Annotated in this window: 30 protein-coding genes; 18 read left to right on the top strand and 12 right to left on the bottom strand. The window is 38.8% G+C overall.

Features of this window, described 5'->3' with window-relative positions; all coding sequences use genetic code 11:
• Positions 1–569 precede the first annotated feature (569 nt).
• The 9 genes from ACOVQ4_RS09205 (at position 570) to ACOVQ4_RS09165 (ending at position 14,962) form a co-directional block, all read left to right on the top strand.
• Positions 570–4,166, top strand: a complete 3,597-nt coding sequence (locus tag ACOVQ4_RS09205; protein WP_421820359.1) for a family 78 glycoside hydrolase catalytic domain — start codon at positions 570–572, stop codon at positions 4,164–4,166.
• A gap of 236 nt (positions 4,167–4,402) precedes the next feature.
• Complete coding sequence (locus tag ACOVQ4_RS09200; RefSeq protein ID WP_421820358.1) at positions 4,403–5,737, top strand: sigma-54-dependent transcriptional regulator; 1,335 nt, start codon at positions 4,403–4,405, stop codon at positions 5,735–5,737.
• A gap of 408 nt (positions 5,738–6,145) precedes the next feature.
• A complete protein-coding gene (kdpF, locus tag ACOVQ4_RS09195) occupies positions 6,146–6,226 on the top strand; it encodes a K(+)-transporting ATPase subunit F (RefSeq protein WP_095164260.1) in 81 nt (26 codons plus the stop codon).
• Positions 6,227–6,289: 63 nt separating this feature from the next.
• On the top strand, positions 6,290–7,987 hold the full coding sequence (gene kdpA / locus ACOVQ4_RS09190; protein ID WP_421820357.1) for a potassium-transporting ATPase subunit KdpA: 1,698 nt from the start codon (positions 6,290–6,292) through the stop codon (positions 7,985–7,987).
• 46 nt (positions 7,988–8,033) lie between these two features.
• The gene (kdpB, locus tag ACOVQ4_RS09185) at positions 8,034–10,058 is read left to right on the top strand and encodes a potassium-transporting ATPase subunit KdpB (protein WP_421820356.1); all 2,025 of its coding nucleotides are present in this window, start codon (positions 8,034–8,036) and stop codon (positions 10,056–10,058) included.
• Between the two features lie 195 nt (positions 10,059–10,253).
• Entirely contained in the window at positions 10,254–10,805 is a 552-nt protein-coding gene (gene kdpC / locus ACOVQ4_RS09180; protein ID WP_421820355.1) for a K(+)-transporting ATPase subunit C, read from the top strand.
• 171 nt (positions 10,806–10,976) lie between these two features.
• On the top strand, positions 10,977–12,047 hold the full coding sequence (locus ACOVQ4_RS09175) for a porin (RefSeq protein WP_421820354.1): 1,071 nt from the start codon (positions 10,977–10,979) through the stop codon (positions 12,045–12,047).
• A gap of 108 nt (positions 12,048–12,155) precedes the next feature.
• Positions 12,156–13,274: a sensor protein KdpD gene (locus ACOVQ4_RS09170; protein ID WP_421820353.1), complete on the top strand. Its 1,119-nt coding sequence runs from the start codon at positions 12,156–12,158 to the stop codon at positions 13,272–13,274.
• Entirely contained in the window at positions 13,271–14,962 is a 1,692-nt protein-coding gene (locus ACOVQ4_RS09165) for an ATP-binding protein (protein WP_421820352.1), read from the top strand. The genes ACOVQ4_RS09170 and ACOVQ4_RS09165 overlap by 4 nt, the downstream gene beginning before the upstream one ends.
• Positions 14,963–15,232: 270 nt before the next feature.
• On the opposite strand, the gene ACOVQ4_RS09160 is transcribed toward ACOVQ4_RS09165, so the two are convergent.
• The 11 genes from ACOVQ4_RS09160 to ACOVQ4_RS09110 form a co-directional block, all read right to left on the bottom strand.
• Positions 15,233–18,505, bottom strand: a complete 3,273-nt coding sequence (locus ACOVQ4_RS09160) for a glycosyl hydrolase (protein WP_421820351.1) — start codon at positions 18,503–18,505, stop codon at positions 15,233–15,235.
• A 306-nt stretch (positions 18,506–18,811) separates the two neighbouring features.
• A complete protein-coding gene (locus ACOVQ4_RS09155) occupies positions 18,812–20,935 on the bottom strand; it encodes a PQQ-binding-like beta-propeller repeat protein (RefSeq protein WP_421820350.1) in 2,124 nt (707 codons plus the stop codon).
• A 357-nt stretch (positions 20,936–21,292) separates the two neighbouring features.
• Complete coding sequence (locus ACOVQ4_RS09150) at positions 21,293–22,486, bottom strand: MFS transporter (RefSeq protein ID WP_421820349.1); 1,194 nt, start codon at positions 22,484–22,486, stop codon at positions 21,293–21,295.
• Positions 22,487–22,512: 26 nt separating this feature from the next.
• Entirely contained in the window at positions 22,513–23,391 is an 879-nt protein-coding gene (locus tag ACOVQ4_RS09145; protein ID WP_421820348.1) for an alpha/beta hydrolase family esterase, read from the bottom strand.
• Positions 23,392–23,499: 108 nt separating this feature from the next.
• Entirely contained in the window at positions 23,500–24,933 is a 1,434-nt protein-coding gene (locus ACOVQ4_RS09140; protein ID WP_421820347.1) for a glycoside hydrolase family 1 protein, read from the bottom strand.
• 46 nt (positions 24,934–24,979) lie between these two features.
• Positions 24,980–27,814, bottom strand: coding sequence for a TonB-dependent receptor domain-containing protein (locus ACOVQ4_RS09135; protein WP_421820346.1), 2,835 nt, complete (start codon positions 27,812–27,814; stop codon positions 24,980–24,982).
• Between the two features lie 479 nt (positions 27,815–28,293).
• Positions 28,294–29,205 (bottom strand): helix-turn-helix domain-containing protein, encoded by a 912-nt coding sequence (locus tag ACOVQ4_RS09130; RefSeq protein ID WP_421820345.1) that lies wholly within the window; start codon positions 29,203–29,205, stop codon positions 28,294–28,296.
• A 241-nt stretch (positions 29,206–29,446) separates the two neighbouring features.
• Positions 29,447–31,729 (bottom strand): NADP-dependent malic enzyme, encoded by a 2,283-nt coding sequence (locus ACOVQ4_RS09125; protein ID WP_421820344.1) that lies wholly within the window; start codon positions 31,727–31,729, stop codon positions 29,447–29,449.
• Between the two features lie 310 nt (positions 31,730–32,039).
• On the bottom strand, positions 32,040–33,203 hold the full coding sequence (locus ACOVQ4_RS09120) for a replication initiation protein (protein ID WP_421820343.1): 1,164 nt from the start codon (positions 33,201–33,203) through the stop codon (positions 32,040–32,042).
• Positions 33,204–34,185: 982 nt separating this feature from the next.
• The gene (locus ACOVQ4_RS09115) at positions 34,186–35,157 is read right to left on the bottom strand and encodes a hypothetical protein (protein WP_421820342.1); all 972 of its coding nucleotides are present in this window, start codon (positions 35,155–35,157) and stop codon (positions 34,186–34,188) included.
• Between the two features lie 14 nt (positions 35,158–35,171).
• Positions 35,172–36,131 (bottom strand): AAA family ATPase, encoded by a 960-nt coding sequence (locus tag ACOVQ4_RS09110; RefSeq protein WP_421820341.1) that lies wholly within the window; start codon positions 36,129–36,131, stop codon positions 35,172–35,174.
• Positions 36,132–36,483: 352 nt separating this feature from the next.
• Here ACOVQ4_RS09110 and ACOVQ4_RS09105 point away from each other — a divergent pair, with 352 nt between their 5' ends.
• The 7 genes from ACOVQ4_RS09105 to ACOVQ4_RS09075 all read left to right on the top strand — a co-directional run bounded on the left by ACOVQ4_RS09105 (position 36,484) and on the right by ACOVQ4_RS09075 (position 51,248).
• Complete coding sequence (locus tag ACOVQ4_RS09105; RefSeq protein WP_421820340.1) at positions 36,484–40,560, top strand: hybrid sensor histidine kinase/response regulator transcription factor; 4,077 nt, start codon at positions 36,484–36,486, stop codon at positions 40,558–40,560.
• Between the two features lie 237 nt (positions 40,561–40,797).
• Positions 40,798–43,935, top strand: a complete 3,138-nt coding sequence (locus ACOVQ4_RS09100) for a SusC/RagA family TonB-linked outer membrane protein (protein WP_421820339.1) — start codon at positions 40,798–40,800, stop codon at positions 43,933–43,935.
• A gap of 11 nt (positions 43,936–43,946) precedes the next feature.
• Complete coding sequence (locus ACOVQ4_RS09095; RefSeq protein WP_421820338.1) at positions 43,947–45,758, top strand: RagB/SusD family nutrient uptake outer membrane protein; 1,812 nt, start codon at positions 43,947–43,949, stop codon at positions 45,756–45,758.
• A gap of 417 nt (positions 45,759–46,175) precedes the next feature.
• Positions 46,176–47,297 carry an endo-1,4-beta-xylanase gene (locus ACOVQ4_RS09090; RefSeq protein ID WP_421820337.1) on the top strand — a complete coding sequence of 374 codons (1,122 nt, stop codon included), beginning with the start codon at positions 46,176–46,178 and terminating at the stop codon, positions 47,295–47,297.
• A 65-nt stretch (positions 47,298–47,362) separates the two neighbouring features.
• Positions 47,363–49,030, top strand: a complete 1,668-nt coding sequence (locus tag ACOVQ4_RS09085) for a glycoside hydrolase family 43 protein (protein WP_421820360.1) — start codon at positions 47,363–47,365, stop codon at positions 49,028–49,030.
• A 119-nt stretch (positions 49,031–49,149) separates the two neighbouring features.
• Positions 49,150–50,034, top strand: a complete 885-nt coding sequence (locus tag ACOVQ4_RS09080; protein ID WP_421820336.1) for an alpha/beta hydrolase — start codon at positions 49,150–49,152, stop codon at positions 50,032–50,034.
• 101 nt (positions 50,035–50,135) lie between these two features.
• Entirely contained in the window at positions 50,136–51,248 is a 1,113-nt protein-coding gene (locus ACOVQ4_RS09075) for an alpha/beta hydrolase-fold protein (protein ID WP_421820335.1), read from the top strand.
• Between the two features lie 572 nt (positions 51,249–51,820).
• Here ACOVQ4_RS09075 and ACOVQ4_RS09070 read toward each other — a convergent pair.
• On the bottom strand, positions 51,821–53,245 hold the full coding sequence (locus tag ACOVQ4_RS09070) for an NADP-dependent isocitrate dehydrogenase (protein ID WP_421820334.1): 1,425 nt from the start codon (positions 53,243–53,245) through the stop codon (positions 51,821–51,823).
• Between the two features lie 304 nt (positions 53,246–53,549).
• On the opposite strand from ACOVQ4_RS09070, the gene ACOVQ4_RS09065 reads away from it, so the two are divergent.
• Positions 53,550–54,527: an L-threonylcarbamoyladenylate synthase gene (locus tag ACOVQ4_RS09065; protein WP_421820333.1), complete on the top strand. Its 978-nt coding sequence runs from the start codon at positions 53,550–53,552 to the stop codon at positions 54,525–54,527.
• A gap of 153 nt (positions 54,528–54,680) precedes the next feature.
• Complete coding sequence (locus ACOVQ4_RS09060; protein WP_421820332.1) at positions 54,681–55,640, top strand: sodium-dependent bicarbonate transport family permease; 960 nt, start codon at positions 54,681–54,683, stop codon at positions 55,638–55,640.
• Positions 55,641–55,966 lie beyond the last annotated feature (326 nt).

The raw sequence follows: 55,966 nt of genomic DNA, 5'->3' as shown, positions 1-55,966 counted from the left end.
TACAGGTCATTGTATGGCTGTAGATGGCGGAGCATTTGCTTAATCAAAAGGTTTTGAAGGTACGAGGGAACAGGCACGAGGGAACAGGCACAAGGCAACAGGCACAAGGGAACAGGCAAAGAGCTGTGCTTGCCAATGCCTACAGCTTACAGCCCAAAGCCAAGCTCAAGGCAAAGAGTTATGCTTGCCAAATGCCTACGGCTTACAGCCTAAAGCCAAGCTCAAGGCAAAGAGTTATGCTTGCCTAATGCCTACAGCTTACAGCCCAAAGCCAAGCTCAAGGCAAAGAGCTGTGCTTGCCTAATGCCTACAGCTTAAAGCCTACAGCCTAATGCCTAATGCCTAATGCCTAATGCCAAGCTCAAAGCGAAGAGTGTTAAATAGCTTTTTATTTAATGTATCAAAAAGAAAATTAAATTTCATTTATCTAAAAAACTGATTATCAACAACATAAAATCATACAAACTTCTAAAATCTTTTTAACATAGACAGTATATGATAGTTAAAAAATTGAAATGCTTAAATTTGAACTTATTCAATTTTTTTTAGAACATTATTAATAATTAAAAATGAAAAAAGGCGTATTACTGCTATTGTTAATGAGCTTTCTTGCTGGGGCAAAAGCATGGGCTAATTTTACCCTTCAAAAATTACAGGTCAATTATCAAACCCAACCTCTCGGCACAGATTTAAGCATACCTCAGTTTTCATGGCAAATGAAAGCCCTATCTTCTATAAAAGGTTTGTCGCAAGTGGCCTATCAGATTAGAGTAATTGATGAAAAAAATCAGGAAGTTTGGCAATCTGTAAAGGTCAACTCGAGTATTTCTCATGCTATTCAATATCAAGGAAAACCCTTGCAAGCTCGTACCAGATACACATGGTTTTTGACAGTTTGGGATAATAAAGGCAAAAGTTCAACAGCCAACTCATGGTTCGAAACAGGCCTAATGAACCCCAAACAAGAAGCTTGGGGAAATGCCAAATGGGTAGGTGGTACCAACGAAGACCTCGTTTTTTATCCTCATGCTCTTTCAGTTTTTAAGCTTTCTTACTCCATTCAACTCGATGAAGCTAGTAATAGCACCAAAGCTTCGTTTATTTTTGGCGCTAATGACCCGCGCCTAGCCAATCGCTACTTAAACTACATGGCTGTAGAGCGCCAAAGGAATGAGAGCTATGTTGCTATAGAATTGGATATTAGCACGCTAACATCTGAGCCTACCTCCAACGCAAAGCTCAATATCTATCGAGTAGGTTATACAAAAACGGACCAAGAAAATACGCCTATAAAAGTTATTACAATTCCTCAAACCCTTATTAATCAATCAAATAAATACCAAAAACACCAGATTCTCACTGAATCAATCTTTGGGCTCTTTGAGTTTTATATCGATGGCAACGACGAAAAGCATAAGTTAAAAGACCCTTCCTTAGAACCCACCTCTAGGTTTGGCCCAAGAGGGCTCAACCTCAATCCAGTTGGTGCGGGCAATGATTATTTAAGTTATCCGATGGTAGCAGACATGGGTTTTAAAGTAGGACAAAATCAAATAGCGTATTTTTCTGAGATTCAAGTCAAAAACTACCGCTATCCCTCTAATGCTATCTTTGAAGATACTAAAGCCAATATTTTTATCGGAAATGGCGTTCTGGCACAAAACAACCAATATCGTGTAGAAAATACCTTGCTAACGGTAAACGCTAGTCGCAATGCAGAGCCAATGCTTCGAACTACTTTTGAGGTAAGTCAAAAAGCTATTCAAAAAGCTCGCTTGTATATCACAGCCAGAGGTATTTATGAAGCATACCTCAACGGAAAAAGAGTGAGTAACGACTACTTCAACCCGGGACTGACACAGTACAATAAAAATCATACCTATCAAACTTTTGATATCACGTCTTCTATTTCGACAGGAAAAAATGCGCTAGGAACATGGCTGAGCGAAGGCTGGTGGAGTGGCAATATTACTTACAGTGGAAACCATTGGAATTTCTTTGGCGATAGACAATCTCTTTTGGCCAAAATAATTATTACTTATACCGATGGATCAGAGCAAGTTGTTGACTCAAATCCAAATACTTGGAAGCTCAATTCCGACGGCCCAATTAGATACGGCTCATTCTTCCAAGGAGAAGTGTATGATGCCACTAAAGAAGCTGATATTCAAGGATGGACATTGAGTAATTATGATGACAAATCTTGGAAAAAAGCCGTAGAAGTACCCCTCGAAGGCAATGCCTACATGGGAACTTTTAGGGATGTTTTTGGTCAAAAATATACTTTTGATTACCAAGATTTCAAATTAATTGGACAGATTGGAGAAAATGCAAGCATTGTTAAAACGCTTCAGGCACAAAGCGTTGAGGAAGTTCGTCCAAAAGTATTTGTTTATGACATGGGACAAAATATGGTAGGCTTTCCGCAGATTAAAATTAAAAATGGTCAAAAAGGTCAAGTCATCACCATGCGCTATGCCGAAATCAAATATCCTAATTTGGAAGCATACAAAGGCAATGAAGGCATGGTAATGATGGAAAACATCCGTGCAGCACTCACCACCGACCAATATATCTTGAAAGGTGGAGATGAGGTAATTCAACCAAGATTTACTTTTCATGGCTATCGCTATCTCGAAATTACAGGCATACAACAGGCTATCCCTGTTAGTGACATTAAAGGATTGGTTATCAGCTCAGTAAACGAATTATCGTCAAGCTACGAAACCTCAGACCCATTAGTTAATAAACTTTGGCAAAATATTACTTGGTCGTTGCGCAGTAACTTCCTTTCTATTCCAACCGATACGCCAGCACGTAACGAGCGTATGGGCTGGAGCGGTGATATTTCGGTATTTTCTAAAACTGCTACTTATTTGACTGATGCCAATTCATTCTTGAGACGACACCTTTTGGCTATGCGTGATGTACAAGACGAAAATGGACGTTTTACAGACGTTGCGCCACTTGGAGGCGGTTTTGGAGGCACGCTTTGGGGTAGTGCTGGTATTGTAGTCGCTTGGGAAACGTATCGTCAATATGGTGATATTCAGTTGTTAGGAGAACATTTTGAGGCTATGAAAAAGTATATCAACTTTTTAGAATCAAAAATTGATAAAAACACGGGTATCCTCAACGAAGGGCCTTTGGGCGACTGGCTGAGTCCAGAAGGAAACAAAAATGATAATACCCTTTTCTGGATGGCGTATTTCTCGTATGATTTGAAATTGATGAGTCAAATGGCTTTTATTTTAGGTAAAAAAGAAGAAGCAATAGCCTTGAAAAAACGTAGCGAAGAAATCAAACAAGCATTCAACGAGATTTATATCGACAAAAACTCTCACAGAACCGTAAAATCTGGCGTAAAAACAGGTTTTTGGGGGCCACCAAACGAAAAAGAAGGAACAGGAAAAACGGATAAAGGAGTAATCATAGATACCCAAGCTTCGTATGCTATTCCGTTAGCTTTGGACGTATTTGACGAAAAAAATAAACCTTTTGCTATTCAATATCTGAATGAAGCCGTTTCGAGAACCAATAAAGATGATAGCGGCATCGAACGCCCAAATTATTCTTTAATGACAGGATTCATCGGCACAGCCTCTATCAGCGAAGCTCTTTCTGTAAATGGCAATCATGATTTGGCCTACAAGCTTTTGACCAATAAACAGTATCCATCTTGGTTGTATTCGGTAGTTAATGGCGCCACTTCCATTTGGGAACGTCTCAACTCTTATACCGTCGAAAATGGCTTTGGAGGAAACAATAGCATGAACTCCTTCAACCACTATTCTTTTGGGGCAGTAGCCGCTTGGATGTACAACTATTCATTGGGCATTCAAAGACACCCAGAAAAGGCTGGTTTTAAGGAATTTATCCTCATGCCAACCCCTGACCCAAATGGTCAAATTACTGAAGCTAAAGGCTATTATGATTCGATGTATGGTCGCATCGCTAGCGCTTGGAAAAGCCAACCAAATACTTGGACTTACAGCACTACGGTTCCAGCCAATACGACAGCGACGCTCTATTTACCCGCCAAATCAATGGCTCAAATTTCGGAAAATGGCAAATCTTTGAGTACACGGAAAGGAGTTAAATCTGAAAAAGGATTTATCATAATCCCATTAGAATCTGGTAGTTATAACTTTGAAATAAAAAAGTAAAAAGGTGTTTATCTATTGAGTAATTGAGTGGTTTAGTGATTTTCTTTAAATCATTAAACCACAAATCACTCAATCACAAACTTCGAGAGAACTTTTGCTTTATAATAATAAAAAATAAATCTAATTCCGAAATCAAAAATCCCCAATCCACCATAAACAACATCTCCATAGGCTCAGATATACACCCTAAGCATAATTCTATTTACTTTGTAGCATTAGTCAACAAAAGAAAATCTATGGAAACAAAGGGTGTAGTACTGATTATTGATGATGAAAAGCAGTTACGTGGACTGCTCAAGCGTATTGTGGAGTTGGAAGATTACACCGTTTTTGAAGCAGGAGACCTTAAATCTGCGTGGCAAATACTTGAACGACACCCCATAAAAGTCGTTATGTCGGATGTAAAGCTCCCCGATGGTAACGGCGTTGATTTTACAGCAAAACTAAAATCTCAGTATCCTCATCTCGAAATTATTGTAATGACTGCCTATGGTACGATTCAAGATGGTGTTAAGGCTATGAAAAACGGTGCTTTTGATTATTTGGTAAAAGGAGACGATAACGAAAAAATGATTCCTATGCTTGACTTGGCAATGCAAAAAGCCAATCAAGCAAATGCTTCAGAAGCCTCATTATCAGGATTTGATAAAGTAATTGGTAAAACTTCAATTATCGAAAATGCCGTGAATATGGCCAAACGAGTGGCTCAAACCAGCACAACTGTTTTACTCACTGGCGAAACAGGCACAGGAAAAGAAGTTTTTGCCCAAGCTATTCATGAAGCATCTGCCAGACATAACGAAAATTTTGTGGCTATCAACTGCGCAGCCTTTTCACGCGAAATCCTTGAATCAGAGCTATTTGGACATAAAGCTGGGGCATTCACAGGTGCGCTGAAAGACAAAAAAGGCTTATTTGAAGTAGCTCACAAAGGCACAATCTTTCTGGATGAAATCGGCGAAATGTCGCTCGACCTACAAGCGAAACTTTTAAGGGTCTTAGAATCAGGCACTTTCTTGCGCGTAGGCGATACCAAAGAAGTTAAAGTGGATGTTCGGGTGATTTCGGCAACCAATCGAGATTTAGAAAAAGACTCCCAAATAGGACATTTCCGTCTGGATTTATATTATCGTCTTTCGGTATTTCAAATTTCACTACCCGCCTTGCGTGAGCGCAAAACGGATATTGTGCTTTTGAGTAAATATTTTATCAAAGATTTAAGTAAAAAACATGGTTTTCAGCAAGTTACGATGACAGCTGAGTTTCAACAAATACTTGAAAACTATACTTGGCCTGGCAATATTCGTGAATTAAAAAATGTCATCGAACGTGCTCTTATTCTACAAAATAACGGTCAACTCCAAAAAGACTGTCTCCCTCCCAATCTTATCCACCACACCCAAGCCGATGCGCCAAGTGGATTGGATTTACAATCTGTAGAAAAATTTCATATCGAAAAAGTACTTCAACATACCAAAGGCAATAAGACCGAAACCGCTCGACTGCTCAATATTGGTCTCACGACACTTTATCGTAAAATGGAAGAATACGGCATCTCGCTCAAAATCTGATATACGCTTTCAGCAATCAGCTATGGGCTTTCGGCAAAAGGTTTTAATTATTTTTTAGAATACAACTAGCCCTTAACAAAGTCTCGAACTAGGCAATAAAACATTCACAATCATTTCCATTTTGGTAAAAACCCTTTCATTTTGGAAGGGTTTTTATTTGGCCTAAATTTCTTCAAAACAAAAATCACAAAAACAACTATCTATTAATCAGGCAATTAAAATAATTTTTCATAAAAATCTGTAAGAATGGAATAGACTTTGGCACACCTAGTAGCAAAGAACAATTAAAAACCCTAACAAAATGCTACTTACCATCATTCTCGTGCTTTTAGGTCTTTTGGCCTTCTATCTATTCGATTGGACGATAGATTTTTTTGAAAAAATTTAATACACAAAACCCTATTCATCATGATGACTCTATTGCTGGTTTTATCCATCGCCGTTTTTGGCTATCTGTTTTATGTTTTATTGAAACCTGAAAAATTTTAGCCCAACAATCAACTATCGCAATTGTAGGAAAACGCTCAATTTTGAAAATCCCTATTACCCAACATGGAAACTGATTTATTAGGCATCATTGCCACCTTTGTACTGACAATTTTACTGGCATGGCCTTTAGGAAAATACATTTCTGCCATTTATACAGGTGCTCCGCATTGGAGCGACAAAATATTTGGAGGCATAGAAAGACTTTTTTATAAAATTGGCGGAATCAATCCCAAGCTCGAAATGACATGGCAAGAAAGTTTGAAAGCGCTTTTGAGTATCAACCTCATTTGGTTTTTGTTCGCTATGTTTATTTTGATGAACCAAGGATGGCTTCCGTGGAATCCCGACCATAATCCTTCTATGTCGCCCGATTTAGCTTTTAATACGGCGGTATCATTTTTGGTAAACTGTAACTTACAACATTATTCAGGCGAAACAGGTATGTCCTATTTAGGACAAATCACCTGCTTGATGTTTTTACAATTTGTGACAGCCGCAACAGGTATGGCTGCTTGTGCTGTGGTGTTCAAAGCAATGCGTGAGCAAACAAGCCAAAAACTAGGTAACTTCTACACCTATTTCATTCAATCGAACACACGTATTTTGTTACCGTTAGCTTTGATTGTAGCAAGTTTGCTTCTTTTCGAAGGCGTTCCGATGAACATTGAGGGCAAAGCCAGCATTCACACATTGGAGGGAAATGCCGTACAAGTGGCTCGTGGACCAGCAGCAGCGATGGTCGCTATCAAGCAGTTAGGTACTAACGGCGGTGGTTTCTTTGGTGCAAACTCTAGTCACCCACTCGAAAATCCAACCTATTGGAGCAATGCCATTGAAAGTATTAGCATTATCCTGATTCCCATTGCAATGGTCTTTGCCTTAGGATTTTATCTCAATCGTAAAAAATTAGCTTGGGTAATTTTTGGGGTAATGACCGTAGGTTTCTTGGCGCTTATAGCTCCTGCCTTATATTTCGAATGGCAAGGTAATCCAGCTGTTGACCACTTGGGCGTTGCTCAAACTTTGGGAAATATGGAAGGAAAAGAAACTCGTTTTGGGACAACTCTTTCTACTTACTGGGCTATTATTACAACGGTTACCTCTAACGGTTCGGTCAATGCGATGCACGACAGTTTGATGCCATTAACGGGCATGAGCGCGCTACTTGGCATGATGATCAATGCACTTTATGGAGGCGTAGGTGTAGGTTTTCTTAACTTTTATGTATTCATCATCATTGCCGTATTTATTGCAGGTTTGATGGTAGGTCGTACGCCTGAATTGTTTGGGAAAAAGATTGAAGCACGAGAAATGAAAATTGCCACGCTCATCGCACTTTTACACCCTTTCTTGATTTTGCTAGGAACAGCTATAGCATCTTACGTAGCACATCAAAAACCCGATATTGGTTGGCTCAATAACCCAGGATTTCATGGCTTCTCAGAAATGCTTTATGAATACACCTCATCTGCTGCAAACAACGGTTCAGGTTTTGAAGGATTAGGCGACAATACACCATTCTGGAATATCTCGACAGGTATTGTCCTGATTTTGAGTAGATATATCCCCATTATTGGTCCAGTGGCTATTGCAGGAATTTTGGCTAAGAAAAAGCATATTCCCTCTGGTGCAGGAACTTTACAGCTTGATACCCTAACATTTGGGATACTAATGTTTGCCGTAATTTTAATCCTAGTAGCCCTTGCCTTCTTCCCTGCCCTAACGCTCGGTCCATTAGCAGAACATTTTTCTTTGAAATAAAAACTTGAGTTCAGATAAATTTTTATCCAAACACTCAATCAATAATATGAAAACGACATCCAATGCGCTTTTTACCCAAAAAATGGTAAAAGAAGCTTTATCAGCAGCATTTTCAAAACTCAGTCCCAAACAAATGTACCACAACCCCGTCATGTTTACGGTTGAAATCGGTACGGTGGTGATGTTTTTGGTAAGTATTTATAGTATTTCTCAGCCCGACCAAGGTTCGTTTGTCTATAACGCTATCGTATTTTTTGTGCTTTTTTTGACCTTATTATTTGCCAATTTTGCCGAGGCTATCGCCGAAGCACGTGGCAAAGCACAAGCAGAATCTTTACGTAAAACGCGTGAGGAAACGCCAGCCAAATTGCTCAAAAACGACCAAATACAATCGGTAAGCTCTTCAAGTTTGACCAAAGGAGATGTATTCATTTGCGAAGCAGGCGATATCATCCCAAGCGATGGTGAGATTATTGAAGGCTTGGCTACTATAGACGAATCAGCCATTACGGGTGAGTCTGCGCCTGTGATTCGTGAAGCAGGTGGTGATAAATCCTCGGTAACAGGTGGTACAAAAGTACTTTCTGATAAAATCAAAGTACGAGTTACGACACAACCTGGTGAGAGCTTTTTGGATAAAATGATTGCTTTGGTTGAAGGTGCTTCTCGCCAGAAATCACCCAACGAAATCGCCTTGACTATCTTGTTAGCTGGTTTTACCTTAATTTTTATCATCGTATGTGTAAGTCTAAAGCCATTTGCTGACTATGCCAATACGCCGATTACGATTGCGGCTTATATCTCTCTTTTTGTATGTCTGATTCCGACTACGATTGGCGGACTTTTATCAGCCATTGGTATCGCAGGGATGGACAGAGCATTGCGTGCCAATGTGATTACCAAGTCGGGGAAAGCCGTTGAAACAGCGGGAGATATTGATGTTTTATTATTGGACAAAACAGGTACCATCACCATCGGTAACCGTAAAGCCACCCATTTTTACCCAGCACCTAATCAAAAAACCGAAGATTTTGTTGAGGCGGTAGTTCTAAGCTCATTGGTAGATGAAACCCCAGAAGGGAAATCGGTTATAGAATTGGCTAGTCAAATTGGCTATACAATTCCTAAATTGCCAATGGAAGCCAAAGCCATTCCTTTTACCGCCGAAACTCGTGCTTCTGGTGTGGATTTAGGCAATATAAGTATCAGAAAAGGTGCTATGGATTCTATCAAAAATTGGGTTGAAAAAGCGGGAAATTCTTTTCCTGATGAGGTAGTGGAAAGAACCAAAAGTATTGCCAGTAATGGCGGTACACCTTTGGTAGTGGCTCAAAATCAGCAAGTTTTAGGTATTATTGAATTACAGGATATTATCAAAACGGGTATTCAAGAACGTTTTGAACGTTTGAGAAAAATGGGGGTAAAAACCGTAATGGTAACAGGTGACAACCCATTGACAGCCAAATATATTGCCCAAAAAGCTGGCGTTGATGATTTTATCGCAGAAGCAAAACCCGAGGATAAAATGAACTATATCAAAGCCGAGCAAGCCAGTGGTAAACTTGTAGCCATGATGGGTGACGGTACCAACGATGCCCCTGCCCTAGCCCAAGCCGATGTAGGCGTAGCGATGAACTCGGGTACTGCCGCAGCCAAAGAGGCGAGTAATATGGTAGATTTGGACAACGACCCAACCAAATTAATTGAAATCGTAGAAATAGGTAAACAATTATTGATGACGCGCGGTACGCTTACGACTTTCTCGATTGCCAATGACGTAGCCAAATATTTTGCGATTGTACCTGCTTTGTTTGTAGCAAGTATTCCAGCTCTGCAATCTTTGAATATCATGCGTTTGCATTCGCCTGAAAGTGCTATTTTGTCGGCAGTAATTTTCAACGCTATCATTATCCCAATTTTGATTCCATTGGCCTTGCGTGGCGTCAAATATCGACCAATTGGGGCTTCGGCTTTGTTACAACGTAACTTATTGGTCTATGGCTTTGGCGGCGTAATTGTACCTTTTATCGGTATCAAATTACTCGACATGCTGGTATCAGTTTGGTTTTAAATATGAATGAAGAATTGTGAGTTATGAATGTATTTTTTTTTAATCCATAATTCTTCATTCTCCCTTAGCTGTTTAACAAACTCTAAACTTCAATTTCAGCCCTCCAACTGAAGTTTGAATATCAAATTACACAATTGAGTAGGCAAAATTTTGTAGATTTCATCTTTTGCCTACTCAATTTAAAAAATTATTACCATGAAAAATCAACTTTTCACAGCCATCAAATTAAGCCTTGCTTGCTTTATTTTGTTGGTAGTTATATATCCCTTGGCAGTTTTGGGAATCACTCAATTTACACCCAATAAAGGCGATGTAGATTTTGTTAAAGTACGCGACAAAATTGTTGGTGTTAGACAAATAGGACAATCTTACACCCAAGCAAAATACTTTTGGGGGCGTCCTTCAGCGGTAAATTATGATGCAAGTGTATCGGGTGGTTCAAACAAAGGTCCTTCAAACCCTGATTATATTCAAACCGTTCAGGCTCGACGAGATACTTTTTTAGTACATAATCCAAGCGTTAAAGCCAACGAAATTCCAGCCGAATTATTAACGGCATCAGGGAGCGGACTTGACCCACATATTTCTTTACAAAGTGCTTTGATCCAAGTTGCTAGAGTAGCGAAAGCCAGAAATCATTCTACCGAAATTATTCAAAAAGTAGTCATGAATAGCCTCGAAAAATCTCCTGCAGGTACTCCTTTTGTGAATGTACTTGAACTTAATTTGGCTTTGGATAGATTGTGAGTGTTAATGTAGAATTGTGAGTTGTAAATTGTGAATAAGAAATTTCAAGTCCGTAACAGTTTGAAAACTGTTTCAATAAATAAGTCCAAGACTAAGTCTTGAACTAGTGTAAGTTCCTTTTAAAACAACTATGCCTGAGCCTCAATGGCTCAGGCAATTTGAAACAAAACCATGAAAAAATTATTATTGATTTGTGCCTCAGTGCTAATGTTTTTGAGTAAAGGATTGGCTCAAACAAACAACTCTACTATCACTTGGTCTGGATATGTGGATGCTTATTATGCCTATGATTTCAACCAACCCGACGATCATCTACGTCCTAGTTTTTTGTACAATCATAATCGTCATAATGAATTCAATATCAACCTAGCGTACATCAAAGGAGCCTATTCATCCACTCGTACACGTGCCAATTTAGCCATCATGGCAGGTACTTATGCCCAATATAATATGGCTGCCGAAAGTCCTTTATTACAGCATATTTTTGAAGCAAATGTTGGAATAAAATTAAGTCAAAAACACGACATTTGGCTCGATGCAGGGATTCTTCCTTCGCATATTGGTTTCGAAAGCGCTGTTTCAAAAGACTGTTGGACACTCACCAGAAGTATTTTAGCAGAAAACTCCCCTTATTACGAATCTGGCGCTAAACTGAGCTATACCAGTCCCAATCAGCAATGGACAGCTAGCGTATTGGCACTGAATGGTTGGCAACGCATCAAACGACTTGATGGAAATCAAACTGTTAGCTTGGGAACGCAAATTACTCATAAGCCCAACGAAAATTTAACACTTAATTGGAGCACCTATTATGGCAATGAAGGAATAAATAATATCAGTCAAAAACGTTATTTCTCAAACTTGTATGCTATTTATCAACATGAAAAATGGGGATTCATCGCTGGTTTTGATTACGGTTCTCAGCAAAAAGTAAATACAGATGGTTACAATAATTGGTACTCGCCTGTGGCGATTGTCCGTTATCAATTAGCTCCCAAAATGCGTCTAGCAGCTCGATACGAATATTATCAAGACAAAAATGGAGTCATTATTTCAACAAATACCCCTGAAGGCTTTCAAGTAACAGGTTATTCGCTCAACTGGGATTATCAAGTAGCCGAAAATGCTGTTTTCAGAATAGAGGCAAAAAACTATCATGCCAATTCAGCCATTTTCACCGAAAAATCCCAACCTAAAAATGACAATTTAGCCATTACCAGCTCAATTGCGGTGCAGTTTTAATTTTATCAGGGACAAAGGGAACAGGCACAAAGTGGCAAAGTGTCTAATAGATTTTCTTCACTTTGTGCCTTTGTGCCTTTAATACTGTTCCCTATAAATACAACCTTTATGTCCGACTCAAATACTGCCGCCTATTTCTTGGAACTGATTAGGGCGTCGAAAAGAGGAAAACTCAAAATATACATAGGAATGTGTGCAGGCGTAGGCAAAACCTATCGTATGCTTCAGGAGGCGCATAGTCTTTTGAAAAATGGGGTAGATGTCAAAATTGCTTTTGTCGAAACGCATCTTCGAGCCGAAACCCATGCCTTGCTCGATGGTTTGCCAATCATTCCGAGGCGACAGTTATTTTATAAGGGCAAATTGTTGGAAGAAATGGATTTGGAAGGCGTTTTGCGTATTCATCCAGAAGTGGTGATTGTCGACGAACTCGCTCATAGCAATATAGAAGGTTCGAAAAACGAAAAGCGCTGGCAAGATGTGGTGCAATTGCTAGACGCAGGAATCAATGTGATTTCGGCAGTAAATATTCAGCATATCGAAAGTTTAAACCAAGAAATTAAACAAATAACCGAGGTTGAAGTCACCGAAAGAATTCCTGATGCGATTTTACAACAAGCCAACGAGGTAGTAAATATTGACCTTACTGCCGACGAATTAATTGACCGACTCAAACAGGGAAAAATATATGAGCCTGCCAAAATTGAAACAGCACTCAAAAATTTCTTTCAGTCTGCTCATATTCTTCAATTGCGAGAACTAGCACTCAAAGAAGTGGCGCATCAGGTAGAACGAAAGGTGATTCATGAAGTTAGCGCCGTAAAGCTGAGTCCGCAACGATTTTTGGCTTGCATAAGTTCTAATGCTCCCCGTGCCAAAATGATTATTCGAAAAACAGCCCGACTAGCTTCTTATTACGATGCCAAATGGTTTGTTTTGTATGTACAAGCCGAAAGTGAAGCAGGCGATAAAATCGATTTATCAGTACAAAGACACTTGATTAACAACCTCAAACTGGCCACGGAGCTGGGCGCGGAAGTAGTCAAAATCAAACACAACGATATTGGCTATACGATAATGAGTTTTGCAGAGCAGCAACAAATCTCAACGATATGCTTGGGCAAACCAATTATTGAAGGTTTTAGAGGTATAAAATCTGCCTACTTCTTTACCCAATTACTAAAAAAATTATCTTCGAGTCCGATTGATTTAATATTACTGTCATGACTATCAAAACCAAATTACAACTAGGGCTTTTGTTTTTATTCGGGGTAATCGTCTTGCTTGGTGGCATGGGCATGTATTATCTCAATCAGCTCAAAGAAGAATCTGCCAATATCCTTACAGATAACTATGAATCAATTAGTTATGTCCAAAAAATGCAAGAAAGTCTTGATCTCAATACTCAGACAGATAGCTTGGCGATGATTACATTTGAAAAAAATCTTCAACAACAAGAAAAAAACCTGACCGAAAAAGGTGAAAAAGAAGAAACCATCGAATTAAGAAAAGTTTGGAATTTGTATAAAACTCAGAATAATACGCAATTTCTACCAAGTATAAAAGCCCATCTTTTTGAGATAGCAACCATTAACCAAAATGCTATTTTCAGAAAAAATGAAGCAGCACAAATGGTTTCTCAAGAGGCACTTAACTACTTGAAAATCATCACTATTACTTGTTTACTAATCTCTTTTACTTTCGTCATAAATTTTCCTGCCTATCTGGCCAGTCCTATCAAGCAACTCACCGAAGGGATTAGAGCCATTACTGCTAAAAACTATGAGCAAAGATTGCATTTTAGCTCGAATGATGAGTTTGGCGAATTGGCTACTGCATTTAACTTAATGGCACAAAAACTTGATGAATATGAGCATTCGAGTTTGGCTCAAATTCTTTCCGAAAAGAAAAGAATAGAGGCTATTATCAATAAACTGAATGATGCGGTGATTGGGCTAGACGACCATCAGCATATTCTATTTGTCAACTCCGTTGCTTTGGATTTACTACATATCAACCAAGAGGAATTGGTGGGAAAATCAGCCTTAGATGTAGCGCTTCAAAGCGATTTGATGCGAAGTTTATTAAATCATTCTACTGATAATCAGGAAATTAAAATATATACTGGTGGAAAAGAATCCTATTTCTCGAAAGAATGGATTTTAGTAGAAAATGAAGAAAAACTCTTAGGAAAAGTGATTATTCTCCAAAATATTACCAAATATCATGAGCTAGATGCTGCCAAAACAAACTTTATTGCTACGATTTCTCACGAACTCAAAACCCCTATTTCCTCTATCAAAATGAGTTTGTCTTTGCTCGAAAATCCCAAAATTGGAGAGCTGAATCCAGAGCAACAAGGACTATTACAAAATATCAAAGACGAAAGTCAACGCTTATTGGGTATCACTGGCGAGTTATTGGATTTAACACAGGTCGAAAGTGGTAAAATCAATTTGGCTTTTGAGGCTGTTTCGCCTATTCAAATTATTGATTATGCAAGTATGGCCGTTGGTTTTCAAGCACAACAAAAATCTATTGAATTCCAAATCGACCTTGCTCCTGCCCTTCCTCAAGTTTGGGCTGATGCCGAAAAAACCGCTTGGGTTTTAGTCAACCTCTTGACTAATGCCATTCGTTACAGCGAAGTACAGAGTAAAATTTTGATTTCTGTTGTTCAGGAACAAAATCAGGTGGTTTTTGGTGTACAGGATTTTGGGAAAGGAATAGAAGCCAAATACCTAGATCGGATTTTTGATAAATACTTCCAAGCGCCTAATAGTCCCAAAGGCACAGGTTTGGGCTTGGCGATTGCCAAACAATTTATCGAAGCACAACAAGGGCAAATACAAGTAAAATCAGAGTTTGGCCAGGGAGCGATTTTTCAATTTTCCTTACCGATTTATCAAGGGTAAATGCTTTGCGTCTTGAGCCGAGTAAGGCATAGAGTAGTAATATCAAACATGAGTCATCCCTAATTTAGTCATTTAGCAAATGAGTGATTATGTTAAAATTTAGATTCACCCAGTAGAGACGCAATGCTTGCGTCTCAAACCAAGTAAATCTAGCACAGTTTCATCAAAAAAGCGGTTGGAAAAATATTTTCCGACCGCTTTTTTGATGAAAACTTAGAGAATAAAACCAATCTTAAAATTTGATATGACTCGTGTTTATATCTAGCGATACTATTTCTTTTCAATCAATTTTACTGTTGTCAAAAGCCCCGAAGGCAGTAGAGGGGAGTTAGCTTGATAAAAAGGCATGGTTGTAAAAGTTGTTTTCACCTTTGTTTCAGGTTGAGCATCTCCAATCAGGCGATTTACCCAAAGGTTTGTTACCTTGATTGTCAGAGTATTATCCCCAACTTTTAAAGCCGAAGAAATATCTAATTTGAAAGGTTTTTTCCAAAGTAATCCAACACTTTTTCCATTAAGCCATACTTCTGCCATATTTTTCACCTCACCCAAATCCAACCAATATTGCGACCCAGTATTGATAGCAGAAACTGTAAATGCATTTTCATAAGTGGCTGTACCAGAGAAATATTTGATATCATTATCAGCATTTTCTGACCAAGAACCTAGTTGAGTTATATTAACGTTTTTCTCTCCAAAACTTACTTTCCAAGGGCTTGCAATAGTTGTTGTATTGACCTCTTTGAGTAGTGTCAAACTGTTTTGTGTTTGGTCTGTATTTTCTTTAAAAACAACAAAAATAGCATCCCAGGACTCAAAATGGATAGGAATGATAGTTCTTCCATCCTTGATTTGATAAGAAACTTTTTCGATAGTACCTGTTTGGGCATTCCATAGTTCAGGTGTTTTTCCTGTCACTCTAAAACTTATTGCGGCATCGGTTGGCTGTTCACTACGATTATTTAACCAATAAATTTCGGATTCGCCCGAGCGATGTCTGAACAAGATTTTATGATTAGTTTGAGTAATATGGACATCAGCCTGAGGAAAGACTTGTTTTGGGGCATCGTCCCAATTTTCGACCACATTGGTCTTTCTCCAAATTTCATTTACCAATTTTTGGAACTCCAATTCACTATCTGATAAAGTTGGTGATTTCAAAGGCTTTTTACCAATAATCAATATGCCTACATCCGCCAACTGTTTGATTTTACGAAGCGTTTCAATGGTAATATATTGCGAATTATCGTCAATTTTTAAGACCGAATATTGGTTTCCAGCCAAAGAAACCAACTTTCCATTTTTAGCTGAAATAGCATCTTTCAGGGCTGAGGCGTTCACAAAATCAAACTCATATCCTTTTGGAATAGTCGGTAATTGTTGCTGACATACAGAGGTAACATTTTGGTTTTCAGCATAGTAGTATAAAATATCAGCAATATTTCTTCCTTGTTGTAATAAATAGCAACTTCTTCCTAAATATTCCATCCAAGCCTTTCCACCTTGCTCTGACCAAGTTTCGTGGCGAGTAAAATATTGTCCAAATGGTCCAAGAGAAAACCCTGGTTTTTTGTCATCCAATGGTTGATGCACAGAAGTATGAATCACAAAGCGATTCAAGCCCGAAGCCATTTCCAAATCGGCAGTACGTTTTAATTTTTCAGGATGAAAACTAAAAGCATTTCCAACCGAAGTCATAGACTCGGCAGCCACAATAGGTTTGCCATAAATATTGGCTACCGACGCAGACTCGCGAATATCAGCTTCGCTTCTTGGTTCTTCTTCTGAGCCACCTGCCAAACTACCTGGCGTCCACATGGCCGACATAGGAATATCAGCATTCTTTTTCACGTCCATACCATCGGCTAAATAAATACGCTTATTTTCATGCGATTCGGTATAGCGTTTCATTCCACGCTTTTTTAGCTCCTCTCCTATCACATCATAATGGTTTTCAGCTATCAATTCACCGATTGTTTTTCTAAAATCCCATAAAAATCGTTCACTAGCTTCAACATTTTTGACCACACGACCCGCCAGCACTGGAATCCAGTTTTTGATGTCATATCCTCTTCTTTTTTGAAATTCTTCAGGAAAAGCCTTTGTCCAAGTCATGTGTCCTGCTTCATAACTATCCAAAATCATATATTGCAAACCCTTAGCCCCCATCTGTCCGCCAGTAGCCTCCTTATACATGTCAAGATAGGTATTAATGTATTTTCGAACTGCCTCTTTATCAAGTTTATCCACCTCTAAGCCCGTAGCTTCAGGAGAAGCTGGGTGATTTTGACGGCCCGTCAACGAGTATCCAAATCTCATGATAACCCATTCTCCAGCAGGGACTTGCCATTGAATTGTACCGTCATTGGTCATTTTTGAAGTTAAATCAATAACCTCTGTTGGTAAAATTACATCTGAGGTATTTTGGGTAGAAAAAGGCGTTTCTTTCCATGGAGTAAAACCAGCTTTATCCTCAAACTGATCGATTCTATCAGTGCTATACAACACAAATTCAGCGAGATTTACTCCCTCAGGTTTAGCGGCTTCGGTATTTCCCAACATCTCTCCAAAAATATTAGGTGTTGGCGGTAAGGTTTTGTAAGCCAATCGCCAATATTTAGCTGTTGTTGCTGGAAAAGAAATGGTATTATGCGGCACAATGCTTCCCGAAACTTTGGCAATTTCCTTAAAAGTAATACCATCTTGGCTTACTTGTAGGCTCCTATTGGTGGGTCCACCTTCAAACTCCTCTAAAGGCGTATGCACAGCACCTGATACTGAGAAAGCTTTAAAAGTTTGAGGTTTTTCAAACTCATACTGTACCCACATATCTTGTCCAATCTCGGTAGGTGGCAAAAATGAAGATTTATCTAAATCATTGTCAGTCAAATTTTTAAGAGAAAAACTTCCACCGCTGGAGCTTACTTTTGGATTGAGTTTGGTAAAATCCGTGTCTGCTTTGGGCCTTTTAAACGCAATGACTAATGCATCTTGATAATACTTGGGTAATATATCAGGAACACCCCCCGTCAACGAACTTACAGCGCTAGGTACATTCCCAAATTTTCCTGTGATATCGGGAGGTTGTGGGAGTTTTCCTGTAAAATTTTTACCCCCTGATACGGTTATTTCAGTCCACACATATTTCTTCATCCCATCCTCAGGTTTTACCCAAGGCCCCCCCGTCACACTCCAACCAGGTGAACCAGCAATTGCCATTTCAAGGTTATTTTGAATCGCCAAATTGGTCGTAAACTGAAAAGCATCCTTCCACTCAGGCGTCATAAATACCAATTTTTGAGGTACGATTTGAGGCGTAAATAGATTAGCATCAAAATTTTGAAATCCCCCAATTCCTATGCGTTTCATCCAATCTAGGTCTTTTTGGATACCAGTCTTGGTCACATTGCCATTCATCCAATGCCACCAAACTCTTGGTTTGGCATCGTTTGGAATGGTTTGAAAATCAGCCTTATTTTGGGCAAAGGAATCCCATGCACATAGTCCGAAGGCTATGGCTAACATTTTACGATAATGATACATAGTTCTATTGTTTTTGAAATTGTTAGGAACGACGAATCAATTTCAAGGTTTTACTAAGTTTAATATTTAGTTTGTACTTTCGGCAATGGGCTTTGGACAAAAGTAAGTAGCAGGAAAGATTAAATTAATAGTATCTTAAAGGTAAAAATTAAGATTAACCTTTTGATTATTAACATATTACAATTACTGATATACTGTTAACCAATAATGTTTTCCTACTTACTTAGGTCTGTGTTTATTCAAAATAGTTTAAAAACTCTTTGCCTAGTGCCTGTTGCCCATTGCCTAAAACAGAGCGCCGAATGCCTATTGCTTAGCGCGTGCTAATGCAAAGGCTACATAAAGATTACCCTTGGGAGTACCCAACTTTGTGCCCCCACAAGCCAGAACGATATACTGCTTGCCGTTCACCGCATAGGTCGAAGGTGTGGCAAAAGCGGCGGCTGGCAATTGAGTTTCCCATAAAAGCTTACCCGTATGTTTGTCGAAAGCTCTAAAAAAACCATCCTTGGTAGCCGCAATAAACAACAAACCACTTGCTGTGACTACAGGACCACCATAATTTTCGACGCCTGTATTTTTAATACCTTGTTTGGCGAGCATAGGCTCAAAACCCAAAGGAATTTGCCATTTAAACTCACCTGTATTCAAATCTACTGCCGTTAACTGCCCCCAAGGTGGTGCAATCGCTGGCAAGCCACGATTATCCAAAAACTTGTTGTACCCATCACTTTTGAAAGGAATATAAGGCTCATTATCTGTTTGATTTGAGGCACTTACTTCTTTTTTCTCTTCTCCTAGCAAAAACGAAACGATGGCTTGCTTGTCATTTGCCGAGATAGCCGTAAAACCGGGCATCATTCCTTTTCCAGTACTAATAATTCGGTTGATATAGGCTTTATCGTATTTCTTTTCTATGCCCAACAAAGATGGGTAATTACTTTTAGGATTTCCCATTCGGTCTTTGCCATGACAAGCCGAGCATTGAGAATAATACAATCTCTCTCCTGCGGTCATCTGACTCAATTGAGCTTTTTTGGGTGTTTCGATCATTTTGAGAATCCAAGCCATTTCATTGGAATTTACATATAGAGTTCCTTCTGGATCGGCTGCTGCGCCGCCCCACTCAGCTCCTCCATCATAGCCAGGTAATAGCAATACGCCTGTTTTATTGCCCGGTTGATATATGGCTGTTTTGAGTTTTCTCAATTCTTTTATCAGCTCTTCTCGATTCTCAGCATACGGACTTATCTGGGCTTCAGTAATTGTATTAGCTTGTCGAGCGTAAGGCTTTGGCTTACTTGGAATCGGCTGGGTTGGCGATGTTATTTCTCCTGCTAGGCTTGATTTGGGCACAGGAATCTCATTAATCGGGAAAATCGGTTTTCCAGTTTTACGCTCAAATACATACACATATCCCTGTTTGGTTACCTGCGCTACAACGTCAATCTTTTTGCCTTTTTGTGTAATGGTCAACAAATTGGGAGGTGCTGGCAAGTCTCTATCCCAAATATCATGGTGTGTTGTTTGAAAATGCCAAATACGTTTGCCTGTACGAGCATCAAGTGCCAATAAACAGTTGGAAAAAAGATTATTTCCCTTTCTATTTCCTCCATAAAAATCATACGCTGCCGAACCCGTTGGTACGAATACAATACCATTTTCTTTGTCGACCGCCATTCCTGCCCAGTTATTGGCACCTCCGATTTCTTTATTTTGGTAGGCATTTTTAGGAAAAGTTTGGTAGCCAAATTCATTTGGATAAGGTATCGTATGAAAAGTCCAAACCAATGCACCAGTCTTCACATCAAATGCTCTGATATCGCCTGGGGCAGCATCTGCACCTTCCGATAAACGCACGGGCATAATAATCAAGTCTTCGAAAACCGTCCCGGGAGTGTTAGAAATGATAAATTTGTTTTGAGCGATTTCTGGTAACCCTTTATGCAAATCGATTTTACCATTCTCGCCAAAACTATCAATTGGTTTACCCGTATTGGCATCCAAAGCCCACAAACTTGGTCCGGTGGTAAATAGAATTCTTTTGTCGTCTCCTTTTTGCCAATATGATACGCCTCGGCTGGTACTCGACCAATGCTTGAGCGGATCGCCAAATTTCCATAATTCTTTACCCGTAGCGGCATCCAAGGCAAAGGCTTGCACCGAAGCACTCACACCATACAGCACGCCATCGATGATTAGAGGGTTTACCTGCATTTGGCCTGAGTCGGGAAGCGAATATGTCCATGCTATTTTTAGCTGACTCACATTTTCAGGCGTAATCTGTCGCAAGGTCGAATAATGATTGCGATTTGAGCCACCGAGGTAGTCGCTCCAATCATTTTCTGTTCCCTGATTTTTATTTATCCATGCCCAACTTAGCATAGCTATAACTGAGAGCAGGGAAAAACTAAGGATTCTGATTTTCATAGATTTGATAGTAAAAACTTGGGGTTATTGTTTACTCGATTACCAACAAAGGTATATTTTATCCTAAAAAAATTATACTTATTTATTGGTGGATTCTTTCTAAACTAATCAATAACAAGTTTATACAACCCAGATATGAATCAATCATCTAAAACAATTGTAGATTTGGAATTTCTGATTTCGGAAATATTGAAAAATGCGCTCATTTTTAAAAAACATAGGGTTAAAGAAAATCACACTTCCGCAATCCAATATCGTTTGATATAGTCATTGATTTTTTTAAAACAGTTTAAAACTGTTTTAAAAAGTAAGTTCAAGACTTAGTCTTGAACTAGGAACTTCATTTTTGTCCAATATCTATTTTTCTAACTGAGGTTTTTCTTGTAATTGTGTTACAAAAATTAATCCCAGTATAGCCAATAATCCCGAAACACCTAAAAATGCACCGGGGTTGATTTGGTCGGAAAGAATACCTGCCAATGCTGGAATAAGCACACCTCCTACGATTTCGCCTACACCCATAATCAAGCCCATCGCTTTGGCTCTCAAATGTGCTGGCACTGCTTCGGAGGGTATAACGGCGGCAACCATGGCCAAACAGCCCATCATAAAATACGTAACAAACATGGCGGGCAATTGTAGTGCCGAACCCGCCAAAGCATATACGGCAAGCGGATACAATACACCCAATGCCATGAATACAAACATGACGGGCTTACGTCCTATTTTGTCGGAAAGAGCAGGTACAATAATCGACGAGAGTAAGCCCGATACGCCCAAAAGTCCCATGGTTTTTCCCATTTCGTCGGGTGTCATGCCTTGCACGGTGACAAAGTATTTTGAAATAAAAGGCAAGGTAGCAAACCACCACCCAAATACACAACAGGCCACAGCGATGCCCCAACGCACATTGTTGTATTGCCAAAGTTCTTGGATATTGATGCTTTTCTCTTGTTTTACACTGATACTTTCGGCCGTTGAAGCCTTGATATAACGCCATGCCAACAAGCCTAATACAAGCCCCGGTACACCCGCCACATAAAAAGCATCACGCCATCCGATTTGTTCGGCTATTTTTACCAAAACTACTGGCGCTAAAATAGACCCAAACAAAGCCGAGCCTACGCCTTGCAAAATACCAGCATTTAGCCCCAAACGATGAGGAGATGATTCTTTTTCTACAAAATTTTGTGCCAAAGGTATCACCGCTCCTTCCGAAAAGCCCATCAATAAACGAGCAGCAAACAAGGTAACGAAACTACTTGCCATACCCGACCCTACCGAACACAAAGAAAAAACACCTACAGCTACTAAAAAAACAACTTTCTTTTTGGCATTGGCTTCTGCCCAAGCTGTTGAAAAATAGCTGGAAAAAGCCCAAGCCAACGACAACGCTCCTGCCAATAGCCCTATTTGGGTATCGCTCAAAGCCAAATCTTTGGCCACATACGGAATCAAAAAGTTGAGGGCTAATCTGTCAAAAAATAGACAGCCAAAGACCAAGGCCATCAAGGCTACTAAGCCGTTTTCGTAGGTAAGTATTTTTTTCATGGTTAAAAAGAGATAGTGCTATTTTGTCACTTGTTTCGTTGGAAAAACGCCCAAGCTTCCAGATAAACATCTATGTCGTTGGGATAATCGTGTTTTCCTCCAATCACCTTGAGCAGGGTTACTTCGGGTTTATGCTCGGTTTTGAATGTATATTTTTCGATGATTTTGCCGTCGCTTGGGTCAGTATCTGGCAATACCGTCATACTTGGCTGTTTGGTATATCCTGCCAAACCAGCCCAATATGCCAAAGTTCGCTCGGTAGAACGAACAAAGCCTAAGCTGATTTTTCCGCCCAATACAACCTCACCACCTTGATAAGGATTGATGGGGTCGAGTGTACCATTGATAATCATAACAGGCTTGGCAATTTTCTTTTCGGTACAATCAAAATTATTGGTATCGGGCAAGTTGGCAACAATGGCAGTGACGGCGCTAAACTTTTCGGGCATTGTAATGGCCAATTTGTAAGCCATGTGTCCGCCACCCGATGTTCCGATGGCATACACTTTCTTTTCATCAATCTCGTACTTTGATTTAAAATAGGCTATCATTTCACTGAAAAAAGCTTCTTCGTTGATATTCTCTGCATTAGCTGCCGACTGAGCCGTTTTTCTACACTCGTTCCAGTAGCGTTTGTAGCCATTCGGGTACACGAGCAAGATGTTTTCTTGTGGTGCGAGGGCTTCAATTTTGGCTGTAGGCAGGTTATTGCCATACTTTCTGATGAGCATTCCGTCGCCTTGCGAACCATGTAAAATAAAGACCAACGCCGCTTTGGGCTTGGCTACTGGTAGAAAATAGAAACTTCTATGATGATTTTCTATCAACAAAGAATCAGATAAAAGTTGTGCTTTCGCCTGTGCTACCCAGCCTAAACAAAACAATAAGACAAGTTTAATTTTCATATTTTTAGCTTTTATTGTAAAAAAGCAATTTACAGGGTTTTTAGACTTTATCATAACGAGATTTGGGTTGACGAAACCACTGCTGTCTATTGCGCTTGAGTAAGCCTTTTATAGTCCTTTGTACTTTTTAATCAACTGTTGATAGTCATAATAGCTTTGTTTAGGAATGCGTTCTTGGGTTTTGAAATCGACATAAATAAGCCCCAAACGCTTGGTATAACCCGATACCCATTCAAAATTATCCCAACCACTCCAAACCATATAGCCTCCTAGATTTACGCCTTCTCTTTTTGCCTTTATGGCCCAATCTATGTGACGTTTGATGTAATCGCTTCGCAAAGGGTCGTTTATTTTTCCATCTTTTACAACATCTTCTCCCGCAAAACCCGTCCCATTTTCGGTAATATACACCGTAGGGTTGCCATACTCTTTCTTCAAGCGTACAAGCATTTTGTACAGATATTCTGGCATAACAGGCCCAACATTCGACTTAATAGCATCGGGGTTGTTGTCGAGCCATTTCAACGACATAGCCGAATCTTCGCCTTTCACTACCGCAGGAGCATAGAAATTTATCCCCAAAAAATCGGGTTTATTGCGGGCTATGAAGGCCAAATCGCTGTTACTTGGCTGAAAACTAGGGTTGTATTTTGCCAAAGAGTCCATTGCCATTTGGGGGTATTTTCCTTTGTATAATGGGTCTAAAAACAAGCCATTAATCAAAATATCTTGAAAATTTGCGGCTTTTACATCGGCTGGATTATGGGCATTCCAAGCCGCGCCAGGATTTACATTCAGTACAATGCCTATGTGTCCTTTTAACTGTAAAGAATGATACAATTCAATAGCCTTAGCGTTGGCAATGAGTTGTCTATGAGCTTTTTGCATTTGACTCATATAGTATTCTTTAGGAGGAATATGCTTGTTTTCTTGTTCGTGCAACATATTTTCTACTAAAAAAAACTCAATGTAAGGCTCGTTGAACGTAATAAAATGCTTGACTTTTTTACCAAATCTTTTCATGACAATCGACGCATAATTGACATACCAATCAACCATAGCAGGATTGCCCCAACCGCCTTTTTGCATCAAAACGGCAGGATAATCGAAATGATAAATCGTCACGAATGGCTCTAAACCTGCCGCAAGCACATCGTCAATCAATTGGTCGTAATGGGCCAAGGCTTTTTCATTGACAGCCCCTGTACCATCGGGAATAATGCGACTCCAATCCAGAGAAAAGCGATAGGCATTTGCTCCCAGTTGTTTGAGCAAGGCCAAATCTTTGAGGTATTGGGGGCGGTCGTACATATTGATGGCCACATTACCCGTTTGTTTTTCTCCAATGATAAATTGTGTAATACCAACCTTATTGGTCAAAAAATCCCATTTCGATTCTCCTTTACCGTCGGTCTGATAAGCCCCTTCCACTTGGTAAGCTGCCGTGGCTACTCCCCAATAAAAGGGTTGTTTTTTTTGTCCGAAAGCTAAAATATTGATAAAAAGGAGTAAAAAGCCTAAATATATTTTTCGTTGTTTCATATTAATAAAATTGAAAAAGAGGTGAGATACACCTCTTTAAAGCATCTTAGAATTTATAGCTTAAAGTCAAGAAATAAGCTCTTGGCAGTATGGGAAGTGTAGCGTATATTGCCTGCGGATTGGCTTCAAGCATTGCTTTGGTAAATCCTTGTGTATCGAGTGCTGCTGGGAATCCGCCTGGGGCGGCCCATCCCATGATACCATAAGTATTGAAAATATTATTGACCGACATATTCACTTGAATATTTTTTTGGATTTTATAAGAGGCGTTCAAATCGAATGCGTGAAATGCTGGTAGTTCGAATGCATTCCCTACATTCGCCCATCTTTTACCCATGTATTGCCAAGTCAACGATGCCATGAATTTATCTGTATTGTAGGTTGGTGTAACCGTAAACATATTGGCAATATTATCGTTGTAATTCCCGTCGTAAGTTACTTTTTCGTCATCGGCAGCACCGTTTGTTTTAGCCAGCCACACCCCAAATTCTTTGGCTACGGAACTTTGCAAAATACCAACTACTCGGAGGTTAAAGTTTTTATTGAATACATAATTTCCTTCTAGTTCAACCCCTTTGGTTTCAATTTTTTGATATACCCTAGCAGGAGCATAGTAAGTAGCATCGGCATTTTGGAAAATCTGGAAATTCGGAATATTGCTCGCCAATGTATAAAAAGGCGTTACAAACATATTGAAGTTCTTTTTACGATATTTCAACCCTATTTCAGCCATCTTTATGCTCTGTGCCTCAACCGAAATATTTGATGTAAGTTGCTGATTAGCAATGTCCATGAAATAGCTCAAATCGGGTGTTTTACGCCCTTGTGAAAAACGTCCATAAACGGCCAATCCTTCATTAAAGGTATAATTTGCCCCCAATGAATACGATAATACATCACTAAAAGACAGCGTTTTATCGAAGTTTTGCTCTGGATTTTTCGTAAATATACGATTGTCATACAAGGTAGTAGCATTTCCATCAGCACCTGTTTGACTATCAGGGCTAACTCGTTTAGGTGTTGTAAAGCTCGAATTAATATTGAAATGTTCGGCCCTTATACCCCAGTCGATGTTGAGTTTGTCATTTACATCCCAATTATGTCCTAAAAAGATAGCCGTTTGTTTAATAGTTGCTTTATTGTCATATACGCCGCTACCGCCAAAGTTAGTTATCCCTGAAGGATTGGTTAGTTCAAATTGTTGTCCTGCCAAGTTGGTGTATTTAATGGCCACTGTTCTGGGTTGGTCTTCGATTGTGGCAAAGCTTTGTCCACCCGGAATCATTGTCATACGAGTAGCTTCTGTAAGCGAGTAATATACACCTCCTGTAAACGACATATTTTTCAGCTTTTTGGTAATGGTAGCTTGGTTGATTAGGTCGTTCATCGTTGACTCGTTGTATGGATTAGGGTTGTAGTAAACGGCATTAGGCAATACTGTGCTTCCTGGTAGTGATAAATTATTAGCAATGAGCCGTATTCCACCACCGGCTGGTGGCAACTGTTGTACTGTGCCATAGCTTTGCTTGGTAATAGGGTCAAAAAACTCGTATGTACCAAAACGAGCCACATTGCCACTCACACCATAAAAAGTCATTTGGTCAACTCTGAAAGGGAAAACAACACTTGTTGTTTGTGAAACAAAGTCTTTGTAGGCTAGTTTTAGGTTGTTATTAAAAGTCCATCCTTCTCCTAATGTTTGTTCCCAAGTAAGTCCAAAGGCTCTTTCATTAAATGCTTGTACCTTGCGTGTATCATATAAAATATCTTTTGATGCACCAGAAATAGCTTTCGGAATAACAAACTGTTGCGATTGAATAAGCGTAGAGCTCGTGTTGGTAAAGCTCCCTGCTGGACGAGGGTTTTGAAAATCGACAGTAGGCGTAAACTCAAACGGTGCGGTGTTATCGTCCAAGACTTTTACATAAAACTTCAACTGTCCTGACTTATAATTTTTCACAACATTGGCTTTTACTTGTCCACCATAACTCAGCGTATAGCCAGGGTATTTAGCACCATCGGCATTCCGATAAAAACCGCCTACGTTGTAAGTCCATGTTTTGTCTTTAGACAGAGGCCCTCCTACATTAAAATCCATTCTGTAGTAAGGGTTTTTGCCATTACCTTCTAATCCATAACGCCCTCTGACTTCTCCCTGAAAGGTTGTTCCTCCTGTTTTTGATACGTAATTAAATAGTCCTCCAGGAGCGTTAGGCCCCAAGATAGTTGCTGTTCCCCCTCTTACGGCCTCTACTTTGTTGATGGTGGCATCGGCTCGTAAATAGCCATCTGGTTGCAACAAGCCCGAAATACCTACCACTGGTAAGCCGTCTTCTTGCATAGACACATAAAAGAAACCACCGTTGTAGTTCAATCCTCTGGTGTAAATCGCGTTGCCTACCTCCCCTCTCGAAGAGTTTACATACACGCCTGGTACATTTTTGAGCAAATCGGTTGAGCTATTCGGTACTACATTTTCGATTTGTTTGGTATTAAGGGTCGAAATCGCTACAGAAGCATTCATCCTTGTCCGTTTGTCGAATACCCCCGTAACGATTACCTCATCGAGGTTTTCGGTAGCTTCGCTCAAGGTAATGTCAACCGTTTGGCGATTGCCTACCTGTATGGATTGACTTTGGTATCCTACAAAAGAAAATACTAAAGTTTGGTTGCTAGTCGCTTCTATACCAAACTTTCCACTCGCATCTGTAGTAGTACCCTTGCTAGTGCCTTTGATAGCAACACTTACACCGACCAATGCCTGACCTGTTGCCGAATTTACTGTTCCAGTGATTTTACGCTGCTGTGCAAAAACCGATAGGTTGACTAATGTCACCAGAAAAACAAAGAAAATTCTTTTCGTAAATGAATTTTTTCCCATTTTTTTGTAATTGTGTTTGAGTACTACATGGACCAAACCGCTTGTCCTCTGCTACTTCCCAAGGTTTTGGAGGACTTCTAGCTGATAGAACCTGACCGTTTTATCAGCTTTTTTTGTGATTCTACGATTCACATAGAGTATCACTTTATAACAGTTCGAATAATTTGTTGTACAAATCTAATTATATTAAAAGGGGAAAAATTAGCACAAAACGGTGTTTTATATGCAAAATCAGTTATTGAGAAAGAAATTCTTTCCTTGAGACGATTTTTTTGGAAGAATACACAGGTTGGATGATAAAAATACATTCCCAAATCACGATTGCTGCTTTGGGAAATCAGATGTGTATTGCACGAAGGAGTTCAAACAATTTTAGATTTAGGATTTCTGATTTCGGAAATAGAGTAAAATACCTTTATTTTTTTACAAAAATTAAAAGCTTACATTTCCGAAATCAGAAAGTTTCAATCCGAAAAAAATTACAACAATGACTGTCTAAATTCTTTGGGAGAGAGTCCTATTTTATTTTTGAAAAAGCGACTAAAATCGCTAGGATTAGTTTCTGAAAATTTGAAAGCAATTTCACTAATTGACAAACTCGTTTGCCTAAGCAATACCTTAGCTTCTAGAATTATCATATCGGCTAGAAGCTCTTGAGAAGTTTTGCCTATTGTGGCTTTTACGCATTTATTGAGATGATCGGGTGTAATCGCCAGCATTGAAGCGTATTCCGAAACCTTATTAGTTTGGTAGATATATTGAGACAAAAGGTCTTTATAGCGCTCTGTAACACGCAAAGCGGCGTTTTTGGAGGCTATCTTTGTACTTTTTTTGATTACGCTCAACTCATTGAATAAGGCCAAAAGGTAAGCGGCTATCAACTGGGTATGAAAGCTTTTATTGGAAAGATACTCTGCTTGGAGGCGATCTAAAATGCTGATGATTGGAGGAAGCATCTCCTCTGCCACTTCGATAATGGGATCTTCGGCAAAATGCCAAAAAGTAAAATCATCTTCGAATGGACTGTGAGGAAATAATTTATTAAAAATCTCTGAATCAAAATGACAAAAATACCCTTGTGCATCTTCACTCATAAATTCATGTGTGGAAATTTGATAGGCAGGTAAGAAGAAAAAAGTATTTTTCCCAAACTCATATTTGTGCAAGCCTTTACTTCTTACAGAATTCCCTTCGGTCAATAAAATAAAATCAAATACCGTTTTGCGGTGTGGTTGCAATGGAAACTTTATTTTGGCACGTACTTCTTCGATTCTGTTGATGTGAAAAAGATGGTGAAAATCAGTCACATTCATTTTCCACTCTGTCCCAAAATGATGAAGATTTAGCTCCCTTGGTGACATAGGAGCTAATTTTTGTTGATTCTCTTGCATAGTTTTCAGGTTTGTGAGTTTAGGCAAAGTAAAACTTATCTTCAGAATAACAGGGATAAAACATGTGGATGATTTATCCCTGTTAAGTTAGCACGCAAAATAAAATTTAATTTTTCAGCTTTGGGCATTCGGCAAAAATATATTTATTGTTACTAAAAAACATTTTAACACGCTTTGCCTTGTGCCTGTTGCCTAAAACAAAAAACTTAAATCTCATTCTGCACGATTACTTATTTCTTGTTTACCTTTGATTTATTTGCGCATCAACTACCGCAATAGCCACCATATTAACAATTTCACGTGTGGTCGAGCCTAATTGTAACAGGTGAATGGGCTTGTCGAGTCCTAACAATACTGGGCCTATTTTCTCAATATTAGCAATTTCTTTTACTAAGTTATATGCAATATTTGAAGCCGACAAATTGGGGAATACCAAGACATTAGCGCCCCCATCAACCAAATCACAAAACGGATGATTTTCTTTTAATAAATCCAAATTAAATGGCAAGTGTGCTTGCATTTCGCCATCTACAATCATCTCTGGATTACGTTCTTTCAAGATACCCAATGCCTTACGCATTTTGATGGCATCGTCGCCATCGGCACTGCCAAAGTTTGAATAAGTCAGTAAAGCAATTCGAGGTTTGATATTGAATTTTTCTACTTCTTTGGCTGCAAGTTCGGCTATCTCTACAATTTCCTCTGCACTCGGATTAAAGTTTACAGAAGTATCAGTCAAAAATAAAGGGCCAAAACGGCTCATCAAGATGTACATACCCGATACTTTCTTGACTCCTTTTTGACGGCCAATCGTCTGCAACGCTGGGCGAATCGTATCTGGATAATTCCGTGACATTCCCCCAACCATGGCATCGGCTTCGCCCGTTTCGACCATCATACAACCAAAGTAATTACGGCGGCGAATCACTTCCTGTGCTTCTGTCTTGTTGAAGCCCTTACGTTTACGTTTATTAAAAAATAATTCGCTGAATTTTTGTAAGCGTGCTTGTTCGGCGTCTGTTTGTGGCTGATGCGAGCTGATAATCTCGATTCCTTCCAAATTCAACTGGTTTTCAAGCGCCAACTGCTGTATTTTTTCGATACTTCCCAACAAAATTGGAATGGCAATACCTTCTTCTTTTACTTGCTGAGCTGCTTTCAGAACGGTTAAGTTTTCAGCATCAGCCAATACTACTCGTTTAGGGTCTGTTTTGGCTTTGTTGATGATAACTCTAGTCAGGGTATTATCCAAGCCTAGTCGCTTTGATAAATGGGTCTCATAAGCTTCCCAATCGGTAATAGGGCTTTTGGCAACGCCTGTATCCATAGCAGCTTTGGCTACGGCAGGCGCCACGGTGGTCAATAAGCGAGGGTCTACGGGTTTGGGGATGATATATTCACGACCAAAAACGATATTGTCTTTACCGTAAGCCATATTTACCACATCAGGAACAGGCTTTTTGGCCAGATCAGCTAAGGCTCTTACGGCTGCCAATTTCATTTCTTCGTTGATTACTTTTGAACGAACATCCAAAGCACCTCGGAAGATATACGGGAAACCTAGTACGTTATTGACTTGGTTGGGGTAATCGCTACGACCTGTCGCAAAAATCAAATCGGTTCGAGTAGACGTTGCATCTTCGTAGCTAATTTCGGGCGTTGGATTGGCCATTGCAAAAACTACACAGTCGGCACCCATACTTGCCAGCATTTCTTTCTTCAAAGTATTGCCTCTTGAAAGACCAATGAAGACGTCGGCGCCTACTAAGGCATCAGCTAAGGTAGTCGATGCTGGAGCGGTACCATTGGCAAACTCCTGTTTTTTACCGTCCAAATTATCACGATCTGGATGAATCAGACCCTTTGAGTCGAACATAAAAATATGCTCTTTCAGAGCGCCTAAGCTATGATACAGGCGTGTACAAGAAATTGCCGAAGCACCAGCTCCATTTACAATGATTTTTACTTTGGCGATGTCTTTTCCTACTAATTCCAAAGCATTTATTAGCGCAGCAGCACTAATAATGGCAGTGCCGTGCTGGTCGTCATGCATTACTGGAATATTGAGTTCTGCTTTGAGTCTTTCCTCAATTTCGAAACAAGCAGGAGCTGAAATATCTTCTAAATTAACTCCTCCAAAAGTAGGTTCAAGGATTTTTACAGTTCTCACAAACTCATCAACATCCTTGGTGTCGAGTTCTATATCAAAAACATCGATGTCTGCATAAATTTTGAACAAAAGCCCCTTTCCTTCCATGACGGGTTTTCCAGCCACAGCACCAATATCACCAAGCCCAAGTACAGCTGTACCATTTGAAATTACCGCAACGAGGTTTCCTTTTGCGGTATATTTGTAGGCATCTTCAGGGTCGGAGGCGATTGCCAAACAGGGTTCGGCTACACCGGGCGAATAGGCTAAAGTTAAGTCATGCTGCGTAGCGGTTTCTTTGGAAGGAATCACTTCGATTTTGCCAGGTCTTCCTTTAGCGTGGTAGTTAAGAGCTTCTTCTTTTAGGTTTTTCATTATAATAAGACTTCTATTGGTTATAGTGCAACAAAATAAATAGTATTTTTTTAAGACAAATTAGCACAAAACTGCATATAATATGCAAAATCAGAGCTTTTTTACACTATTTTCAATAAAAAACTTTAAATATCATTCCGCAATCTGTCTTTCATCAGATAATCATGTATTCATCTTGAAAAAGTTATATTATTGCCTTATTGGTTGCCTGCTCATGTTGTTTGAAGTATAATCAAAAAAGCCTTTCGCATTCCTGCAAAAGGCTTCATTTGGCGTCTTGGTTCATCACGTAATAACGGTTTGGCTTGGTCTATTCCTTTATCAGCAACTCTACACCGTTTTGTCGGGTGTATCTAAAGCCACTTTGCAATAGGTTTTCAAGAAAATCATCGAAGGTATCAAACTCGGTCATACCTCGTTTTTTCATCAAATCAAATCCTTCTCTCTGCTCTTCAAGTTTTAGAATTGTTGTTGCTTCTTTGGTGGTAGGTACAGTTTTGGCATTTGGCTGTTTGTATATTTTGGAGTTTTTCAATTCAAGATACTCTTTCAAGAGCTGCTGTTTGACAATGGCCACATAAATAGCTCCAGAAAGGGACTTAATATTGCCTCTATCTTTCTTTTTGCTTAGCTCATTGATGACATACAAAATGTAATCGTCATCAATCACTCCTGATTTGAGCAAATCGCTAATTTCTTGCATTGAGTTGAGGCTAATGCCATTTTCAGAAAGTTTACTCTGAATAGCCACAGGCAAGATAATATCTTCATCCAAGCGCAGAATCATTTGTCGGTCAATCGCAAATTCTACATATTTTACGGCTCTACCGTCTTTGATTTCTTTGAATGAAAAAGACATATCTGTACTAGCCAACTCTTTTTGTGAAACCAATAATACCCATCTTTTGAAATCATAAAAATTGGGATACTGATTTTCAATCCCAAGTATGCTTCTCAGTTCCTGAACTTCGATGGTGAGATTATTAGCACTATAGGCAGTGGATTTGAGCAACCAATAAATTCGATAAGAATAATAGCTTCTAAGCTGTAAAAGAACTTTAATTTCGGCTACTGTAAAATTTCCTTTCAACTGTAGTAGATAGGGTTTCACAAAATGGTTGAGCTGTGCTACAATGAAGCCTGAGCCGTCTTTGTATCGGCAGGTGGCCATAAGTGGATCACTGATGATTTCGTGCTTGCCGTTATTGTCGACTGTTTCGATTGTTATAACCTTACTAGAAAGCTTAATAACGGCCTCTTTGACTTCGATATAAGACTTCCCTCCATCTACATTGGCACATACTTCAGCAATGGGAATGCGGCACAAGGCAAATTCGGTATCGCCTTTATTGATTCTTGCCAACAATGCCACAAATAGTCGAGTTTCCATCAAGGACATGTTAAATCGTGCCTTGACCAACTCATTATGTTGAGCAACAGTGCTATCAGATTCGGTTAAACTTAATTTCTTCACAGCTTTCATAAATCAAAAATAAATGATTTGCGAGATTGCTCAAAATATTCTCGTAAATATCATTAGACGGGGTTTTCCTCGTAATTAGAAATGCCTGTAAATGCCGTTTTACATAAAAATAGTTTTCCTCCATTTATTATAGAAATCGTATAATAATGTAACTACAGAGACCTTCAGAATTTAATTTTGACGGGGTTTTTCTCGTAGTTGACGGGGTTTTTCTCGTAGTGACGGGGTTTTTCTCGTAGTTGACGGGGTTTTTCTCGTAGTTAACGGGGTTTTTCTCGTAGTTGACGGGGTTTTTCTCGTAGTTAGACGGGGTTTTTCTCGTAATTAGACGGGGTTTTTCTCGTAATTGGTACTTTATAAATAATTGAAAATCAGGTAGTTACGAAATTAAAATTTCTATATAATAAGTAATATAGAAATAGCTACTAATTAGTTTGTTTTAAAATTTTTTAAAAATTTTTGAATTTTTTATGTCCGCGACGGGGTTTTTCTCGTAGTTAATTCTAGAAAAAAGTAATTTCAAGACAAAGTCTTGAAATTACTTTGAGCACCTCAACTTTTTTTGATTTGGCGCTGCGCATGGTAAAATTTTTTGGCATGAAGCCAAAAAATACAAATCTTATTTCTGAAAAAATGATGAAATCATTTTTTCAGAAATTTAGACGGCTCATAAAGTATTGCCTTAGTACCTGGTTCGAGACGTAGTCTTGAACCAGGGTTTTGGGGATAGATAAAACACACGAGCTTCTTAGGTTTTTGGGATAGCTTATGCTTCAGGAGAGATATTGTATGGCGTTTAGGCTGGGGCACAGGCATTAGTACTGGATAATGCGATGTTGAGAAAGCCAGCCATGAGGGTTAGCGATTGAGGATTGGCAAAAAGTTTGAGACGCAAGCATTGCGTCTCTACTCGAAGAATCTATATTTTAAGATAATCACTCAATCGATCAATTTGGGATGACTCAGCATTTTATTACATCGAGGTTATGGTATTAAGAAATTCCTCAAAGGCCTCTTTCAGTTTTTGGATATTGGCTTTATCCATTTTCTTAGTTTTACATGCCTTGAGAAGGTGTTTGTTTAAATTTTCGTATTGGAGCTCTAGGCGGCTTTTTTCGGGTATGGCCGACTCATTTGCTTGCTCTGGGGTTATTAATTGATTATAGGCCAAAAGAAGCCCATCTACGCTGGTGATTGGATGGGTAATGTCGGTAGCTTTTCCAAGTTTCTGGATTTTAGATTTTTCAACTTTTACTTTTCCATTCAGAATTTCTTTTCGAAAAGTAGGTGCTAGTTTTTCTAATCCTTTGGCAAATTCAGCATCTCTTCGAATGGTTTTTTCGTCCACATTAAAATATTCACCAAGCTCCTGAGCTGTTGTTTTTTTAGTATTTTCTGCCAAATGGACATTTTGCCCATTAGGCAAAATATCTTTATCGAGTGGGCTCCCTTTGAGGTTATCGGCCAGTTCTTTTTTCTCAGAATTATATCGTAAACCTCTCAAATACGACGCCTGTTGAGGAGTAATATTACGACGACTCAACTGAAAGTCAATCATAAAATCTCTTACATCTTTGAGTGATTCAAAGTTGTCGATTTGGATATTGAAAGAGATACCCAGCTCAGTACATAATTTGTATCGATTGTGACCATCAATCAACACGTAAATCTCTTCATCTGGCTCTTCGATCTTACCGATAGCATGCTTGGATGTTCGCCAAATTTTGAGAGGGTCTTTACATCCATGTTTGATAAGATTATCTTTTAAGGCCAAATATTCAGATTCTAATAATGGCGGGATAAGGTCTCTGAGCTCATCAAGAATTACAATATTTTTCTTGATAGTTTCGGTCGAGCTAAAACTATTAATGGTATTTGGTTTTAAGGTTTGAAGCAGGGCTTGGCTATTGGCAGCCATTTTTTCAGCTAAAGATTTTTTTGCCATAAAGAGAGAGGATATTAATTACGACTAAACAAAGATTGTAAAAACTCATCGGCCAAACTCTGATAGGAGGTAGCTGCTTCAGAACTTTTATTGAACGCACTAATCGTAAGATGTTCAACCATGGCTTTTTGAAAATCAATTAAGTGTTTGATTTCGGTATCAAAGACGCGAAGCCCTGAGAATTGATTTCTCATAAGCTCTTTATACTCGCGGTGGATACTATTATTTTTGACCATCGTAAATACAATACCATCGAGTTCGAGAGAGGGATTTAGTAAGGCCCTTACCTCCGAAATTCTCTCTAGTAATACTACCAATCCCTTGTAGGCCAATTGCTCGGGCAACGTGGTAATCAGACAGCCATTAGAAGCCTGCATGGCCGTAACTGTCAGAATATTGAGAGAGGGAGGGCAGTCGATCAACACAAAGTCATAGTCTTTTGCGATTTTATGGATTGCTACACGCAGGCGCAACTCACCACCAATTTTGTTTGATAGCTCTTTTTCGGCCGTACTGAGCTCGATATCGCTCGGGGCAATATCAAGATTAGGTAACACATTTTGGATGGCCAGAGGCACATCTAGGTTGAGTAGCGAATGATACACCTGTGTTTCTCCGACTGTCACATTTAGCACTTCGCTAAGACTGCCTTGTGGGTCAATATCAATCAATAGTACTTTGAAACCTTTGTTGGCCAATGCTTCGCCCAAATAAGCTGTAGTGGTGGTTTTGCCGACTCCGCCTTTGTGATTAATGATTGAAATAACCCTCGCTTTTTCAAATGCTTCGGGATTAAAGCCATATTTTGTAACTACAGGATATAAATCTGTTAGGTGCTTTTCATTCAAGTTTCTTGAACCATTAAGAACAGCCGAAAGTGTATTTTTGGGTAAAGAAGCTTCTCTTTCGAGGGTTGCGATTGAAAGAGCAGAGCGTCGTTTCAAAAACTTTAAAAGTGTTTCTTGTGTGAGCATTGCTTGATAGTTTTGTATAGGGCTAAGTTAATAGGTTTGTTTATTTTTTTAAACAAAAAAACTATAAATGTTTGAAAAATCAAACAAGTCATGTTGAAGATACTTAACTTTTGATAGGATAAGTTATTGTGCAAACTTAGATTTAAGTTTTGTATTGAAGGCATAAGGCAACAGGCACAAGGCAAAGAGTGTTCAATTGTTTCTTAGTAACAATAGATAGGTTTTTGCCGAATGACTATAGTCTCAGGCGCAGGATTACTCGCTATTTTTAATCATAAATGTAAAAGTAGAATACCCCAACAACCTTCTTTTAGCTTAGAAAATAGGATTTTGTATAAAACCTTTTTGACTTATGAAGAGAACTACTATCTTAATTATACTACTATGGTGTTATCACAGCTTTGCTCAGCATTCTATTTATAATTTTACTTCCTACACAACAAAAAATGGCTTAGCATCTAATACAACTTATGCCATTCATAAAGATCGTGATGGTTTTATGTGGTTTGGTACCGACGACGGTCTGACAAAGTTTGATGGACAAAACTTTAAGGTATTTCGTCACAAAGATGCTGATCCTACAAGTATTGGTAGAGGTTCGGTAGCTGCCATAACTGAAGATATTCAGGGGAATTTATGGGTAGGTATTTGTACAACACTTTCTTTATATGACCGCAGCCAAAATCGATTTACGAATATCGATTTTACTCCCTATGGTTGGATTAGGAGCTTGTGTACCGACAGAATGGGAAATTTGTGGGTAGGTACATACACAGGCTTGTACTATTTGAATACTAGAACAAAGCGTATTAGTGCTTATCGAAAAAATGAAAAGGATGCCAATGCTTTGTTGTCTGATGTAATTTTGTGCTTGTTTGAGGACTCAAAAAAACGAATTTGGGTGGGCACCAATGCAGGACTACACCGACTAAAAGAAGACAGAAAAGGTTTTATTAGATTTGAACATAACCCTAAAAATCCTACTAGTATTTCGAGTAGTATTGTTCGTTCGATTGCTGAAGGAACTAATGGTGAATTTTGGTTTGGTACCGATGAAGGATTGAATCTAATGCAAGAAGAAAATCGTTTTATGAGTTATCAATATCAATCTAATAACCCTAATTCACTCAGCAATAATAAAATCTATAAAGTTATTTTTGATAGGGACGGAATGTTGTGGGTTGGTACCGACGACGGCGCTAATGTTTTTGATACTCACACCAAAAAAGCCTTCAGAATAACAAATACAATTGCTAAGAATCAGTATTATCAAAACGACTTTATAGGTCACTCGGTACGCGAAATTTATATCGATTCCAATGGACTTTACTGGCTCAGCACCTTACAAGGGGGAATCAATAAGTACGACGCTAATCTGGCATTTTTTAATCACAAATCTTACAATCCATTCGATGCACGTGGCTTGAGTGCAAGGTCTGTGACTTCTTTTGCCCAAATGCCCAACGGAAAAATCTATATCGGTACCGATGGGGGAGGGCTTAATCAGTATGACAAAAAATCAGGGTTTATCGAACATGTTTTGCCTAATAAATTAATTCCTAGTAAAATTATTGGGGCATTGGAAGTTGTTGGTAATAAGCTCGTTGTGGGAACTTACGGCGACGGAATGTATATTTTGGACACCGAAAATAATCAAGTCAAATATATCAAAATAAAGGCTAATCAGGGGGCAGATGTTCCCGTAAACTGCCTAAAAGTAGATAAACAAGGTAATATCTGGATTGGTACCAACGGAGAAGGTGTATTTATTTATGAAACTTCTACTAATACATTACGTTCTATCAAAGACCTCTATCATCTTTCCTCCAAAGTGTATAACTTCTTGACCAATGGTTATACCACAGCATTAGAAGAAGATACCCAAGGAAATATGTGGATTGGAACCAATGGTGCTGGGTGTGCGATTTACAACTTTAAAAGTCATAAAATCGAAATTCTTAATCATGCAACAAGCAACCTAGCTCTTGATCGAATCCTGAGTATTTATTGTGACTCACAAGGCAAAGTTTGGATGGGTGTGTTTGGGGTTGGTTTATGCACTTTTGATTTTCAAAAAAGAAAATTTATCCAGTATGGCGAAGCTCAATTACTGTCGAATGATTTGGTATACAAAATCTTAGAAGATGAGGAAAACAACCTTTGGGTAAGTACCAACCAAGGAATAAGCAAGTTTGACCCAAGAAAAAAGACCTTCAAAAATTACAACTACCACAATGGTGTTCAGCAAAGTACCTTCAATATGGGAGCTGGCATCAAAACACAATCTGGCGAAATCTATTTTGGGGGGCTCGATGGCTTTAATTATTTCAGACCTTCCACGTTGAATATTAATAATAAAACTCCTCAATTAATTCTTACTGATTTAAAGATTGGTAACAAAAGTATTATCCCTAGCGAAAATGCCGAGATTAATAAACCCATTTCAATAGCCGATAAGATTACGCTGAGCTACAAACAAAATTTTTCACTTGATTTTGTAGCACTCAACTATACCTCTCCCCAAGAAAGTCAATATGCTTATATGCTTGAAGGTTTTGATAAAGAGTGGAACAAAGCGGGCTCGGTTACCAACGCCGTGTATACCAACCTAGACCCTGGAAAATACCTTTTTCGCCTAAAAGCACAAAGTGAAGATGGCTCGTGGCAAACGCCTGAAAGGGTTGTAGAAGTAAATGTATTGCCACCACTTTGGAAAACCCCTATTGCCTATTTTATCTATTTTTACCTTGTATTTTTTATCTTATGGTATCTGAGAAATAGAGGAATCAAAAAGTTGAAAAGTGAGTTTGAACGTGAAAAGGAACGTACTGAAAATGAACGTAAAATTGAGCTGGAAAAACTCAAAATTAAGTTTTTGACCAACCTAAGCCATGAGCTTAAAACTCCTCTAACCCTTGTGCTCAATCCTGTGGAGAGTTTATTGAATAATGAAAAAAGTGATAAAAAAATCCAAACGCTCAATCTTGTCAACCGCAATGCCAAGCGCTTGCTAAATTTAGTGAATCAACTCCTTGATTTTAGAAGTATTGAGGATAAAGAGCTCCAATTGCATCTTTCACAGGGTGATTTGATAGAGGTTGCGAAGGATATTTTTGAATCTTTTCAATACTTATCAGAAACAAAACATATTCAATTTGATTTTGAGAGTGCTGTCCAAACTTATTATTGCGCTTTTGATAAAGACAAAGTAGAACGGATATTAATGAACCTGCTATCGAATGCAATAAAGTTTACCAAAGCTCAGGGAAGCGTATATTTTCATATCGAAATGCCAGAAAATCAATCAGGTATTAAACTAATTGTTGGCGATACAGGCTCTGGTTTTTCTAGGGATATGTACGAAAAGATTTTTGATAGATTTTTTCAAATTCCGACCGACGACGCTACGCTCAACCAAGGGAGTGGCATCGGTTTATCTATTTCAAAAGAGTTTATCAAACTACATGGTGGCACCATACAGGTAGAAAGTGAGGAAGGAATGGGAAGTATTTTTACGGTATTTTTACCATTGAAAAATCAAGAAAGTTTTACTAAAAATCCCATTCAGATACCAACAGAAGTTCAGGAATATCCTACCGAAATATTGGCAGTAGATACACAAGAAACGAGTGTCGAAAAATCAGAGAAACCTATAATTTTGGTGATTGACGACAATGAGGATATTAGGTATTATTTAAAAGAAAATTTAGCCCATAAGTACAAGATTGTCGAAGCGTCTGATGGGAAGCAAGGATGGCAAAAAGCACTGTCGGCTCATCCTATGCTCATTGTCAGCGATGTGAATATGCCAAATATGGATGGTTTGTCGCTATTAGACAAAATACGAAATGATAGCCGAACAAAACATATTCCAGTAATTTTATTAACGGTTTTATCCGAAGAAGAACAACAAGCCAAAGGCTTATCTTTTGGAGCAAATGATTATTTGGTAAAACCATTTAGCTTTAATTTATTGGATATTAAAATTGGTAATTTACTCAAAATCAATCAAACCTTCAAAGAAACTTATAGCAAACAAATCAACGTTCAAACGCCTGTACTTGAAGTGGAGTCGCAAGACGAAAAGTTTTTGTTGGAGGTTGCACGTCATATAGAGGAGAATATTCTTCAGACAAGTTTAACAGTAGAGGATGTCAGCAAAATGGTGAATATGAGTAGAAGTACTTTTTACAACAAAATTTTAGCCTTAACAGGAGAAACGCCCGTCGAGTATATCAGGTCGATGCGATTGAAAAAGGCGGCTTATTTATTAGAAAAAAGTGACTTGAAAATTGCAGATATTAGTTTTGAAGTGGGCTTTTCGAACACCAATTATTTTGCCCGAGCATTCCGAAATAAATATCAAATGACTCCATCAGATTATATCAAACTCAAACGCCATAAAACTGTGCTCACAGTGGCCGAATAGTTTTTTTTGATTATTTGGTAAAAGCTCCAAGGGGTATTTGTCCCAAGCCCGAATATTAGTGCTTTGTTTATATAGCGCTAATATTTGGGCTTTTTTGTTAACAAAAAACATTTCGTACAAAAATCGAGTAAAATGTGCTAATCCAATTTTCGGACATAAACTTACTTTACACCGTCAAAAGACGCCCCTCATCCCAAGAGGATAATATTCTATCTTAAAACAATCATATTTTACTCTATGAAAAGAAATAATTACCTTATTATTCAGTGGCAAAGTTTTCCCTTGATGAAATTGTGTTTGATGCTGTTTGCAGTTTTTTTGAGCTATACAATTCAGGCACAAACTATCAAAGGAAAAGTAACAGCTGAAGATGGAAAACCCGTAGCTGGAGCTACTATAAAAGTAAAGGGAAGTAATGTGGGAACAGTGGCCAATAACGATGGTGACTATACTTTATCTAATGTAACCAAAAACACGGTCCTTGTTGTTTCAAGTATTGGGTATTTACCAGCCGAAATTAATATCGGTGCAAGAACATTTGTAGAGATTGTATTGAATGCCGATACCCGTGAGCTTGGAGAGGTAATAGTGGTGGGTTATGGTACTCAAAAAAAGAGAGATATAACAGGAGCGGTGGTTTCTGTATCAGAAAAAACGCTCAAAGAAGTACCAGCTCCAAACATGCTCAACGCATTGAAAGGTAGAGCAGCGGGGGTATCTATTGTGAGTAATGGCTCAACGCCTGGGAGTCAAGCATCGATTCGTGTGCGTGGTAACCGCTCATTAACAACTGGCAACGGCGATGGGCTCGATGGCCCCTTGGTAGTAGTAGACGGAATTCCTTTTGGAGGATTGAACGATATCAACCCCGATGATATTGCTAATATTGAAATATTGAAAGATGCTTCAGCAACGGCCATCTATGGTTCGCGTGGGGCAGGGGGTGTTATTTTGGTAACCACCAAAAGAGGAAAAGTGGGTAAGCCTGTATTTAGTTATGATGGTTATCACGGCGTAACTAATATCATGGGTAAATACAATGTTATGAATGGAGAACAATATGCCAAATTTAAAGAATTATCTGCTGCGTATAATACACAGGGTGCAGGTACAACGGCATATCCTTTGACCGAAGAAGAAAAAGCAAATTTAGCAGCAGGCGTATCTACCGACTGGCAGAGTTTATTGTACAAGCCCGGATTCAACAGTAGTCATCAGCTTGGGATGCAGGGTGGTGTTGAAAATACACAATACGGTATAGGTATTGGCTATTTTAACGAAACGGGTATTATGCCAAATCAGAACTTCGACCGTATGACGATTCGTGCTACATTAGATCAAAAAATCGGGAAAAGGGTGAAAATTGGCTTGAATACCATCAATACCTTAACGCACCGTAACGACCCAGCAGGAGGTGGTATTCCGACCGAGTTAGTGCGTTTGTCACCTTTAGTTCAACCTTATAATGCCGATGGTTCGGTCAACTTGAACCCTAAAAAAGGTACCATCGAGGCACAAGCAGTGAGCCCACTAACGCTCATCTCTCGTGGTGCGGATATCCTTTCTAATGAGCGTTCGTTGAGAACTTTTAATAGTTTGTATGCCGAAGTAAATATTTTAGATGGTCTTAAATATCGTTTTAATGCTGGTCTTAATTTTAGCCAAGTCCACTTTAATGGATATGCTCCACCAAATACCTTTGTTAATACCGGAACTGAGCAAAGTGTGTCAAGCGCCGATATTAGAAATACCGAGTATTGGGATGTAAATTTCCAGCACTTACTCTATTATGACAAAGTATTTGCCCAAAAACACAAAGTTGGTTTAACAGCGCTTTATGAAATCACCAAAAATCATAACCTTGGAAGTAGCTTTAATGTGAAAGGCGTGCCAGCAGATTACATCAAAACCGCCAACTTCTCTTTGGCTTCGGGCCAACCAACAGGTAGCGGTAGTTTTGCCGAAGCAGGCTTGATTTCTTACATGGCTCGTCTAAATTATACTTTTAATGACAAATATACCCTTACGGCTACCTTCCGAAGAGATGGTTCTTCTACGTTGTCGCCAGGTAATCAGTATTTTAACTATCCTGCCATTGGGATGAGTTGGAACATCATCGACGAACCTTTTATGAAACAACTGAATGCCGTATCCAACCTTAAAATTAGAGGTGGCTGGGGTATTTCGGGTAACCGTAACGTAGACCCTTATGCTACCTTGGGTGCGTTGTCGTCAGGATATTACAACTTTGGTACAACTACTGCAGGACAAGCTTTGGCTTATACGGTTACGAGTTTGCCAGCTAGCAATTTGGGCTGGCAATCTACAGCACAATGGGATTTTGGTTTAGAAATTGGTTTGTTCAACAATCGTGTGACTGGTTCATTTGATATTTACAAACAAAGTACAAAAGACATTTTGCTTTCTGTAAACCTTCCTCAAAGTAATGGCGCAGGTTCGGCGCTCAAAAACCTTGGAAAAACAGAAGGTAGTGGTTTTGAATCTTCGGTATCTATTGATGTAATCAGAAGCAAAAGCGGATTTAATTGGAGTACAGATATAACTTATTTCTTTAACCGTGAAAAAATTACCCAATTGACAACACCAACAGAATTAGATAATAAAGGTAACTATTGGTTTGTTGGACAGCCACTTACGGTTATTTATGATTATAACAAAATCGGTATTTGGCAACAGTCAGATAAAGACAATGGTACATTAGCAAAACAAACATCACCTGTACAGGTACCAGGCGAAATCCGTGTAGAAGATGTAGATGGTAACGGAAAAATTGATGCCAATGACCGTAAAGTTATCGGTAACTTCCAGCCAGCTTGGGAAGGAGGCTTTACCAATAGAGTTAGCTACAAAAACTTTGATTTATCGATTGTGACTTATGCGCGTATGGGTATGAAGGTATTAGTACCTTATTTGGCAGGAACTTCGGGTGGTGGCTCAGGATTTGGATTCCTAAACCAAGGTCGCTCCAACCAATTGGTGATGGATTATTGGACAACCGACAACCCAACCAATGCATTCCCAAGACCAAATGCAGGGGGTGGTGTAAGAGATTTTACCTCTACAACACAGTACCAAGATGGTTCATTTATTAAAGTACGAAGCATTAATGTCGGATATACGCTTCCTTCAAAAATGCTCGGCAAATTAGGCTTTAGTTCTGCTCGTGTGTATATCAATGCAACAAACCCGCTTATTCTGTATTCGCCTTTAGTAAGAGACAAACTGGCTATTGACCCTGAAGGAAACGGTTATGGTAACACCATTCAAGGAGGTAACTTCAACCGTGTGATTAGTGTAAACCTTAATAACCCTCCTGTGCGTCAGTTTACTTTAGGTGTTAATCTCAAATTTTAATAATCGGAAAAATGAAAAAAATTAAAATATCAATACTTGCTTGTACGCTGTTTTTAAGTTTTGGTTGTGAAAATATACTTGTGGAAAAACCTCAATCGCAGATTGTACCTTCTTATTTCAATAGCCCTGCCGGTGTATTGGGAGGTATTGCAGGGGTTTATAATGAAATTCGTAACCAATGGGGTACCGAAGGCTTCTCTTCTGAAATGCAAGCGGGAACCGACGAATTTATTCAAGGGGCAAGTAGCGGTGGTGGGCCTATACACACCTTCAATGGCTTGAATGGTACAAACTTTGGTTCGGCATGGGGTACAGCCTTTACTTGTGTCAATACCATCAACGGGGTACTAAAGTTTGGTCAAAATATCAGTCTTCCAGAGGCTACTAAAAAACAATATTTGGCACAAGCGAAATTCTTGCGCGCTTTCTGGTATTTTTATCTAGTACAAACTTGGGGAGACGTGCCTTTGCATACCGAGTTTATTACAGTTCCTTCTCAGGCAGCCAAAAGAGACCCAGCTTTGGAAGTGTATAAGCTCATTATCAAAGACTTGACAGAAGCTGCTGCTGATTTGCCAGATAAACCAACAGCTCCGTTTTTAGGCAAAGCAGCAACAAAACCTGTTGCGCAGTTTTTCTTAGCAAAGGCCTATCTAACCCGTGGTTGGTTGACCAACTCACAAACGGATTATGCTGAAGCAGCTAGAATTTCGAGCGAGATTATTACCAACAAAGCTAACTATGGTTTGGATTTGTGGCAAGACTTTGGCGATGCTTTCGTGCCTGCTAATGACTACGGTAAAGAAACAATGTTTGTGAGTGACCACTCAAATGATGCTAAATTTGGCTATTATACAGTGGGTGGTGGTGCTAGTGGTGGTGCTGGCCAAAACTTAACGCCTTGGTTTACCAACTGGAACTACCCAAACAACAGTGGTGTAAACTCTACGGTAAATGCTAACGGGATATTAGTAAACTCTGGTACCTCATTGATGGTGCGCGATTCTTATTATGGTCGCCCGTACCAACGTTTGCGTCCAAATAGTGTTAAACAAAGTTCTGGAGAAGTAGCAGGAAAGAACTATTTCCTTGACCAAGCTTTTGTAAAAAGAGATATTGATTCACGATTTGCCAATACTTTCTATACGGTATATATCGCCAACCAATCTATTACCAATAGTGCTACGGCAGCCAATAACAAAAGAGGAATTTCTTACACGACTCAAGTTGGGGTAGATACTGCCGTTTGGCTTCCTGATTTTGAAGTGGCAGGTGCACCTCAATTTTATGGTACAAGACCATTTAAAGGACTTATTATTCCGCCAAGCCTTTGGAAATCAGATGTATATCCAGCTATCAAAAAACACATGGATCCTAGTCGTGGAAGTAATTTCAATGACCCTTCCACTCGTCCTGTAGTAATTACACGTTTTGCTGAAGTATATCTTATTGGTGCAGAGGCCTATCTTCAGGCAGGCGATAAGGCAAAGGCCGCTGAATTGCTGAATGTGCTTCGTCAAAGAGCAGCTTATCGTAAAACAAACACTCCAGCACAAAATGCTGCTGCTGCCGCTGCTATGTTAATCAAAGATTCGGACGTAACAATCGATTTTATTTTGGACGAAAGAAGCCGTGAGCTATTCGGAGAATGGATGAGATATCAAGATTTGGTACGTACAAAATCTTTGGTAAGACGTATCAAACTTTGGAATACTGAGGCTGCTCCTTACATAAAAGATTTTCATGTACTCAGACCTATTCCTCAGTCCGAAATTGATCGTACTGTAGAAGGTCCTCCATTTACTCAGAACCCAGGATATTAAATCTGAGTAAGTAAGTGTTAGGCTCTAGGCTGTAAGCCGTAGGCATTAGGCAAGTACAACTCTTTGCCTATTGCCTTAGGCTTTAAGGTATCGGCATTCGGCTTTGGGCTTTGGGTAAAAGTAGGTTTTGGCTATGGAAAAAAATTACCACTCTTTGCCTATTGCCTATTGCCTATTGCCTATTGCCTAATGCTTAGTGCCTATTGCCCAAACACATAAATTGCATGCATACCCACTATTCTACTACAACTTTTGAGTATTTTTATGTTGGACTTTCCGAAAAAACAGTTAATTCTTTGGATTGAACATTGGTTGTCCTTTTTTAATTATTTGTGCTACAAAATTTTTTTTCATTGGTCTACTTTCACGGTGAAAAAAATGTAAAAAAAATCTCAATTTTCATTAAAAACTTACAGCATGAATTATTACAAAATATCTTTATCGTTGTTCAGATTTTTTCTATTGAGTGTTCTTAGTATTCAGTTGTCTTTTTCGCAGAAAACAGCTGTTTCTCTAAAATCGGCTTATCAAGATGATTTTTTGATTGGTACAGCTTTGGGAACGGAGCATATTTTAGAAAAGAATGAAAAAGCAGATGCCTTAATTAAAAGAGAATTCAATGCGATTACGCCTGAGAATATCATGAAGGCTCAAATTATTCACCCTGCTCCAAATCGATACAATTTTACCTTGGCAGACAAATACGTTGAATATGGGCAAAAAAATCAAATGTATATTGTTGGGCATACCTTAATTTGGCATTCTCAATTACCGCCATTTGCTTTCAAAATGAATAATGCAGACTCTGTACGTATATTTATGACCGACCATATCAATACTGTGGCAGGGCGCTATGCAGGCAAAATCAATAGCTGGGATGTCGTAAATGAGGCATTGAATGAAGATGGTACACTTCGTAAATCTGTTTTCTTAAAAACACTAGGCGAAGGATATATCAAGGAGGCTTTTGATTTGGCTGCCAAAGCCGACCCCAAAGCGGCTTTGTATTATAATGATTACAATATTGAACAGCCTGCCAAACGCAAAGGTGCAATCGATCTTATCAAAAAATTACAAGCAAGCGGAACAAAAATTGATGGTGTTGGGATTCAAGGGCATTGGAGTATTCATACCCTCAACTTGAAAGATATTGAAGAGTCTATCATGGAGTTTTCGAGATTAGGACTCAAAATCGCTTTTACAGAATTAGACTTAACAGTACTGCCTAATCCTTGGGATTTGCAAGGGGCAGATGTGAATCAGCGCTTTGAAGAAAAACCTGAAATGAATCCTTACAAAGATGCCTTACCTGACTCGGTACAAACCGCATTAGCCGACCGTTATACAGACCTCTTCAAACTTTTCTTGAAACATAAAGATAAAATTAGCAGAGTAACTTTTTGGGGAGTAGATGACAAACATTCTTGGCTGAATGGTTTTCCGATTCGTAATCGAACCAACTATCCTTTGCTATTTGATAGGGCATTAGAGCCTAAAAAGGCTTATCAGGCAGTAATGAGTTTGAAATCAGCCGAATAGCATACCTCTAAATTTGGATAGTATTTGTAATTTTTAACATGATTAAATAATAGAGTTTTATGAATATGGTAATAAAAAAAATCTTTTTAGTATATAGCTATTTGTTAATAGTCGGAACTGCTTTTGCTCAGAAAACCACTTTAGTTAATCCTATTCTGACAGGATTTTATCCTGATCCTAGTATCGTAAAAGTAGGGGCAGACTACTATTCTGTTCACTCTACTTTTTCCTATTTTCCGGGCTTGCCCATTATGCATAGCCGTGATTTGAAAAATTGGAAACAAATAGGGAATGTCATCAACCGCCCCTCACAAATGGATTTTATGGGCGAGCGTATGAGCCGCGGACTTTTTGCTCCTGCTATAACTTACTACAAAGGTATTTACTACGTTACCTGTACAGATATTGACCACGATGGTAACTTTGTGGTTACGGCTACTAATCCGGCTGGCCCTTATAGTAATCCCGTAAAATTGCCAGAAGTAAGAGGGATTGACCCATCTATTTATTTCGACGAGGCAACCGACAAAGCTTATATCGTTTATAATAGTGATGCCCCCGACAACAAACCGCTCTATTCGGGTCATAGAACTATCAGAATGTATGAGTTTGATTATAAAAACTTGAAGGTAGTAGGCGAACAAAAGCTATTGGTGAATGGCGGTGTAGATATTTCTAAAAAACCTGTTTGGATTGAAGGACCGCACGTTATGAAACGTAACGATTGGTATATTTTGTACTGTGCAGAAGGTGGAACTTCCGTAAATCACTCACAAGTGGCTTTGCGTAGTAAAGATATTTGGGGACCTTATGTACCATTTGAAGGAAACCCAGTACTGACACAAAGAGAATTACCAGCAGATCGCCCCAATCCAATTACCTCGGCAGGACATGCTCAATTTATCGAAGGTCCCGACGGAAAATGGTATTCTATATTTTTGGCAGTGCGTCCTTACGAAGGCGATTATTACAATACAGGTCGCGAAATGTTTATTGCACCGCTTACTTGGGTAAACGATTGGCCAATGATTGAGCATGGCGAAAAGGCTATTGAATACAAATATGAAACCAATATTAAAGAGGTAAAACAAAAAGATGCTTTACCTCAAAATGGTAATTTTTCTTATACCATGAAGTTTGATAAAGGACTTGACCTTTCGATGATGCACTTGCGAACGGTAGATAGTAGTTCGTTCAAGACTTCTAAAAATGGGCTTACCCTAACATTGAAACCTGAAACTATTTCAGAACTCGGAAACCCTTCGTTTGTGGGCAAACGTCAGCAACATCTTACTAGTTTGGCAGAAACTGAACTCGTTTTTTCTCCAAAATCAGAAAAAGAAAAAGCAGGATTGGTGATTTATCAAGACGAAAGCCATTACTATTTCTTGGCAAAATCTATCAAAGAAGGTAAAACTCAAGTAGAATTATACAAAAGTATTCACCGTAAAAAAGAGGTAGAATTGATTAATACCCTGCCTGTTGGCAACGAAAAACTAGTACTTAGAATAGCTACCAAAGGCGATAAATGTGATTTTGCTATCTCAGAAAATGGTAAAGACTTCAAGATTTTAGCCGAAAACCAAGATGGCAAACATCTTTCGACCAAATTTTCAGGAGGATTTGTGGGCTGTGTATATGCCATGTATGCCACTTCAAATGGCGAAAAATCTGATAATAGCGCCACATTTAAGTATTTGAAATACGAGGGAAATGATGCTGTACTGAAATAAAAAAACAAATCCAATTGATTCATTATTAAAAAAGGTCAATGGTGCGATAGAGTAAAAACTTTAATAAATTCTGTGGCACCTTGACTTAATTTTTGAATAAACAACATTATCCAAATCCCATGAAGCATGTACTTATCATCGTTGTTTGCTTGGTCGGATACCTCCAAAATTCCGCTTATGCTCAGCAGATTATTCCTTTATATGATGGCGTAGTTCCCAATGCTAGAGCTACAAGCAAAAAAGAAATCAACGAAAATGGAATGTACAGGGATGTTGTCTCCCCTACGCTCGAATACATAAAACCCGAAAAACCAAACGGTACTGCGGTTATCGTGATTGCGGGAGGTGGTTATGGTGTAATTGTTTACAATGGCGAGGGCTTGAGTACCGCCAAAGCATTGGCAGAAAAAGGGATTTCAGCCTTTGTACTAAAATACAGGCTGCCTAGCGATGAAATAATGGTAGATAAAAAAATAGGGGCATTACAAGATGCTCAACAAGCTATTAAGATTGTACGTGAAAATGCTAACAAATTTGGGATTAATAAAAACAAAATAGGTATTATGGGTTTTTCGGCAGGCGGACACTTGGCAAGTACTGCCGCTACGCATTTCGAAAAATCCTATATCGAAAACCCCAATAACATCAGCTTACGACCTGATTTTCAAATATTGGTTTACCCAGTAATTACCATGAAAGAAGGACTGACGCACGGTGGTTCTCGTGATAATTTGATTGGTAAAAATCCTACTGCTGCCGACATCGAAACTTTTTCAAACGAATTACAAATCAAGACTCATACACCACCAGCCTATTTGACTCACGCTGCCGACGACAAACTTGTGGATGTGGACAATAGTATTTCTTATTTTGAAAATTTACGAAAAAGCAAAGTTGAGGTCGAAATGCACATCTATCCCAAAGGCGATCACGGATTTATTTTCAGACATAAAGGCTGGATGGAACCTCTCTTTGATTGGTTGACTCGTAATAATTGGTTGTAATTAAGTAATCGTGCAGAGGTGAATCTAAACTTTTAGCATCCGAAAGACACTTTTATGTTTTGTCCAGTAATCAGCTTTTTAACATAAACCTAAAATTAACAATGAAAAGTACCGTTTTATCTCTTTTATTCAGCTTATCAAGTTGTGGTATAGCTTTAGCTCAAAATCAGCAAAGTGCTGTTATTGAGGATTTTAAGCCATCTCCACTCAACCAGCCACAACAAGAATATCCAATGGTCAATTCCCAAGGATATGCTCGTTTCAAAATTATTGCACCTGCTGCCGATAGCGTTCGGGTAAGTTTGGGCCTAGGTGGTAGAGGTGGTACAAAACTTGAAAAAGCCAGTGATGGCAGTTGGATGGGCACAACCGAAGGCCCAATGGACGAAGGTTTTCATTATTATAATGTAAAAATCGACGGAGGAAAATTCAATGACCCCGGAGCTATGAATTACTATGGCTCTATCCGCTGGGAAAGTGGTATTGAAATTCCTGCACATGACCAAGATTTTTATGCCCTCAAAAATGTACCACATGGCCATGTGCAACAAGTACTTTTTCCATCGCCAAGTACCAATACTTCTCGCAGAGCCTTTGTTTATACGCCTCCAGGCTACGAATTAGGCAAAGACAAATATCCTGTTTTGTATTTACAACACGGCTGGGGCGAAGACGAAACTGCTTGGATGAACCAAGGACATGCCAATTTAATCATGGATAACCTGATTGCCGAAGGTAAAATCAAGCCCTTTATTATCGTAAATACTTATGGCATGACCAACGAAGTAAAATTTGGAAAAATCAGAGAGTTTAAAATCGAACCATTCCAAACAGTTTTGATAGATGAATTGATACCCTACATAGATACCCATTTCAGAACCATTGCCAAACAATCTCATCGTGCAATGGCTGGCTTGAGTATGGGCGGTATGGAAACAAAAACTATTACCTTGAATAAGCCGGAGGTATTTTCATACTATGCGCTGTTGAGCGGTGGCACTTATGCACCAACCGACATCAAGGATAAGTCGAAAGTGAAACTTATTTTCTTGAGTTGCGGAAGCAGAGAAAAACCCGAAGGGGTTAATAGTGCAGTGGCGGCATTAAAGGAAGCAAATTTTAATGCTGTTTCATATATTTCAGACAAAACGGGTCACGAGTTTCAAACATGGCGCAGAAGTTTACGCGAATTAGCTCCCTTGTTATTCAAATAGACCAAGTTTAAGTGCTGAATGATGAGTTGAGTGTACAATTGTTAGTTTAGCACTTAAATATTACTTTTATTTTAAATACAAGTTGTTGAAAATAAACACTTTACATTCATATCTTCCAATTCACAATTAGCACTGTACCAAGGTTTAAGTTTTGTTTTTACAATAAAATTGCGGTTGCCGCTACCGCAAAATTGAATCCTTCGTACAGCACCAACGCACAATTCACTACTCAAAGAATAGCTATCTTTACTAGTTCAAGACTTAGTCTTGGACTCATTTTTTTAACAGTTTGAAACTGTTTTTACAAAATTCAGATAAAAACCCAAGTATCCGAAAGACACTTTTAAGTTTTGTCCAGTAATCAGCAATTAAGTAAAAGGAAAGATTAAATTAATAGTATATCTGAGGCAAAATTTGACTATAATCTTTTGATTATGAATATTTTAAAATAACCAATATACTGTTAACTAATAACGTTTTTCTACTTATAAACAAAAAAATAGCTATCAAAAATACTTCTGATAGCTATCCGTTTTCATACAAAATAGGGATGAACAGGTTTGTTCAACTTACTATTGTCCTTGACCTAGCGAGTAGGCTGCTTTCCCATCAAACTCATATAGGTTTTCTGTTTTGATTACATCTATTCCTTGTGAAATGGCCTTTTCTAACAACGCTGGAATTTGAGAGCTAGAAGTTAACCCTTTGAATCTACATCTCCAGTGGTCTGTACAGAATGTTTCAGGGAATCCTTCTGGCCATACTTTGATACCTCGGTTGGTAATCATGCTTAGTTCTATTCCTGCTTGATTTAGCTGGCTTACTTGTGCTGCCAAATCATCTGCCGAACTACCAGGCCAGTGTACGAACAAATCTACGCCGACAATATCTTTTTTGGCAGGTGCTTTGCGTACGTACTTCGGAAGGTACATTTGTGCGCCTTCTGCATATTCTACCGCCTGAAGTTGCTTTGGCTTTTGACCAAGGTTGGCAATTACAGCTTGAGCAAATTCTTTGGTTCCAACTTTCTGAGTACTAGTGCCTTCCTGATAGATATCGTAAGTATGAATACCATCTTCGATGGTTTTGAGCCAAGCGTTTTGTACTTTTTCGGCTACTTCCATCTGACCGATATGTTGTAACATCAAGATAGCCCCTTGTAATAATCCTGATGGATTGGCCACATTCTGACCAGCTCTTCGTGGTGCAGAGCCATGAATGGCTTCAAACATGGCACACTCTTCGCCAATGTTCGACGAGCCTGCCAACCCTACAGATCCTGCGATTTGCGCTGCAATGTCAGAAAGTACGTCTCCATATAAGTTTGGTACTACAATTACATCAAATGCTTCGGGAGTATCAGCCATTTTTGCTGCACCGATATCGATAATCCAGTGCTCATTTTCGATTTCTGGATATTCCTGAGCTATTTCGTCAAATACTTTATGAAACAAGCCGTCTGTTTGCTTCATAATATTGTCTTTTGTAAAACAGGTTACTTTCTTACGTCCGTTGTGTTTGGCATATTCAAAGGCATAACGAACGATTTTCTCACAACCCGGGCGACTAATGAGCTTTAGGCATTGTACAACCTCGTCGGTTTGTTGATGCTCGATACCTGCATAAAGATCTTCCTCATTTTCGCGGATAATCACAATGTCCATTTTTGGGTGCTTAGTATCCACAAACGGATGCAGACTTAAGCAAGGGCGGACGTTTGCGTATAAGCCCAAAAACTTACGAGTGGTTACATTAAGACTCTTGTAGCCCCCTCCTTGTGGAGTTGTAATAGGAGCTTTCAAGAAAACTTTGTTGCGGCGTATGATGTCCCATGATTCTTTGGCAATACCCGAAGTATTACCAGACAAATACACCTTTTCACCAATGTCAATTGACTCGATTTCAATTTTTGCTCCTGCGGCAAGAATGATTTCTAGAGTGGCATCCATAATTTCTGGTCCGATACCATCTCCTTTTGCAACTGTAATTTTTGTCATCTGTGTTTGTGTTATGCTTTGTTTACGACACAAAGTTGAAATATTATTTTCATAAGTTTTTATTTATGTTAAAAATGTAATACATAAAAAATATTTATGAATAAACTTTCTAATGACTTCTGTAAAGTATAAAGGTGTTTTTAAATAATTGATTATGAGTTTATTATGTTAATTTTGTATTGTTAGCGTTACGCTAGTTTTTGATAATTATAAATATTTTAAATATTAATTATTTTATATATAAATAAAAACTTATAATTATTTGAGTTCAAATTTGTATTTGAATATAAAAACACATACAAAAATGATACTTTCAACATCCGTACAATTAGCGAAAACATATTTAGAAAAAGGGGGAGTAATTGGGCTGCCAACCGAAACCGTTTATGGTTTGGCAGGAAATATATGGGATCAAGAAGCCATCAATAAAATTTTTACCATAAAAGAACGCCCCAAAAGCCACCCATTGATTGCGCACGTGGCTCATTGGGAACAAGTAGAGAGTATTGCCACTAATATTCCTGCTATGGCACAGCTTTTAGCAGATAAATTTTGGCCTGGCCCACTAACGATGATACTTTCAGCCAAACCGAATGTTCCTTCAGAGGCCACAGCTGGGCTTGGTACTATCGCCGTTCGAATGCCTGAGCATCCTTTGGCCTTGAAGTTGCTTTCGGCGCTACCATTTCCTTTGGTTGCACCTAGTGCGAACCCTTTTGGTAAGATTAGCCCAACCTCGGCAATGCATGTTTTTTCATATTTCAAAGGAAAAATACCTTTGACGCTCGACGGCGGAAATTGCAAAGTGGGACTTGAATCAACCATCATTGGTTTCAAGGATGATGCAGTTGTGATTTATCGTCAAGGAATTATTAGTAAAGATGATATCCTTGAGGTAATTCCCAATACAGCGGTGTATTATGATATCGACAACCAAAGCAATTATCCTGGTAGTCACCGTGCTCATTATGCACCCAAAACTCCTCTAATTATCACAGACTCGTTGGCAGAAACGCTTGAAAAATATGACAACAGTAAGATTGGACTACTTGTTTTGGGGTCAGATACCGAGTCTACTTATTCAAATATCGCAGCGATTCGTAATTTGAGTAAAGCAAATGACCTGAAAGAAGCGGCCTCAAATCTATATGCCTTTTTACACGAATTAGATAGCCTGAATCTTGATATGATTGTAGCAGAGCTTTTCCCTGCAAGCGATTTGGGTATTGTGCTCAATGACAAACTCATTAGAGCTTCGAGTCAATTTGACCAACATGCTTGAAGCCAAATATCAGTATGAGTACTAAATTTATAAATGTAGTATATTGATTATCAGAAATTTGTGTGATTTTTATTTTTTACACTAATATTTTAGTATATCTAAACTTTCAATGTAACCGAAGACCGATGGGTCATCTTAACTAATCATTATTTTATGAACTCTAACTTACTGTTGGACAATTTATCTAATCCAGCACTACTTTTTTTTGTTTTGGGAATTGTATCAGTGATGCTGAAAAGTGATTTAAAAATTCCTGACAATTCTTCCAAGTTTATTTCATTGTATTTGTTATTTGCTATTGGTTTTAAGGGGGGACAAGAACTTTCACACGAAAGCTTTAATAGTCAAATGATTTGGGTAATGCTAACAGGCATATTTTTATCTATGGCAATACCTTTTTATACCTTTTTTATTCTTAAGAAAAAATTAAATATCTACGATGCAGGAGCAACAGCCGCGGCATACGGCTCTGTAAGTGCCGTAACATTTGTGACAGCAGTATCCTATCTTGAAACACATCATTTACAAATACATGGATATATGGTTGCTACGATGGCGCTTATGGAATCACCAGCTATTATTGTGGGACTTTTGCTGATTTCGGTTTTTGGGAAGGATACTCAACAAGGTATTCAGAAAAAGGAGGCGGTTAAGCATTCGTTAACCAACGGGAGCGTTTTACTCATATTGGGTAGTTTGATTATTGGCTACTTGGCCGATGCCAAACAAGCAGAAGGTATAAAGCCCTTTACGAATGATTTGTTTAAAGGATTTCTAGCGATATTTTTATTGGATATGGGAATTTCTAGTGGCAAAAAACTGACTTCTTTTTTCTCTTATGGTTGGTTTCCTATCATTTTTGCAGCCATTATTCCTTTAGTAAATGGATGCTTTGTGGGCTGGGTTACTGGGTTTTTCTGTGATTATGCGATTGATCGTTTTATATTAGCTGTTTTGGCTGCGAGTGCTTCTTATATCGCTGTTCCTGCAGCTATGAAGATATCTGTGCCTCAAGCAAATCCAGGCTTATATTTGCCCATGACTTTGGCTATTACTTTTCCTATCAATATTACGATTGGCCTTCCTCTTTACTTTGGAATAGTTTCGGCGTAGATGCGACGTAGTAATGAGTGGTGAATATGAATTTTTAATAAGTAATCGTGCAGAATTATATTTAAGTTTTGTGTTTTAGGGGCAAGGCAACAGGCACGAGGCAAAGAGTGTAAAATAGTTTTTTAGTAACGATAGATACGTTTTTGCCGAATGCCCACAGCCGAAAGCCGATACCTGAAAGCTTAAAGCACAATCTTAAACTTTATTTTAGGGACAAGGCAACAGGCACTAGGCAAAGAGTGTAAAATAGTTTTTTAGTAACGATAGATACGTTTTGCCGAATGCCCAAAGCTGAAAGCCGTAAGCTCAAAAATTAAATTTTATTT

The organism is Flectobacillus sp., from assembly GCF_049240685.1.
Lineage (GTDB): Bacteria > Bacteroidota > Bacteroidia > Cytophagales > Spirosomataceae > Flectobacillus.
Note: the sequence above shows the minus strand (reverse complement) of the source record. Positions and strands in the feature narration are given on the sequence as shown.

Bases quoted from the DNA above. Each gene is read 5' to 3' on its own strand.
- ACOVQ4_RS09100 (WP_421820339.1), top strand. From the start codon at position 40,798: ATGAAAAGAAATAATTACCTTATTATTCAGTGGCAAAGTTTTCCCTTG.
- ACOVQ4_RS09125 (WP_421820344.1), bottom strand. From the start codon at position 31,729: ATGAAAAACCTAAAAGAAGAAGCTCTTAACTACCACGCTAAAGGAAGA.
- ACOVQ4_RS09200 (WP_421820358.1), top strand. From the start codon at position 4,403: ATGGAAACAAAGGGTGTAGTACTGATTATTGATGATGAAAAGCAGTTA.
- ACOVQ4_RS09150 (WP_421820349.1), bottom strand. From the start codon at position 22,486: ATGAAAAAAATACTTACCTACGAAAACGGCTTAGTAGCCTTGATGGCC.
- ACOVQ4_RS09130 (WP_421820345.1), bottom strand. From the start codon at position 29,205: ATGCAAGAGAATCAACAAAAATTAGCTCCTATGTCACCAAGGGAGCTA.
- ACOVQ4_RS09155 (WP_421820350.1), bottom strand. From the start codon at position 20,935: ATGAAAATCAGAATCCTTAGTTTTTCCCTGCTCTCAGTTATAGCTATG.
- ACOVQ4_RS09110 (WP_421820341.1), bottom strand. From the start codon at position 36,131: ATGCTCACACAAGAAACACTTTTAAAGTTTTTGAAACGACGCTCTGCT.
- ACOVQ4_RS09065 (WP_421820333.1), top strand. From the start codon at position 53,550: ATGATACTTTCAACATCCGTACAATTAGCGAAAACATATTTAGAAAAA.
- ACOVQ4_RS09080 (WP_421820336.1), top strand. From the start codon at position 49,150: ATGAAGCATGTACTTATCATCGTTGTTTGCTTGGTCGGATACCTCCAA.
- ACOVQ4_RS09070 (WP_421820334.1), bottom strand. From the start codon at position 53,245: ATGACAAAAATTACAGTTGCAAAAGGAGATGGTATCGGACCAGAAATT.
- ACOVQ4_RS09165 (WP_421820352.1), top strand. From the start codon at position 13,271: ATGACTATCAAAACCAAATTACAACTAGGGCTTTTGTTTTTATTCGGG.
- ACOVQ4_RS09115 (WP_421820342.1), bottom strand. From the start codon at position 35,157: ATGGCAAAAAAATCTTTAGCTGAAAAAATGGCTGCCAATAGCCAAGCC.
- ACOVQ4_RS09060 (WP_421820332.1), top strand. From the start codon at position 54,681: ATGAACTCTAACTTACTGTTGGACAATTTATCTAATCCAGCACTACTT.
- kdpF (WP_095164260.1), top strand. From the start codon at position 6,146: ATGATGACTCTATTGCTGGTTTTATCCATCGCCGTTTTTGGCTATCTG.
- kdpA (WP_421820357.1), top strand. From the start codon at position 6,290: ATGGAAACTGATTTATTAGGCATCATTGCCACCTTTGTACTGACAATT.
- ACOVQ4_RS09145 (WP_421820348.1), bottom strand. From the start codon at position 23,391: ATGAAAATTAAACTTGTCTTATTGTTTTGTTTAGGCTGGGTAGCACAG.
- ACOVQ4_RS09140 (WP_421820347.1), bottom strand. From the start codon at position 24,933: ATGAAACAACGAAAAATATATTTAGGCTTTTTACTCCTTTTTATCAAT.
- ACOVQ4_RS09170 (WP_421820353.1), top strand. From the start codon at position 12,156: ATGTCCGACTCAAATACTGCCGCCTATTTCTTGGAACTGATTAGGGCG.
- ACOVQ4_RS09105 (WP_421820340.1), top strand. From the start codon at position 36,484: ATGAAGAGAACTACTATCTTAATTATACTACTATGGTGTTATCACAGC.
- ACOVQ4_RS09095 (WP_421820338.1), top strand. From the start codon at position 43,947: ATGAAAAAAATTAAAATATCAATACTTGCTTGTACGCTGTTTTTAAGT.
- ACOVQ4_RS09075 (WP_421820335.1), top strand. From the start codon at position 50,136: ATGAAAAGTACCGTTTTATCTCTTTTATTCAGCTTATCAAGTTGTGGT.
- kdpC (WP_421820355.1), top strand. From the start codon at position 10,254: ATGAAAAATCAACTTTTCACAGCCATCAAATTAAGCCTTGCTTGCTTT.
- ACOVQ4_RS09090 (WP_421820337.1), top strand. From the start codon at position 46,176: ATGAATTATTACAAAATATCTTTATCGTTGTTCAGATTTTTTCTATTG.
- kdpB (WP_421820356.1), top strand. From the start codon at position 8,034: ATGAAAACGACATCCAATGCGCTTTTTACCCAAAAAATGGTAAAAGAA.
- ACOVQ4_RS09160 (WP_421820351.1), bottom strand. From the start codon at position 18,505: ATGTATCATTATCGTAAAATGTTAGCCATAGCCTTCGGACTATGTGCA.
- ACOVQ4_RS09205 (WP_421820359.1), top strand. From the start codon at position 570: ATGAAAAAAGGCGTATTACTGCTATTGTTAATGAGCTTTCTTGCTGGG.
- ACOVQ4_RS09175 (WP_421820354.1), top strand. From the start codon at position 10,977: ATGAAAAAATTATTATTGATTTGTGCCTCAGTGCTAATGTTTTTGAGT.
- ACOVQ4_RS09085 (WP_421820360.1), top strand. From the start codon at position 47,363: ATGGTAATAAAAAAAATCTTTTTAGTATATAGCTATTTGTTAATAGTC.
- ACOVQ4_RS09135 (WP_421820346.1), bottom strand. From the start codon at position 27,814: ATGGGAAAAAATTCATTTACGAAAAGAATTTTCTTTGTTTTTCTGGTG.